Genomic DNA, 57,671 nt, shown 5'->3' with positions numbered 1-57,671 from the left:
TGTCGGGCAGGTCCGTCCTGCCATGGCGCCCCCGGCCCGGCGAAGCGGAGAGCGCTTGAGGTCTGTCCGAGTTGCGACAACCTGCGCTTTCTTGACTGCTGGACGGCCCGTAAGGCGCCATATAGAACGCGCCGCATTCGGCCTTCGGGACCTGTCCGGCGGCCATCGCCCCCTTGGCCCGATGGGCCCGCAGAAACGGAGATGTTTGACGTGTCGCACGCAGACGAACCCCAGGGCACCCGCCGTGACTTCATCTATTATGCCACGGCCGGCGCCGGTGCCGTGGTCACGGGTGCCGCGGTCTGGCCCCTCGTGAACCAGATGAACCCGTCGGCGGACGTGCTCGCGCTCGCCTCGATCCGGGTCGATATCAGCCAGCTGTCGGAGGGCGACCAGCTGACCGTCCTCTGGCAGGGCAAGCCCGTGTTCATCCGCTGGCGCACCGAAGCCGAGATCGCCGCGGCCCGGCAGACGGATGTCTCCTCCCTGCCCGATCCCGAGGCCTATAACGAGAACCTCGGCGACGACATTCCCGCCTCCGACGAGAACCGCGCGCTCGCCGCGCCCGAAGGTGCGGGCTATGCGGACGGCGCGATCCTCGTGCAGATGGGCGTGTGCACCCATCTGGGCTGCGTGCCGCTGGGCGAGGCGGGCGATTTCAACGGCTGGTTCTGCCCCTGCCACGGCTCCCATTACGATACGGCCGGCCGGATCCGGCGCGGTCCCGCCCCCCGCAACCTGCCCATTCCCGTGGCGTCCTTCGTGGACGACACGACCATTCAACTCGGTTAAGGAGATCCGCTGATGGCCGGTATTCCCCACGACCATTACGAGCCGAAGTCGGGCGGAGAGAAGTGGCTCCACCGCCGGCTGCCCATCGTCGGGCTGATGTACGACACGCTGATGATCCCCACCCCCCGCAACCTGAACTGGATGTGGATCTGGGGCATCGTTCTGACCTTCACGCTGGTGATGCAGATCGTCACCGGCGTCGTGCTGGTGATGCACTACGTCCCGCACGTCGACATGGCCTTCGCCTCGGTCGAGCACATCATGCGCGACGTGAACGGCGGGCACATGATCCGCTATTTCCACCAGAACGGCGCGTCGCTCTTCTTCGTGGCGGTCTATCTGCACATCTTCCGCAACCTCTACTACGGCTCCTACAAGAGCCCGCGCGAGGTGACGTGGATCATCGGCATCCTGATGTTCGTGCTGATGATGGGCACGGCCTTCATGGGGTACGTCCTGCCCTGGGGCCAGATGTCCTTCCACGGCACGGCGGTGATCACGGGCCTCTTCGGCGCCATCCCCTTCGTGGGCGAGGCGGTGCAGACCTGGCTCCTTGGCGCCAGCGCCGTGGGCCAGCCCGCGCTGAACCGGTTCTTCTCGCTGCACTATCTGCTGCCCTTCATCATCCTGGGCCTCACGATCGTGCACATCTGGGCCTTCCATACCACGGGCAACAACAACCCCACCGGGGTCGAGGTGCGCCGCGGTTCCAAGGAGGAGGCGGAGCGCGACACGCTGCCCTTCTGGCCCTACTTCGTGATCAAGGACCTCTTCGCGCTGGCGATCATCCTTGCCGTCTTCGTGGCCATCGTGGGCTTCATGCCGAACTATCTCGGCCACCCGGACAACTACATCGAGGCGAACCCGCTCGCGACGCCGTCGCACATCGTGCCCGAATGGTACTTCCTGCCGTTCTACGCGGTGCTGCGGGCCTTCACACCCGACGTGTGGCTGGTGATGTTCGTGAACTGGATCACCTTCGGGATCGTCGACGCCGCCTTCTTTGGCGTGGTCGCGATGTTCGGCGCGATCGTCGTCATGGCGCTGGCGCCCTGGCTCGACACCTCGTCGGTCCGGTCGGGCCGCTACCGGCCGATGTTCAAGTGGTGGTACTGGCTGTTCATCGTGAACTTCGTGATCCTCGGATGGACCGGGGCCATGCCGGCCGAGGGCATCTATCCGACGATCGCGCTGATCACGACCTGCTACTACTTCGGCTATTTCCTCGTGATCCTGCCGCTGCTCGGGGTGATCGAGAAACCGCTTCCGCAGCCCGCGACCATCGAGGACGACGTGCTCTCGAAGGCCGGGAAGGCCGGGACCGGCGGCGCCGCGACGCCGACGCCCGCCGAGTGAGAAAGGACAAGACCCAGATGTTCCGCAAACTCGCACTGACCACGGCCTGCGCCCTTTCCTTCGGGGCGGGGCCGGCCGTCGCCGCCGGCGGCGGCGGGGAGGTCACGAACTACGCCTTCCCCTTCGAGGGGCCCTTCGGCAGCTACGACACGCAGCAGCTCCAGCGGGGCCTGCAGGTCTACACCGAGATCTGCTCGGCCTGTCACGGGCTGCAGTACCTGTCGTTCCGCAACCTCTCGGACCAGGGCGGCCCGGAACTGCCCGAGGAGCAGATGCGCGCCTATGCCGAGACCTTCGAGGTCTGGGACCCGACGCTGTTCGACGGCGAGGGTGACTGGCGTCCCGCGGCGCCGCAGGACCGCTTCCCCATGAGCCAACTCGCGACCGCGCCCGACCTCAGCCTGATGGCCAAGTCCCGCGCCGGGTTCAGCGGGCCCTACGGCACCGGCCTCGCGCAGTTCTTCAACGGGATGGGCGGTCCGGAGTACATCGCCTCGCTGATGACGGGCTATGTCGAGGAGCCCGAGTGCGCCCTCGAGAGCGACCCGATGGACGGCTACTACAACATCGCCTTCGCCGCGGGCGGCCTGCCGGAGACCTGCTACTACCCGGACGGTACTCCGAGGGTCCCGGGCAGCTACATCTCGATGGCGCCGCCGCTCTATGGTGACGACGTGGAGTATGCCGACGGCGCGCCGGCCGACCTCGAGAGCGTGTCGAAGGACGTCGCCGCCTTCCTGATGTGGACGGCCGAGCCGAAGCTGAACGCGCGCAAGGAGGCGGGGCTCACGGGCGTGATCTTCCTCACCGTGCTGTCCGTGCTGCTCTACCTGACGAACAAGCGGCTCTGGGCGCCGCACAAGAAGGCCGCCAAGAAGCGTGCCGCCGAATAGGCGCGCCTCCCGACCGGATCGCAGCGGCCCGCCCTCCGGCGGGCCGTTCGCGTTACGGCCGGCCTACTCCACAGATCACTCCCAAGCCGGTGTCAGGTTCCGAGCCACGATCCGATCGGCGGGCCTTTGGGGAGCGCGCGTAGGCCGGGCATACGTCCGGCATGTCACGCTGGGTGATCCCCCAGCCCTTGTCGGTGGGGCTTCACCCCTGCACCCCGGCCGGCCGTCAGTCCCCCAGATAGGCCCTGAGCGCCGGCGGCGGGTCGGCGAAGAGGGCTCCGGTCTCGAAGGGACCGGTCGCGCGTCCGTCCGCCACCAGCACCACGCTGTCGGCCACGCTGCGCGCATCCTCCGGGTCGTGGGTGACCATGAGCATCAGTCGCCCCGGCGCGGCCAGCACCTCGGCCGCCAGGGCCAGCATCTCCTGTTTCAGGCCGGGACCGAGCGCCGAGAAGGGCTCGTCGAGCAACACCACGGGCCGGTCCTGCACCAGCGCGCGGGCCAGCGCGGCGCGGCTTTGCTGACCGCCCGACAGGCGCGCGGGCCTGCGGTCGCCGAGGCCCTCGAGGCCCACCCGCGCCAGCACCTGCGCCACACGCGGATCGCGCGCGGCGGCGCGCGACGCCGCGATGCCGAGGCCCACGTTCTCGGCCAGGGTCAGGTGCGGGAAGAGATTGCCGTCCTGGAAGAGCTGCGCGACCGGCCGCTCCGCGGGCGGCAGGGCGGTGATGTCGCGCCCGTCCACCTCCACCCGGCCCGAGACAGGCGCGAGAAACCCGCCCACGGCATCGAGCAGGGTGGACTTGCCGCCGCCCGAAGGTCCGATCACGGCGGTCACGCCGGGCGGCAGGGAGAGGTCGGCGGCGAGGGTGAACCCCTCGCGCGCCAGCCTGAGGTCAGTGAGCGTCAGCACGGCGGCCCCATCGGTCGAAGATCCAGAACAGCCCGAAGCTGAGCGTCACGAGGAGCAGCGCCGCCCCGGCGGCGGCCTCGGTGCGGTAGGAGCCCATCAGGCGGTACATCTCCAGCGGCAGGGTCGCCTCGCCGGTTCCGGCGAAGAGCGTGATCACCCCAAGGTCGCCCATCGACAGCGCCGCCGCCAGCCCGGCAGCGAAACCGAGCGGCGCGCGCAGGCGCGGGAGCAGCACCAGCCGCAGCCGCGCCACGCCGAAGAGCCCCAGCGCATCGGCCAGCCGCCCGTGCCGCGCTTCGATCTGGCGCAGGGCGGGGGAAAGGACGCGGACGGCGAAGGGCACGGTCAGCAGCGCGTTGACGAGCGCCGTGACCGGCAGGGCCACGGAGGCGGGCGCCATGACGGGCTGCACGAGGATGAAGAGTCCCGTTCCCACGACGAGGGGCGAGGCGGCGAGCGGCAGGACGCCCGCCAGGGCCGCCGCGCGGCCGTCGCGCAGCGCCAGAGCGAGGGACAGGACCATGGCGAGCGCGGTGGACACGAGCGCCACGGCCATCGACCGCGCGGCGGCGGCCCAGACCGACGCGGGCATCTCCAGAAGTCCGCCCAAGCCGCGCAGCGCGACGGCGGCGAGGGGCACCAGCAGGAACAGCGCGGCGGCGGCGATCCAGAGCGCGTCCACGATGCGCGAGCCGTCCCAGCGCCGCACCGTCCGGTCGAGCCCGCCGCCCATGGCATCGGGCAGGGCGATCCCGAACGCGAGCGCGGCAGCGGCGGCGCAGAGGCCGAACTGGATCAGCGCCAGAAGTGCCGCGCGCCCGAGGTCGAACTCGAACCGCAATGCCTGGTAGATGGCAAGCTCCACCGTCGTGGCGCGGGGGCCGCCGCCGAGGATCAGCGCGACGGCGAAGGACGTCAGGCAGATCAGGAAGATGGTCAGGAAGGCGCCGGGCAGCAGGGTGCGCAGCATCGGTCCTTCGAGCACCCGCCCCACCGGCGCGCCGAGGTGGGCGGCGAGGCGGAAGCGTTCGGCGGGGATGGCGAGCCAGCCCATCAGCAGGATCCGCGCCGCCAGCGGCAGGTTGAAGAAGACATGGGCGAGGACCACGCCCTCGAGCCCGTAGATGTCGGGGGGCGGCAGGCCCAGACCGGCGAAGACGGAGCCCAGCCAGCCGCGCCGGCCGTAGACCGTCAGGAGGCCCATCACCGCCACCACGACCGGCAGCAGGAACGGCGCGCCGAGGAGTGTCACCACTGCGCCGCGTCCCGGGAAGCTGCGCCGCGCCAGCGCGCGGGCCACGGGGATCGCGAGGAGGACGGAGAAGAGCGCCGACAGGAACGCCTGCAGGACCGTGAAGCGCACCGCCGCCCAGTCCGCCGGCGACAGCCCGCCCCCCGTCTCGGCCCGAAGGGCCACCGCGCCCAGCGTGCCGAGGGTCAGCAGGAAGATCAGCCCGGCCACGAAGAGGCCGGGCCGGGAGAGGCTCATCTCACTGCGCCAGCGCGTCGCGCCAGGTGGCGATGGCCCCCTCGCGCCGGTCGGCCGCCTCTTCGGGCGGGAAGAGCAGGCTGACGTCGGGCTGCACCAGCGTGTCGAACCCCTCGGGCAGGCCGCCTTCGGGGACGACGGCGGGATACATCCAGTTGGTCGTCGGGATCACCGACTGGAAGGCATCGGTGGCGATGAAGGCCATGAAGTCGCGCGCGAGGTCGGGCTGATCCGTGCCCGCGACGATCGCGGCCACCTCGATCTGCATGTAATGGCCCTCGTCGAAGGCCCAGGCGACCTTGCTGTCATCCTCTTCCGCGATCAGGTGATAGGCGGGCGAGGTGGTGTAGGACAGCACCGCGTCGGCCTCTCCCGAGAGGAACAGGTCATAGGCCTCTGACCAGCCGGGGGTAACCGTCAGAACGTTGTCCGCGAGCCCCTCCCAGATCGCGGCGGCGTCGTCGCCATGGGCCGCCTCGACCCAGAGCACCAGCCCGAGACCGGGGGTGGAGGAGCGCGGGTCCTGGATCGCGAGGCGCAGGTCGCTCTCGGCCAGATCCCGGAAGCTCGAGGGAGCGGGTGTGTCGGCGTCGGCGACAAAGGCGAAATGGCCCCAGTCATAGGGCAGGAAGGTGTCGTCCTCCCACGAGATGGGCAGGTCGAACTGGGCCTCGACGCCGTGGGGTGCGAGCAGCCCGGTGTCGCGGGCGGCGGCCATCAGGTTGGTGTCGAGGCCAAGGATGATATCGGCTTCGGTGCGCTCCCCCTCGAGCCGCAGGCGCGACAGCAGCGCCGCGCCGTCGCCCGCGGCGACGAACTCGAGGTCGCAGCCGCCGCATTGTGCCTCGAAGGCCTCCTCGATGGCCGGCCCCGGGCCCCAGTCGGGCACGAAGCTGTCGTAGGTGTAGACGGTCAGGGTCTGTGCCCCCGCGACGGCGGGAAGCATCAGGAGTCCTGCGATGGTGGCTGTGGTCTTCATGTCATCCTCCATGCGCCGGACGGAAAAAAGGCGCGGGGGATGCCGCTTCACCTTCCCTCCGCCGGTACGAGCCGGGTCAGGTTCAACGGGTTCGCGATGTCGCATCTCAGCCCGGTCGACCGGGCACCCCGAGGTGAGGCGCAAGCTATGCCGCCCCGGCGGTGGCTTCAAGCCCCGCTCGCCGCGCCCTTGCGAGCGCGTCTCGCCACCTTGAGCCGGGGGGACGCCGCCGCTAGGAGAGGGGGCGCATCGCCGGAGCCCGCCCCATGAGCCTCAACACCTATGGCCACGTCTTCCGCGTCACCACCTGGGGCGAGAGCCACGGGCCGGCGCTGGGCTGCACCGTGGACGGCTGCCCGCCGAATGTGCCGCTGACCGCCGAGGCGATCCAGGTCTGGCTCGACAGGCGCAGGCCCGGCCAGTCGAAGATGACCACCCAGCGCAACGAGCCCGACGCGGTCAGGATCCTGTCGGGCGTGTTCGAGGACCGCACCACGGGCACGCCGATCCAGCTGATGATCGAGAACCAGGACCAGCGGTCGAAGGATTACGGCGAGATCGCCGAGACCTTCCGCCCCGGCCACGCGGATATCACCTACTGGCAGAAATACGGCATCCGGGACTTCCGCGGCGGCGGCCGGTCCTCGGCGCGCGAGACAGCGGCCCGGGTCGCGGCGGGGGGCGTCGCACGGGCGGCGCTGGGCGAGCTGGTGCCGGGGCTGAGCGTCACGGGCTACATGGTGCAGATGGGCGAGAAGCGCATCGACCGTAAGCGGATGGACATTGCCGAGATCGACCGCAACCCGTTCTGGTGCCCCGACGCCGAGGCGGCGGAGGAGTGGGCGGCGTATCTCGACTGGCTCCGCAAGGACGACCACAACTCCGTCGGCGCGGTCATCGAGGTGGTGGCGACAGGCGTGCCCCCCGGCCTCGGCGCGCCGGTCTACGGCAAGCTCGACACCGATCTGGCGGCGGCCTGCATGTCGATCAACGCCGTCAAGGGCGTGGAGATCGGCGAGGGCATGGCGGCGGCCGCGCTGACGGGGCGCGACAACGCGGACGAGATCGTCATGGGGCCGGACGGGCCGGAATACACCTCCAATCACGCGGGCGGCATCCTTGGCGGCATCTCCACCGGGCAGGACATCGTGCTGCGCTTCGCGGTGAAGCCGACGTCGTCGATCCTGTCGCCGCGGCGGTCGATCCGCAAGGACGGCACGGCGACCGAGGTCGTGACGAAGGGCCGGCACGACCCCTGCGTGGGTATCCGCGCGGTGCCGGTGGGGGAGGCGATGGTCGCGGCGGTGATCCTCGATCACCTGCTGCTCGACCGGGCGCAGACGGGCGGACTGCGCGGCGCGATCGGCCCCGGCTGAGGGACGCTCACCTCTCCGGGCCGGCCCGTTCCTCCATGCCCGCGATATAGGCCCTGAGGAGGGGCACGCGGCGGGGGCGGAAGCTCTCGGCGGCGGGGGTCGCACCCGCGATGCGATCGAGGCGGAACTGTCGGTAATCCTCGCGCAGCCCGCACCAGGCCAGAAGGATCAGCACCCGGTCGAGATAGACGAGGCAGAGCGGCAGCACCCGCCGACGGGTCTCCTCGCCGTCGGCGTCGCGATAGACGAGATCCACGGCAATCTCGTCCCAGCACGCCTCGCGCAGCATGTCGATGGTCGCCTGCGGCGCCTCGCGGGCGGCGGCGCGGTGGAGATGGACCGCCGCGTGCAGCGCCTCGCGCTGGCGGCGCTCCGGAAGGGCCGCCGTGATCCGGGCCATCGCGGTCTCCGCGGCCGCGGCCAGCGTCGCGTCGCCGGACTGGCGTACTTCCATGAGACCCATCGCGACCGCCTCGACCTCGAGGCGGGTGAACTGCTGCGGCGGGAGGGCCGGGTCCTCTGTCAGGCCGTACCCCCAGCCCGCCGCGCCCTCGATCCGGGCGCCGGCCGCGCGGAGCGTCTCGATATCGCGGTAGATCGTCCGCACCGACACCTCCGCCTCTGTCGCCAGCCGCTCGGCCGTCACCGGCGGAGGCAGCCGGCGCAGCGCGTCGAGAAGTCGGAAGAGGCGGTCGCTGCGGGCCATGGCATCCTGCCGGTTTCTGTCAGGAGCATGGGACTAGAACCGGCCCATCGCAACATGGAGGTTCCGATGCTCACGCTCTACCATTCGCCTCACTCCCGCTCGACCACGATCACCGCCGCGCTTTGTGCGATGGGCGTCGCCGACCGCGTCGAGACCCGGCTGGTCACGATCCCCCGCGTCGATGGCAGCGGGGGGCGCGATCCGGCCAATCCGCATCCCGAGGGCAAGGTGCCGCTGCTCGTCCATGACAGTGTGGAGATCTGGGAGCGCGGCGCGATCCTCGCCTATCTCTCGGAACTGTTTCCCGACGCCGAGGCGATCTGCCCGCCGGGCCATCCCGAGCGCGGCACGTTCCTGTCGCTTCTTGCGTGGTACGGCGCCGTGATGGAGCCGGTCCTGATCTGCGAGGCCGCGGGGGTCCGGCACGAGTGGATCACCGCGGCGATCCGGGGGCCCGGCGAGGTCGCGGCCCGGCTGTCGCGGCAGTTGCGGGGACGGGACTGGTTGCTGGACTGCGGCTACACGGTTGCCGACACGCTGCTGCACGGACCCTTTGCCTACTTCCCCGAGGCTGTGCCGGACGATCCGGCGATCCGCGCCTGGGTCGCGCGGTGCGCCGGTCATCCGGCGTCCGTCGCCGCCCTCGAGCAGGATTCGCGCGCCCTGGCCTCTGCCTGACCGCGGGGCGCGGGGCCATCGGGCCGGGTCTCAGACGGCCGAGCGGCGGCGGACCATGGCGACGAAGGCGTCGCTGATCCTCTCGAGATACGGGCGGGTGTAGGGGAAGGCCCGCGCGTGGTCGAAATTGTGGCGCATGGCGGCATTGGCCTCGAAGACCACGACCCGGCCGTCCGGATCGAGGCAGAAGTCGATCCCGAAGAAATCGAGACCGATCTGGTCCGCCACCTCCTGCAGGGCCGCGACGGGGCGGGCGCCGAGATGGCCCTCCGGGTCCTCGAGCCAGGCCCTCTCGCGGGCCTGCGCTGCGGCGTGGCGGTCCATCACGCGGTAGCGGTCGCCGGAATGGATCTGCCATGTGTCGCTGACGAGGCTCGCCACCGGGTATAGCTGCCCGTCGATGAAGAAGCAGCGCATCTTGCGGTAGTGCCCCTCGGCATCGGGCAGATCGAGGTATTCGATGGCCAGCAGCGCCTGCCGTGGCGTGCGTGCGCGAAGCCAGGCCAGCGCGGCCTCGGGCGTGTCGGCCTTTTCCATCGTCAGGCCGGTCTGGGTCCCCGCCACGCGCAGGATCAGCGGATAGCCGAGGCCCTTGGCCTCGATCCGGCGCAGCGTGTCGGCGGGCTCCTCCATCTGCACCGCCTCGGTGCGGGGAAAGCGGATGCCGTCGATCAGCGGCAGGCGCAGGGCGTTGGTACGGCGGGCAGTGCCGAGGACAAGCTCCGGATGGTTGATGACGGGCAGGTACGGGAACCTGGCGAGGAACGACTCGGCATTGCGCAGCTGCGGCCCGTTGAGATCGGCGCAGGCGATGGTGTTGATCAGCACGCCGACGGCGGGCAGCTCCTCCACCAGCGCGAGGCTGTCGCCCCAGGCGCTGAGGACATGCAGGTCGGCAGTTCCGGGCGGCAGCAGGTCGGCGAGGGAGAAATGCCCGCTCTTGAGCGAGCGGGTCCAGAGACCGGAGCGGCGGCCGCGCTCGGTCTGGTAGCGGCTGTTGTCGAAGCACCGGAGTCGCAGCACCTGGAGGCGCCCGGCGTGATGCACGGGCGGCCGTCGCAGGGGCTCCATCAGGGCCGAGAGGGCGAGCATCCGGCGGGCGTCCCGGACCTTGCCCTCCTTGTGCAGGAGCGCGGCATAGGTGCGGTGCGCGCGCGGCGCCAGCACGCCGAGGCCCTGGGCGCGGGCGAAGACCTGGCCTGCGGCGACATGCTCGCCGATGCGGAAGAAGGCCTCTCCGACGCGCGACAGCCCGCCCCAGTCCGGCGGGGCGAGGGCCATGGCCCAGCGCAGGTGACGGTAGACGCGGCGCGGGTGACCCGCCTCGATCAGCGCCTCGGCCAGCGCCAGCCTGCGGTGCGGATCGCGGCGGCGCGCGCGCACCGCGGCATAGGCCGAGGCCAGCGCCGCGCGGCGGGCGGGATCGCGGACCGCCTCGGGCGCGCGGCGGCGCAGGGGGGTGAGGCGGACTTCAGCCAAGGCAGCCGGTGTGCATTCGGATGCGGTACATCAGCCGCGGGCTCGTCTCTGCGAAGCCGCGGCGCCCGTGCAGGACGCGGGTGTTGTGCATGAAGACGATCTCGCCCGAGGCCGCGTGGAACTCGTGGGTGCGCACCTGGCCGGCCAGCAGCGCGTCGAGCCGGTCGAGGGCCTCCCGCGCCGGATCGGAGAGCGCCGCGCCCTCGGCCACGGCGGTGTCGATCTGGCTGCGGTAGTAGCGGATGTGCGGATCGTCGGGCCGGCCGAAGAGGATCGGCATGTCGCCCTTGCCGAAGGGGAACTGCGGCTTGATCAGCTCCGCGATCAGCTCGGGGCCTGCGGACTGCATCACGTCATGGACCGAGGCCATCACCGAGGCCCCGCCTGCCTCGTCGGCGCGGACGAACTGGAACAGCACGAGGGGATGCGGCCGCGCGAGGTAGGAGCTGTCGGTGTGCAGCGCGAGGGGTTGCGCAGTGCGGCTGTAGGCGGTGACAGCACCCGAACCCGAGGCCTTCTCGGGGTCCACGCGCACCTGGGTGAAGGAGAGCTTCAGCAGGCGCTCGGGGTCCATGCCGGGGGGATGCGGCGGGGTGACCGCGATGAGCCGGGCGAGCGTCGCGGCGAGATCGCTGCGTTCGGTCGGCGCGAGGCCGGTCAGGCGCACGAAATGGGGCGGCTTGCGCAGCGCGGCGACGAGGGACGCCGCGAGGTTTCGCAGAGCGGCGCGGTGGTCGGGGGCGGCGCGCAGCCGGGCTTCGTCGATCCGCAGTTCGGGCCCGGACCGCTGATCGGCCGGGATCATGGGCAATCCCGGAAAAGGGGGCGCACCGTTTCCGAAAGCATTACCAGCACCTCCTTCACGGTAGTTATATTTCGTTTGCGCACATTGATCTTGCCTGAATCATTCAAACTTGCCTAACGTTCATTTGTACACGACCGGAGAGTCGCCCGGCACATTTCGTCGGGATCGAAGCGGCACGCGTGTCTGTGCCGCGCCGGACTTGGAGTTTCGACATCGGAATCGGCTTGACGGGGGAGGCCTCCCCCCGGGCTGACTGCGTTCGGCTGGAAGGTGGCACATCATGGCGGTTCCCTGCGATTTCGAAAGCGAAGATGCTGCACCCGGTCGCCGTCGGCGCAGACGTCGGGGCGTGAGCCCGGGCTTCGAGCCGGGCCTCTTCACCCGGCTGTGGCGCCGCAGGACCGATGCGGCAGGCGGAGCGGCGGGCACGGGCTTTCGGATGGAGGCGCTGGAACAGCGCTACCTGCTCTCCGCCGATCCCGCGCCATTCCTCGTCGACATGGCCGAGCACGGCAACAACCTGTCGCTGCGCTACGATCAGCTGACCCGCTCCCTCGACGTCTACGACCGCGCCTCGGGGGCCAGGCTGACATCGAAGCTGGTACAGGAGATCACCCTCGTCAGGGTCAGGGGCACCTCCGCCGACGATGTGCTGGAGCTGAATTTCGACGCGGGCACGGTTTTCCCGGTCCGCGTGGACATGGACGGGCGGGGCGGCGAGGACCTCGTGGAGATCAGCGGCGAGGCCGCGCGCGTCGAGGTCACCGCGACGGGGGCGGACCGGGCCACGATCCGCACCACCGGGGACGACGGCCTTCGGGGCGTCGTCATCCTGCGCGGCGTGGAGGAGGTCAGCGACCGGAGCGACGCCGACACCAGGGTCTTCCGGGACGGCACGAAGTTCGGCAACCGCCTGATCCTGTCGGACGCCGGTCCCGACGAGGACGGCGCCGGACGGATCACCTCGGCGGGCGCGCTGATCGACTACAGCTTCGACGCGCCCAATGTCCGGCTGCTGGTCGATGCCGGACGCGGCGACGACACGATCGAGATGACCGGGGTGGACCAGGTCCTGTCCTCGCGCGTCGTACTGCAGGGCGGCGGCGGCAGCGATACCCTGACCGGCCCGCCCACCGATGCGGTCTGGACGATCACGGGCAAGGACAGAGGCAACGTCGACGGCGTTGCCTTTGTGAGTTTCGAGACCCTTCAGGGCGCGGACGACAACGAGGACCTCTTCGTCATCGGCGCGAAGGGATCGCTGACCGGCGGGGTCGACGGCGGCGCGGGCGGGTTCGATTCGATGGAGTTCCGGGGCGGCCGGTTCGGCACGGTCGAATATGTCGCCACCGGGCCCCATTCCGGAACGGTCACCCGGGACGGCGTGACGCTGGCCTATGACGGGCTCGAGCCGATCGACGACCTGATGGTCGTGGATCACCGGATCATCACCCTGACGGGCGGGTCGGACGATGCCGTCCTGACGCAGAATTCCGATGGCCTGATGACCATTGCCCCGCAGGGCACCAGCACCTTCGAGGAGGTCAGATTCCTGCGCGGGACGCTGAGCACCACGATCGACCTCGGCGGCGACGACGGCACGCTGCTGACGGACGGCGACCGGCTGGTGATCCGGGGCACCGTCGATCTGGGCGGGAACGACCTGACCATCCTCGGCGGCGACGGGCTCGATTCGGTGGAGGTCGAGGCCGGCGCGGCGCTGCTGACCACCGGCAACGTGACGATCAACGCCGAGCGGATCGCGGTCGCGGGCAGCATCGGCAGCGACACCGCCGCCCCCGCCTCGATCACCCTCACGGCGGAAGCGACGGACGACGGCGACATCCTCGCCGATACGCCCCTGGGCGGCGTTCTGGACGAGGAACTGCGCGGGCTCTTCGTGGCCGTGCCGCGGGTCTCGGTGGACCTCACGGGCGGCTCCCTGCGCGCGGCGGGCGACATCACCGTCTCGGCGGTGGCAGGCATCTCGATTCCGGCCGCCACGCCGTCAAGCCTTGGCGGGGTGCTGGATGCGACCCTTCTGACGCTGCTGCCCGAGGCGACCGTGACGATCGACGGCGCGACGGTACGCACGGCGGGCGGGTTCTCGGCGCGGTCCGAGGTCACGGTGGACGCGGCTTTCGAGGACGAGGCCGACGCCAGCGACACCGACGCCGCGGCGGATGCGGCGGTGACGGTGGTCGTGGTGGTGGGCGAGTCCAGTGTCACGACCGCGGGCGCCACGGTGATCGAGGCGGGCGGCGCGGTGTCGCTGACGGCGGCGAGCGACATCGACATCACCTCCACCGCGGACGGCGGCAGCGACGCGTCGAGCGTGGGCGCGACTCTGGCGGTGACCACGGTGCAGATGGACACCCGCGTCGACGTGGGCGGCAGCACCTCCATCGGCGGATTCGGCGCGGACGGGGCGGATGCGATCACGCTGGGGGCGAGCCTGACCGGCTCCGTCGCCACCTCCGCCACGTCGACGGCGGGCGGCGCGCAGGACGGCAGCGGCAGCGGCAGCCAGTCCACCCAGCGGCTCGAAGACCCGAACCAGGACGGCGCGACCGGCGACCAGGCCGCCACCTCCGAGGGCGGCGTGGCCTTCGCGGGCGCGGTGGTCGTGTCGGATTACCGCCCGGAAACCGTGGCGCGGATCAGCTCCTCGGGCATGCTGACGACGGATGGCACGGTCTCGGTCAGCGCCGGATCGACCGACAGCGTGACCGCTCTCGCCGACGGATCGAACACCGGCGCGGGCGCCACGGGCGTGGGCGTCGCGGTGACGGTGGGGATCGTGGACACGGTCGTCGCGGCGGAGATCGGCGGCGGGGTCACGATCAATGCGGGCGGCGGTGTCTCCGTCGCCTCGGCCATGGCGGCGGGCGAGACCTTCGTCGTCGGCGCGGTCTCGGGCTCGGGCGACGCGTCGCAGACCGGCGTGGCGGGATCGCTGGCAATTCACACGGTGCTGACCGACGTGACCGCGACGGTAGGCGCGGCGGACCTGTCGGGCAGTGACCTTTCGGTCAGCGCGACCTCGACCAGCGTTGCCACGACCAGCGCCACCCCGGGTGAGGGGACGGGCGCTCAAGGCGGTACGCTGGGGATCGGTGCCTCCGTCGCGCTGGCGATCCTCGACCAGGACACCTTCGCGAGCTTCGCGGACGGCGCGCCGGTGACGAACGCGGGCGCGGTCACGCTGACCGCCGCGTCCGACCACCGAGCGACGACCACCGCCACGGGCGCCTCGGCCAGCGGCGGGACGGCGGTGACGCCGGTGGTGGCCATCTCCATCAACACCGGAGAGACCGGGACGAGCACCGGGACCGGCGCGGGGGTGACGCTGGGCAGCCTTGCCGGGACGGCGACGCACGGCGGCAGCACGGTGAGCGAGGCGTCGGGCTCCGCCGAGGGCGGCAGCACGGTGGTGGGCGCGGCGCTGGCGCTGACGATCTCCGACGAGACGGTGACGGCGAGCTTTGCGCGCGACATGACCGCGACGGGCGACCTGTCGATGAGCGCCTCCGGCGCCATGCTGACCCGGGCGGGAGCACAGGCGGGCGCCGCCGGCGCGGCCCAGGGCTCTGGCAGCGGCGGCGGTGTCGACGGGCAGACGGCGCAGCAGCAGGGATTCGCCAACGACCAGGCGGCGGCGCGGGGCGGGGAGCAGAGCACCCAGACGGACACGCCCTCCTCGGCGACGGGCGAGGGCGGCGGCGGCGGGCTGTCGGCGGCGGCGGCCATCGCGGTGAACCTGCAGGACAACGCGGTCTCGGCCGAGGCTCTGGGCGGCGTGACGCTGGTCGCGGGCGGGGCGGTCGCGCTGACGGCGCGGTCCAACGCGGACGGCTGGGCCGACGCGGACGGCAGCGCGACGGCGGGCGCGGGCACCACCATCGGCGCGGCGGTGGCGCTGAACGTCTCCAAGGTGGACGTCACGGCCGAGGTGGAGGGCACGGCGACGGTCACGGCGGCGAGCCTGACGCTCGAGACCGGGTCGCAGACGGTGACGAGAGCGCTCGAGGTCACGGCGAGCAAAGTTGTCGACGTGGACGGTGACAGCATCTTCCTCGGCAAGGACCACGGCCTCGCGGACGGCACGGTGGTCACCTACGCGGCGGGCAGCGGCAACGATCCGGTCGGCGGGCTGACGGACGGCGCCACTTACGTCGTGATCGAGCTGGGCGAGGGGCGCATCCAGCTTGCCGAAGAGGGCGGCGACGGGTCGGCCATAGACCTGACCGGCCCCGGCACGGGCACGGGGCACAGCCTGACATCGACCGAGCCGGACAGCGCGCCGGTCAGCTTCGATCCGGGGCGGGACCTCTTCGCCTTCTCCTCGGACAGGCCCCTGCGCACCGGGGACGAGGTGGTGCTGACCACGGATGACGGGCTCGCCTTCGGCGCGTTCGACAGCGGGACCACCTATTTCGTCGTCGAGGACGGGACTGGCTATCAGCTGGCGGAAAGCCGGGCCGCCGCCTTCGCGGGCGAGACCATCGCCATCGAGGCGACGACGACGCAGGTCCTGACGCTGTCCGAGACGGTGAACCGCACGGCGACCGACGCGGTGTCGGGCGCGTCGGGGGGCGATACCGGGATCGCGGGCGCCGTCTCCATCGACGTGGCCGAGGTGCGGGCGGTGGCGCTGCTGGCGGGGGATGCGACGCTGTCGGGCGGGGACCTGTCGGTCACCGCGGCGGCCAGCAATGCCTCGGACGCGCGGGCGACCGCGGCGCAGACGGACGGGCTTCCGGGATCGACCGGCGTGGGCGCGTCCTTCGCCCTGATCGTCACCGATCACCTGACGTGGGCGGCGGTGGCGGATGGCGCGGGCATCGCGGGCACGGCGGGGGCGGTCACGGTCTCGGCCACCGGGCGGTACGACAGCCGGGCCGAGGCGAAGGGCGGATCGGCGGGCGGCACGGCGGTCACGCCGGTCGCGGCCATCGTCGTGGCGGCCAACACCACGGAGGCCAGTCTCCGGACGGGCGATCTCCTGACGCTGACCAGCGATCTCGGCATTTCCGCCACCCATGACGCGGTGTCGGTGGCCATCGGCACCGGCGATGCGGAAGGCACCGATGCGGCCATCGGCCTGTCGCTCGCGCTGATGCTGGCGGACGACGCGGTGAGCGCCTCCCTGGCCCGGGACGTGGACGCGGGCGGCGCCGTCACGGTGCGCGCCGATGGCGCGGCCTCGACCGAGACCCTGGCTGCGGCCTCGTCCTCCGGACAGGCGCCGGCGCAGGAGGGCGGGCAGGACGTCAACCAGCAGAATCAGGCCCAGGTCACCAACGCCAACAGCCAGTCAGCGAGCCGGCGCACGGACGGCACCGGCGCGAACCAGACCACGACGCCCAGCGCGCAGACGGCGGACGGCGCGCTGACGGTGGCGGCGGCGGTGGCGCTCGACATCTCCACCTTCGCGGCGGTGGCGGAGACGCGGGGCGCGCTGGACATCGACGCAGGCGGCGCCCTGAGCGTCGAGGCCTACGGCAACATGGACGGCCGCGCGACCGCGACCGGCGAGGCGGTGGACGCGAGCGGCGCGCAGCAGGGCGGCGGCGCCGTGGGCGTGGGCGTCGCGGTGCTGGCCAGCACCGGCACGATCCGGGCGTCGGTCACGGACGCCTCGGTGATGGCGGCGGGCCTCGCGGTGAAGGCGGGCATCGCCACCCGGGGCGAGGACGACCGCCATGTCTTCTCCGCCGGGGCCACGTCGGGCGCCTCGAGCGCCCAGACCGGTGTCGCGGGCGCCTTCGCGCTGAACCTCTCGGGCGTGACGGTGGACGCGCTCCTCGGCGGCGGCTCGGATGTCACGATCCTCGGCGGTGCGGGGGTGGATATCCTCGCGGACGGCGCGATGGAGAGCGACGCGATCACCGCCTCGGCGCAGGAGCGGACGGCGGTCACGCAGCAGAGCGGGCAGCAGGGCCAAGGGCAGCCGCAGGGCGCGGGCAACAGCCGGACAAACACGAGCCAGTCGGGCACGACGCTGGGCATCGGCGCCTCGGTCTCGATCCTCGCCACCGATCTCGACGTGACGGCCTCCGTCGCGGGCACCGCCACGATCACGGAGGCGGGCGACGTGACGGTGGCCGCCGAGGCCAGCCATGCGGGCCTGTCGAAGGCCGTGGGCGGCGCCTCCGGCGGCGAACAGCCGAACAGCGGGACCTCTGGGCCGCAGAACGCCCGGTCCACCTCGATCACGCCGGTCGTTGCCATTTCGGCGGTGCAGAACAGCGCCACCGCGCTGATCGGGCCCGGGGCGGCGCTCCTCGACGGGACCGGCGACGTGCGCGTGTCGGCGACGCTAGAGACCGAGACGACCGCCGACGCCGAAGGCAGCGTCGACGGAACGAATGCCGCCGTCGGCGCCTCGCTGGGCCTCGCCATCGCCGAGGATGTCGCGCTCGCCAGCGTTGCGGGCACCATCGTGACCACCGGCGCCGTCGCGGTTCTGAGCCAGGCCCTCACCGCCGCGCGGGGCGTCGCCGAGGCGGCGGCGAAGGGCAACAAGCAGCAGACGGGCAGCACCCGCAACCAGACCCAGACCCAGACCGCGAACAACGTGGGCGTCGCGAACAGCACCGGCGGCACGAACGGGTCGGCCACGCGCAACGGGCAGGGCGTCACCCAGACCTCGCAGGACGCGCCCACCGTGGCGGCGGCCATCGGGATCAACATCTCCACCTCCTCCTCCATCGCCCGGATCGCGGGCGAGGGGGACGCGGCGGTGATCGAGGCGGGCGGGCCGGTCACGGTGGGCAGTCTCTCGAATGCCGACGGCTCTGCCGATGCGAGCGGCGTCGCCGTCAACGCCACGACGGGCGTCACCGTGGGCGCGGGCGTCGCGGTCAACGTGACGGACACCGGGAACATCGGCCTCATAGAGAACGCCAGCGTCACCGGGAACGGCGTGAGCGCCACCGCGCTGATGGCCGAGCGGACGCTGGACGTCGAGGCGGCGGACACCTCCGCCGTGGACGTGGATACGGACACCATCACCATCGAGGGGGCGACGTTCACCGCCGGCGAGGAGGTCGTCTATCGCGCGGGCGACGGCGGCACCGCCATCGGCGGGCTGATGGACGGCGCCACCTACGTGGTGATCCTGGGCGAGAACGGCGCGATCCAGCTCGCCGAGCAGGGCACGCCCGAGACCGCCATCGACCTGACGGACCGGGGCGCGGGCGACGCGCATGTGCTCGAGCGCGGCGTCGTGGACAGCGACAGCAACCGCCCGGCCGACGATCCGGCCGATGCGACCTTCGATCCCGAGAGCTTTGCCCTGACGCTGAACAGCCGGCAGGGCCTCGTGACCGGCGACGCTGTGGTCTACACCGCCACGGGTCCGGCGATCGAGGGGCTGACGAGCGGGACGACCTACTACGCCAATGTGGGTACGGGCGGGGAGCTGAAGCTGGCGGCGAGCTTCGAGCAGGCTCTGGCGGGCGAGACCATCGCCCTCGGCGGGGAGGGCGCCGGCGGGACCCATGTGTTCACGCAAGCGACCCACAGCCAGGCCGCGCAGGCGATTTCCGGCGCGTCGGGCGGCGATACGGCGGTGTCGGGCTCCATCGCCATCTCCATCACCGGCGGCACGACGCGCGGCGCCTTCGGGCCGGGCGCGGCCATCAGCGTGACGGGCACGGGCGCAAGCGAGGTCCGCGCCGAGGCCGACACCTATCACCTGACAACCGCCATCCCGCAAAGGGCGGCCTCGGGCGCCTCCACCGGGATCGGGCTGTCCTTTGCCCTGACCGTAGCGGGGCACGATGCCACGGCGGAGATCGCGGGCGACGCGAGCGTCACGGGCGCCGCCGACCTGTCCGTCGCGGCGCGCGGCGGGCATACCGTCATCACGCTGGCGCAGGCGGGCGCGGTGGGCAATGCGAGCGCGACCAACGTGGGCGGCGCCGTCGCCCTCGCCGTGTCGGAAAACACGGTGACCGCGCAGGTCGCGGGCGGCGACGTGGCGCTCGACGTGGCGGGGGATCTCGCGGTGACCGCGGACACCGCGCTGCGGATGCAGACCGAGGCGGATGCCGACACCAAGGGCGGCCGGGCCGGCGTCGGCGCGGCGGTGGCCCTCGGCTGGGCCGAGGACGATGCGCTGGCGCTTCTCGACCGGGACGTGTCCACCGGCGCCGTCATGGCGGGCGACGTGACGGTCCGGGCCACGGGCGCGACGCAGGCGGTGACGCTGGTGTCCGGCAGCGCCGAGGGCGAGAAGTCCCGCTCGAACGGCGGGCGCAGCGCGGACCAGCGCTCGCAGCAGGAAAAGGAGTTCGTCAACGACCGCTCGGACTCGAGCCTGCTGACGCCCAACCCGGGCGGCACGGCCACGCGGGCGAACACTCAATCCTCGAACCAGACCGGCAATCCCGGCGGGGCGGGCGGCTCTGCCGGCACCGCGACCAGCCAGCAGCAGGGCGCGCAGATCCAGGTGGCGGCGGCCCTCGGCGCGGTGGTGATCAACACCGCCGCGACGGCGACCATCGCGTCCGGCCGGACGATCCGCGCAGACGGCGCGATCTCGGTCGTGGCGCTGAACGATGCGGACGGCCGGACCGAGGCCTCGGGCCTCGCGCTGGTCCGTCCGGGCAGCAACACTGGCTCGAACGGCGGCAGCGGCGGATCGAACAGCACCGCGGCGGTGGGCGCGGCGGTGTCGGTGGTCGTGGGCCTCACGCGGGCCGAGGCGACGCTGGGCGGCGACGTCACCGGCGGATCGGTGCGGGTGGAGGCCGGCACCACCGAAGGCGAGACGAACGAGTTCCGCGCCCTCGCCCTGGCGGGCAGCGGGGCGAAGCAGTCGGGCTCCGGATCGCAGGGATCGACCACGGCGGTGGCCGGGGCGGCGGGCGTCATCGTCGGCCAGAGCGTGGTGGCGGCGCGGATCACCGATGGCGCCACGGTCGAGGCGACGACGGGCGGCGTGGAGGTTCTGGGCCGGTCGGACGTCGGCATCTCCAACGTCGCCGCGGGCGGCGCGGCGGTCCAGGCCTCGGGCGGTGGCAGCGGCGGGTCCTTGGCCACCTCGGTGGGGGCGGCGCTGACGGTGACCGTGCTCGACGCGGGCGCGGCCGAGGTGGAGGAGGCCGATCCGGCCGATCCGACCGGCATCGACAACAGCGGGCTCTACCTCGTGCAGCCCGGCGTGCTGGCCAGCATCGGCGCGGGCGCCAGCGTGACGGCGGCAGGCGACGTGACGGTGGATGCCGCCTACGGCATCTCGGCGCTGCATCTCGACGTGCCGCTTCTGGGCAATATCGACTACGTGGGCGACGTGCTGCGCGACGCGGCGAGCCGGATTTCCCTGACGGCCCTCGCGCTCGGCGCGTCGGTCGCCTCGGGCGGCGATACGGGCGCGGGGTCGGGCATCATCACCGTGATCCTGCCCGAGGTGCGCGCGGTCATCGGCGGCGGCTCTGTCGTGAATGCGGGCGGGGATGTCTCCGTCACCGCGCGGGACGAGATCGGGATCGTGAATTTCGCGGGCAGCGTCGCGGGGACGGCTGGATCGCAGGGCAAGGGCATCGGCGTCGGGCTCGACGTGCTGGTGATCGAGAAGACGACCGAGGCGCTGATCGGCGGGTCGGGCGACGCGGCGGTCCCGACCGAGGTCATGGCGGGCGGCGACATCACCGTCGATGCGGCCTCGCTCGAGGACATCTTCCAGTTCTCGGCCAATATCGGCGTGGGGTCGAGCACCTCCGGCGCGGGCTCCCTCGTGGTCACGGTGCTGCTGACCGATACCCGCGCCATCGCGGGATCGGACGAGGACGCGCCCACGGCGGGCGGTGCGAGCCTGACCGCCGGCGGAAGCGTGGCGGTGGCCGCGGACAGCGTGACCCGGTCGAGCATGGGCGCGGGATCGCTGGGCGTGTCCTTCGATGCGGGGACCTTCGGCGCCTCGGTCGTGGTGCTGGTGGATCTCGACCGGACCAACGCCCAGATCGGCGCGGGGTCGGCGATCCTCGCCCGAGGGCAGGGCGCGGGCCTTGCCGTGCGCGACGGGATGCACGGCGCGGACGGAACGCAGGGGACCGAGACCGTCACCGGCTTTGCCCTGACCGCGACCAGCTTCGAGGACCACGACATCCTCGCCATCGGGGCGAGCGGGTCCTTCGCCGACAGCGCGGTGGGCCTGTCGGTCGGCGTGGCGGTGGTGCAGGGACAGACCCTCGCCACCGTGGCGCAGGGCGTCGATATCGACACCATCGGCGACGCGGCGCAGGGCGTGCTCCTGCGGTCGGTGGACCGGACGAATGTGGATGCCGAGACCGGCGGCGGGTCCTTCACCATCGGCGGCGATACCGCCGTGGGCGGCGCGGTGGCGGTGGCCATCGTCTCGAACCAGGTCCATGCGGAGCTTCTGGGCGACAACGGGGTGACCGCGGGCACCGGGGGCGTGCGGCTCGACGCCGATTCCGCCTCTGCCGTGCGCGGGCTGGCCATCGGGGTGGCGGGCACGCTCTCCACCCAGTCGGGGGCGAGCGGCAACTCCACGGGCGCGGGCGGCTCCGGCGCGGGGACGGGCGGTTCGGGCCCCGGAGGCCTTGGCGGGCAGTCGAACCAGAACAGCCTGTCCTTCGCCGGGGCGGGATCGGGCACCGGCAACACCATCGACAACTCGGTGCGCGCCACCATCGGCGCGGGCGCGGAGGTGAGCACCTCCGGCGCGGTGACGCTGGACGCCTCGGACGCCAGCACGATCACCGCCGACGCAGGCGGGCTGGCGCTCGCCATCAACACCTCCGGAAACCGGACGGGCGCCATCGGCGCGGCCGTCGCCATCAACTTCGTCACGCTCGACATCGTGGCCGAGGCGGGCGGCGGCAGCATCGCGGCGGGCGGTGACGTCTCGGCGACGGCGACGAACGCGGCGGTCATCGACGCGCTTTCGGTCGCGGGGACGGCGGGCATCACGACCGGCGGCGGCTCGGGCGGCGGCGGCGGGGGCAGCAGCGGCGGGCCGGTCGCCTTCGGCGGCGCGGGCTCCGGATCGGGCAACAAGATCACCCATGGCGTGACCGCCCGCTTCGCCGAGACGGCCATCACCTCCGGCGGCAGCGTCGCGGCGCGGGCCACCGACAGCTCCGACATCACCTCCGACGCGGGCAGTGGCAACCTCGCGTTCACCTCGGGCTCCGGCAACGGGACCTCCGCGGACGTGACCGCCGGTGCGGCGGCGGCGACGAACGACGTTCTGGGGACCATCACCGCCGAGATCGCCGGCGGATCGGTGGACGCCACGGGCGCCATCGACATCGCCGCAAGCTCCACGGCCACCATCGACACCTTCGCGCTGTCGGTGGCGGGCTCGCTCGACACGGGGTCGAACCAGGGCACATCGGTCGACATCTCCCTGGCCGGGGCGGGCAACGGCAACCTCGTCGAGAACGCGATCCTCGCGCGCGGCCTCGATACGGACCTCGCGGCGGGCGGCGACATCACCGTGACGGCGACGGATGCGGCGGTCATCACCGCGCTCGCCGGGGAGGCCGGGCTCCAGATCTCCACCGGGTCGAGCAGCGGTACCGGCGTGGGCGTCGATCTGGGCGCGGCGGTCTCGGTCAACGAGATCGCCAATTCCGCCGAGGCGCTGCTGATCGACAGCGTGGTGGACAGCGGCGGCGCGCTGGCGCTGCGCGCGTCGGCCGACGCGGCGATCTCCGCCACGGCCTTTGCGGTCGATCTGACCGTGGAGACCGGCTCCGACACCGGCACGAACATCAACCTCAACGGCGTGGTCGCGGTCGCGGTGAACGAGATCGGCAACAGCGCCATCGCGGAAATCCGCGACACCGGCGGGCCGGCGGAGACGACCGTCGCGGCGGACGGCGTGACCCTGACCGCCCGGGAGACTGGCAGCATCCGCGCCAACGCGGTCTCCGCGGCGGCGACGGTCGACGTGGGCTCGGGCAGCGGCACCAGCATCGACGCCAATGTGCAGGCCTCGGTGGCCCAGAATACCATCCGCAACACAACCTCCGCCGCCATCCTCGGCGCGGATGTGTCCACGGGCGGCGCCGTCGCGCTGACCGCCAGTTCCTCCAAGAGCATCGACGCCAACGTGGTCGCGGCGGGCGTGGGCGTCTCCGGCGGGTCGGGCGGGGGGACCTCGGTCGGGGTCAACATCGCGGCGTCGGTGGGCCTGAACGAGATCGGGAACACCACGTCCGCGCGTCTCTCGGGCGCCAAGGTCGCGGCAAACGGCGGCGCCGTGTCTCTCGACGCGCGGGAGACGGGCGCGATCACCACCACGCTCGTGGCGGCGAAGGTCGGCATCGACGCGACCTCCGGCGGCACCAAGGCGAATTTCGACCTGACCGCGGCGGTGGCCGAGAACAGGATCACCAACAGGACCGAGGCGGTCGTGGAGAGCGGCTCGACCGTGACCGCGGCGGGCGATTTCCGCGCCATCGCGCAGGCGACGGGGGGCATCTCGGTCAATGCCATCGCGGCCTCGGTGTCGGTCGGCGTGGGCTCGGGAGAGATTTCCGTCGGCGGCGCGGGCGCGGGCGCGGTTGCGCTGAACACCGTGTCCCGGGATGTGCGCAGCGGGATCTACGGCGCCTCCTCGGTGACCGGCGGGGGTGCGGGCGAGATCCGCGCCACGGACAGCGGCTCCATCACCGCCAATGTCGTGGCGGCGGCCGTCTCGGTGACGGCGGGCTCGTCGCAGGTGGCGGTCTCCGTCGCGCTGGCGGTGTCCTTTGCCGAGAACATGGTCACCAGCAGCGCGCAGGCCCTGATCGACGGGGCCAGCAGCGGGATATTCACCGGCGGCGGTCTGACCATGACCGCGGGGGCGACGGGCGATATCGCGGTCGTGTCGGTCGCGGCCTCCGTCTCCGTCACCGCGGGCAGCGGCAACGTGGGCTTCACCGGCGCGGGCGCGGGGGCGGATGCGTCGAACCGCATCGCGAACACGGTCGCGGCGGGGGTTCTGGACGGCAGCACCGCCGACGCGGCCGGCGCCGTGCGCATCACCGCGGGGGACAGTGCCGAGACCACCTCCACTGTCGTCTCCGCTGCCGTCGCGGTGACGGCGGGCTCGCAGAACGTGGCGGTCTCGCTCGCGGTCGGCGTCGCGCTGGCCGAGAACGTCATCGACAACGCGGTGAGCGCGCTGGTCTCGGATTCGCGGCTCGAGGCGGACGGCGCCGTCACCCTCGAGGCGCTGTCGAACAAGACCATCAGGGCGGTGAACGTCGCGGCGGCGATCTCCGTGGCGGCGACCTCGGGCTCCCTGGCCCTGTCGGGCGCGGTGGGGGTCGTGCGGCTTCAGAACGAGATCGGCGGGTCGGTCGCGGCGCGGATCGTGGATGCCGACGCGGCGGAGGGGCAGGGCGTCTTCTCCGGCGGGGCGCTGCGGATACTCGCGGACAACAGCAGCCTGATCTCGGCGGTGGGTGTCGCGGTCGCGGTCAGCGTGGCGGCGGGCGCCGGCGCGGGCCTGTCGCTCTCCCTCTCGGGCGCGGCGACCTTTGCCAGGAACACGATCAGCCAGGCCACGCGGTCGGGCATCGCGGGAAGCGTCGCCACGGCGCAGAGCGCGGTGGACATCGACACGGTCACGGACAGCCGGATCGAGGCGACCACGGTCGCCGTCTCGGTCAGCGTCGCCGCCTCCTCGAGCGGCCTCGCGCTGTCGGGCGCCTTCGGCCTTGCCAGCGCCGAGAACGTGCTGAGCGGGCTGTCCGAGGCGGCGATCACGGGCAGCACGGTGACGGCGACCGGCGGGTCGGTCACGGTCGATACGCTCGACACCTCGGAGATCCTGTCGGACGTGATCGCGGCGGCGGTCTCCGTCGCGGCCTCGGCGAGCACGGCCGCGGGCTCCGTCGCCGTGGCAGTCACCCTGGCGCGGAACACCCTCAGCGGACAGAGCCTTGCCCGGATCACCGATTCGACGGTCACGGCCACCGGCGCGGGATCGGACGTGCGGCTCTCGGCGGACAGCGCCAACGCCATCGACGCCGTCGCGGTCGCGGCCTCCTTCTCTCTTTCGGGGTCGGGCACGGTGGCCCTTTCCGGCGCCGGGTCGGGGGCGGATGCGAAGAACGTGATGACCAACACCGTGGCGGCGGATGTCGCGGGCTCCACCGTGACGGCGGCGGACAGGGTCTCGGTCACCTCCGACGACACCTCCTCGATCACCGCGAGCATCGTCTCGGCGGCGGTCGGCGTGTCGGTCTCGGGCACGGCGGCGCTGAGCGGCGTGGTGGCGGTGACGCTGGCGGAGAACAGCCTGTCGGGTACGCACCGGGCGAGCATCGACAGTTCGGTCGTCACCGCGTCGGCGGGCGCGGCAGAGGTCCTGGCGACGGCGGACAACACGATCCTCGCGACCTCGGTGGCGGTGGCGATCACGGTGGCCGCCTCGGGTGGCCTCGGCGTGGGCGGCGCAGGCACGGGCATCAACGCGCGCAACACGATGGCGAACACGGTGGAGGCCAGCGTCACCGGCGGCAGCCTGACCGCCGGGCAGGGCGTCACCGTGGCGGCGCAGGACGACTCCGGGATCACCGCGACCATGGTCGCCGTGTCGGCCGCCATCAGCGTGTCGTCGAGCGCGGCGGTCTCGATCTCCATCGCCGTCAACCTGTCGGAGAACATCATCGGCACCAGGGTCGATGCCCTGATCGACGGCGCCTCCGTCAGCGGGGCCTTCGTGACCGTAGCCGCGCTCAACGACACGACGATCACCGCCACCGGCGTGACCGTGGGCGTCAGCTTCGCGGGGTCGGGCGGGCTCTCCATCGGCGGAACCGGGGCGGGCACCTTCTCGTCGAACACCATCGCGGGCGGCGGGACGCGGGCGCTGATCCTGAACGGCGCCACGGTCACGACGCCGGGCGCGGTGACGATCGTCGCGCGCGACACCTCCTCGATCACGGCGGATCTCGTCTCCGTCTCCGTCTCCATCGCCGTGGGCTCCACCGGGGCGTTCACCTTCGCCGTGGCGGGGACCGAGGCCAGAAACACCATCGGCGGCGGCACCGTCGCGGGCATCGGCGGGGACAGCGGCCCGGACGGCACGCGCGTCACCGCCGCGTCCCTCGACATCGACGCCCTGAACGACGCGACGATCAACGCGCTGGGCCTCGCGGTCGCCGTGTCGGGCGGCGGCGACGGGGCAATCACCGTCAGCGGCGCGGGGGCGGGCGTTCTCGTGAACAACACCCTGACCGGGGTGACCGAGGCGCGCATCCGCGGCGCCGAGCTGGTGGACGTCGCGGGCGCTGTGACGGTCAACGCGCTCGACAGCTCCGAGGTCGTGGCCGATATCGACGCCTTCGCCGTGGCGCTGTCCATCTCCGGCGGGGCGGCGGTGTCGGTCACCATCGCAGCGACCATCGCGTCGAACACGCTGCAGGGCGGCGCGCGGGCGATCATCGACGGGTCCACCGTCGAGGCGGGGAGCGTCCTCGTCGATGCCGAGAGCACGGCGTCGATCACCTCGAATTCCATCTCGGCCGCGATCTCCATCGCCGCGGGCGGCGCGGCCTCGCTGTCGGGCGCGGGCGCGGGCGCGGATTCGACGAACCTTCTCAATAACTTCATCGAGGCGTCGATCACCGGCGGGTCGGTCGTGACCTCCGCCGGCGCGGTGTCGCTGCGCGCCGAGGACGATTCCTCGGTCATCGCCGGGGTCGACGCGGTTTCCGCCGCGATCAGCGCGGGCACCGGATTCAGCGTGGCGCTGGCGGTGTCGGTGTCGCTGACCGAGGTCGACCACCGGACGCGCACCATCGCCGAGGTGGACGGCTCGACGGTCACGGCCGGGGCGGGGAACGTCCGCCTGACCGCTCTCTCCAGCGGGCTGATCGACATCGACGCGAATGCCGCCGCCGTTGCCGTGACCGCCGGCGCGGGCCTCGCGCTGTCGGGCTCCGGCGCGGGCGCGGTGGCGAATGTCGTCTCCACGGGGGAGACGGCGGCGCGGATCGTCGCGGGTTCAGAGGTGACGGCCAGCCAGGGCAGCGTGATCCTCGACGCGGACGACGAGACCACGCTCGACGTCGACGCCTTCGGAATCTCCGTCTCGGTCGCCATCGACGGCACTCTTTCGGGCGTGGCGGGCGCGGCGGCGGTGGTCGTCACCACGGTCACCATCGACTTCGCCACCGCCGTCACGGCGCTGATCGCGGACAGCAAGGTCACCGCCTCGGGCGACGTGACCCTGACGGCGGACTCGCGCACCCGGTCCTTCGCCAACGCGGCCTCGGTCTCCGTCTCGCTGTCGGTGGGCGGCATCGGCGTGGCGCTGTCGGTCGGCGCGGGCATCGCGAGCAATACCGTGGGCGTCGTGACCACGGCGCGAATCGCGGACAGCAAGGTCGCGGACGGGCAGGGCATCCGCGCGGGCGGGGCGGTCACCGTCTCCGCCGAAGACAGCGTGACCATGACCGCCGAGGCGCTGGCCGCCTCGATCTCCGTGGCGGTCGGCGCGGGGGGCGGCACCGTCGCCATTGCCGCCGCCGTCTCCAGCCTGACGCTCGACGGCGCGACCCTTGCCGCCATCGACGCGAGCGACGTGACCGCCACCTCGGGCGGCGTGACGGTGGACGCCACCACCTCGAGCGATCTCGACAACATCAGCACGGCCGCGTCCCTTGCCATTTCCGGCAGCATCGTCGGCATCGCGCTGTCGGGCGCGGGGGCGAGCGGCACCACCACGGTCACCCAGGACGTGCGGGCGCGCATCGCGGACGGCTCGGACGTGGTCGCGGGCGGCGCGGTGGATGTGCTGGCCGAGGACCAGCTGACCTCCAAGGTGGAGCTTCTGGCGCTGGCGCTGAGCGTCGGGTCCGCGGTGGCAGGCGCGGTGGGCATCGCCACGGCCACGAACACCGTCACCACCGGCGTGCGCGCCTCAGTCGAGGACAGCGAGGTCGAGGCCAGGGGCGGCGCGATCCGGATCAAGGCGCTGTCCGATCACGGCGACGCCGGGGTCGACGGCGACGGCAAGGAGATCCTCGAGGACGATATCCAGACAACCGTCAGCACGGTGGCCGTGGCGGCGGCGCTGGTGGGCGTCGCAGTGGCGGGCGCCAAGGCCACGACGGTCATCGACGCCGAGGTCGAGGCCTATGCCAGCGATGCGGAGCTGATCGCCACGGGCACCGTGACCGTGGATGCCGACAGCATCCACGTGGCGGAGCCGCGGCTCTTCGGTCTTGGCGTCTCCACCGGCGTGGCGGTGGCGGAGCTTGTCGCGCGGGGCGAGATCGGCGGTCACACGCGCGCCTATATCGACGGCGAGAGCCGGGTGCGCTCGGCCGGCGCCCTGAACGTGACCGCCGACAGCGATGCGCTTGCGGCGCCGGACGGGACGGCCGTGGCGGCGGGGCTCGGCATCGGGGCGGCGCTGACCGCCTTCGACGCGGTCGTGACGCGCGAGACGGCGGCCTATGTGGGCACCCGCGACGGGGCGCCGGTGACGGCGCTGGGAACGGTCGACCTTCTCGGAAAGCAGCTGAACCTCGCCGCGACCTCGACCCTGCGGGCGGTGGCGGACAACTTCGCCGGGGGCTTCGGCCTCCTGGCGGGGGCCGCCTCTTCGCGGATCGACGCGCTGGTGGACGGCAGGACGTTCGCCTATGTCGGTCAGGGCCAGCAGGTGAACGCGGCGGGCGTCGCGATCAGCGCCAGCTCGACCGAGGAGGCCACCGCCAGGAGCGACGTGGTCGCGGCCTCGCTGGGCATCACCGCGGCAATCTCCAACACCACCGCGCGGATCACCAGCCGGACGGAGGCCTTCGCCGGTGCAGGTGCCGACGACGGCGATGGCGACGCCACGCCGGACGGCTTCATCGCCTCGGGTATCCCCATGGGCATCGACGTGGGCACTGGCGCCGTGACGATCATCGCGGACAGCACCATGACCGCGCTGGCGCAGGCCAAGGGCGGCGGTTTCGGCTCTGTCACCGTGTCGGTGTTCAAGCCGGTCGCCGAGGTGACGGGCGCCGTGCGCGCCTATGTGCGCGAGGGCGTGGACATCGACGCGGGCAGCCTCTCGGTCAGCGCGGGCACCGAGGCGGACCGCGTGATCCAGAAGGCGGAGGCAAAGGCCTTTGCCGTGGGCATCTCCTTCCTCGCCACGGTGACCGATCTGGAACCCGAGGCGACGACGAACGGCGTGGTGGAGGCCTTCCTCGGCGCACCCACCAACACGGCGGGCGCCGGCAATCCCGATGCCGATATCGACATCACCGGCACGCAGGTGCCTCTCACGGTAGAGGCCTGGTCCGACATCGACGCCATCGCGGATATCGACGGCGGCGGCGGCTCTCTCGGGGTCACCGTCAACGCGTTCCGGCCCACGGCCAATGCCGGCGGGGCGACGCGGGCCTTCGCAGGCGACGGGCTCGACCTGAAGGGGCCGGACCTGCGGCTCTACGCCGACGGCGACGCGGTCGCCGACAGCGATCTCTTCGCTCTGAGCCTGTCCGGCGTCGCCGATGTCAACGTCCTCAAGCCCGTGGCCAATGTCACGAACACGGTCGAGGCCTATCTCGGCCACCAGGTCGATTCGACGATCAACGACGTGGCGGTGATCTCCATTGCCGGATCTGTGGATGTCGATGCGGTGGGCCGCAGCCTGGCGCGGGCGGAATCGGAGAATGTCTCCATCGCCCTGGGCCTGTCGGTGTCCGAGGTCACGGCGCTGGCGACGATGGCCGGTACGACCCGGGCGGCGGTGGGCCGCATGGCCGACCTGACCGCCGACAGCATCACCCTCGACGCGAGCGAGGCGCGCGCGCAGGCGCGGGCCTTCATCACCGGCGGCAGCGGCGCGCTGCTCGGGACGGTGTCGGTGCTGACGCCGGTGGCGCTGGGCAGCCGCGAGACCGAGGCCATCGTCGGCGACGGCAGCAAGGTCACGCTCTCGGGCGGGCTGGTCGCCACGGCGCGCACGACCCCCGACAACACCGATCCGGCCGACAGCAGCGTCGACGCCGAGGCGCTTGCCGATGCCTCCATGTCCGGCGGGACGGGCGCGGGCGGGATCACCGCGCAGGACCTGAAGACCGAGGCCATCGTCGGCAGCGTCGCCGGACGGCCCGAGACCTCGGTCTCGGCGACCCGCGCCGCGGTCGGCGACGATACCGAGATCCGCGCCGCCTTCGTGACACTCGATGCGGAATCGAGGACCAAGGCGAAATCCGACATCCGGAACGGGTCGGGCGCGCTTCTGGCGGCGGTCACCACCACCACCATCCTCGCCCGCGACGGGCATGACACCGTGGCCGAGGTGGGCGACCGGGCGACGCTCGTCCTGAGCGGCGATCTGACGCTGCGCGCCGTGGCGGCGCCCAAGGCCGCGCCGACCTCCTTCATCGGATCGGGCGCCGGCGTCGTGAACTTCGCCGAGGCGACGGTCGCCACGGTGATCGCCGCGGACACCACCGCGGCCATCGGCGACGGCGGCGAGATCGCGGCGGCGAACGTCCTGATGCGGGCCCAGGGCACCCACAGCGCGACCGGCGCCACCGCCAGCGGCGGCGGATCGGTGGTCTTCTCGCTGCAGAGCATGGACAGCCGCGCCGAGGACCGGGGCAGCGCCAACGTGCGCATCGGCGCCGTGTCGGGCGGCACCGGCGCCAAGGTCACCACCACCGGCGCGACGGGGATCGAGGCGGTCTCCACCCTGTCGAGCACCGTCACCTCCACCGCCACGGCCACCGGGTTCAGCCTCCTCGGCAACGTCACCACGACGAAGACGACCGCGCTGAACGAGGCCAAGGCAACGGGCCGGATCGGCAACAACGTCGATATCGAGGCGCGGAACGGCGGCGATGTCGACATGCTCGTCAATCTCGACGGCAAGTCCATCGCCTCGGCCGACGCGGCGGGCGGCGGATTCGTCAACGTGGGCACCGCCCGGGCGGATTCCGATTTCCTTGCCCAGAGCACCCTGACGACCGGTACGAACGGCAGCATCTTCGCCGATGGCGACGTCAATCTGACGGCGGAGCTGAACTACGGCACCACCTTCCGGACCACGCAGGGCGGCAGCTTCGACGGCTTCGGCGCCATCGGCAACGCCAACAACGCGGGCGGCGGCGGCGTGACGGTCTCGACGGCGGATATCGACGTCAACGCCGCCTCGGTGCTGCGTCTCGAGGTCGGCTCGGGCATGTCGCTGACCTCGGACGGCGGCAACATCAACATCGCCGGCCGCCATTCCAATGACTCCTTCGGATCGGTGCGCAGCGCGGGCGGCGGTCTCGTCCGGGTCTCGACGGCCACCGTCGATGTCACGACCGGCGGGTCGACCACGGTGAAGTTCGAAGGCGACGTGGACCGCGGGGTCGCGGACAGTGCGAACAATCTCAATGTGCTGGCTGAAACGCAGGCGAGCGCCCTGACCACCGTGAAGGGTGCGGGCGGCGGGCTCGTGAACGTCGAGGTCACGGGCTCCGGCAACAGGATCGCCGCCACCACCACCACCACGCAGACCGTCCGTTTCGGCGGCGAGAGCAGCGTCATGCGGCTCGGCGGCAACATCAACGTCTCAGCGAACCTGACGAGCGATGCGGATTCCGTGACGAATTCTGCCGGTGGCGGCTTTGTGAACGTGAGTTCCCTCAATCCGACGGCGCAGGCGACGGCGACGCTCGATTTCGCGGTGGGCGGGGCCGACGACATCACGGCCGGCGGGACCCTGACGCTCTCGGCGAACCACAACGCGGGCGGATCGCAGGTCTCCGACGGCACGATCCAGAGCGTGACCGGCGACACCATCAACTTCGCGCTGCCGCACCTGCTGCAATCGGGATCGCAGGTCACCTATACCGGCCCGACGGCGGGCGGGCTCCAGCAGGGCCGCGAATACAGCGTGATCCGGCGCACCGACACCGCGATCTCGCTGGGCGAGACCTTCACCGCGGGCAACGTGAACACGGTGAACGACACGATCAGCATCGTGGATCACAATTTCGCCTTCGACGATCCCGACACGCCCGCGATCGAGCTCAACGACCGGGTGATCTACACGGGCAGCGGGATCACCGGGCTTGTGAGCGGACAGACCTACGAGGTCATCGTCCTCGACGAGAACACGATCAAGCTACGGGCCATCGGCGCGCCGACCACCGGGCTGACGGTGCCGCGCGGGACGACGATCAACGGCAACACGATCGAGACGAACCCGGGTTTCAGCAACGGGCAGGCGGTCACCTACCGCGTGCCGCCGGCGCAGGAATTCGCGGGGAACTTCATCGACACCACCGTGACGATCGGGGCCACCGGCGTGGTGGCGACGACCGATTTCCAGAACCGCATCTACATCGAGAACCACGGCTTCGCCGCGGGACAGGAGCTGGTCTACCGCGGGCCGGGCATCGCCTATGCGGGCGGCACGATCACCAACGGCACGCGGGTCTTCGTCGTCGATGACGGCGGCCTGAGCGCGAACTACTTCCGCATCGCGCTGTCGCTGAACGCGGCTCTCGGCTTCATCGACACCGCGCCCGATCCCGATGTCTTCGTGCCGCCCGCGCCGCTCAACCTCTTCCGGGGGGCCGACGGCGACGAGCATTCGCTCCGCCGCGTCGTGGACGAGCCGCTGACGGGGCTCGTGGACGGGCGGACCTACTACATCTTCAACGCGCAGCCCGGGTCGTTCCAGCTCTCGAACTCGCCCACCGGCGGTTCCGCCCTCGCCTTCTCGGACGAGGGCCTCACAGGCGGCAGCCACAGCTTCCGTCTCGAGGGCGTGGATTTCCAGTCCACCGGCACGGGCACGCAGGAGCTGCGCTTCGACCTCGGCTCCGGCATCAGCGGCGGCTTCGACGGCATCGGCGGCGCGGTCGGATTCTCCGCGCCCTCGGGCGTCGACGGCACGGTGGCGGCCTCCTCCACCGGCGCGGGCGGCGGCGCGGTCAACATCGGCACGACCAAGGCGATTTCCAGCCACAGGGTGACGACCAACCTGACGGTCAACGACAACGCCAACCTGACCGCAGGCAACGTCACCATCGGCACCTTCAGCCGGATGGGATCGGGCGCGGTCGCGGGCGGCGCGGGCGGCGGGGCGTTCCAGCTCGGGCGGGCCGAGTCCGACGCATTCGGACGGAACACCAGCACGATTTCCATCGGAACCGCCAACATCACCTCGCTCGGCGATCTGTCGGTGCGCACGAACCTCGACAGCGACGTGCTCAGCCGGTCGGATTCCGACGGGGGCGGCGCGATTGCCGTGCTGCTGGCGGATTCGACCTCGGACCTCGACTTCGGCACGAAGATCGAGATCAACGGCACGCTCAGCGCCGGCGGCAACATCGACATCCGCACCGGCGTGGACAACAAGGGCGACAGCGATTCCAGCGCCTATGGCGGCGGTTTCGGGGCCGGAACCGACGTCAACGCTACCTCGACGGTGAACAACGCCAGCGGGTTCGTCGGCAGCGAGGTGCGGCTGAAGGGCCAGGCCGACCTCACGGCCGAGCGGGTCACCCTGTCCTCGAACATCGGCGCCCAGAAGAACCGCGCCTATACCGACACGGTCGGCGGTGGCGTCGGCGGCGCGGCGCTGGCGCGGTCCATCGCCACGATGCAGAGCGACAACGAGGTCATCCTCGAGAACGGCGCGTTCATCACCGGCAACCAGAACGTCCTGCTCGAGACGCGCTATTCGGGCACCGACAACAACGCCCGGTCCAAGGCGCGATTCTACGCGCTCGGCGGCTATTCCCGCGCCAACGGCACGGCGACGCTGAACAACGACGGCAAGATCGAGGCCTTCTGGGAATCGACGATCAAGACGCGGCGGCTGGATGTCGACGTGCGCGACAGCTTCAGCGCCGGAAACCACCGGGCGACCGGCGATGCGGGCGGCGTCTACATCGGCCCGGCGGACGACGAGCCGGTGCGCAACAATCCCGGCCTCGCGCGCGACATCTTCTGGGAGGCCCGGGTCATCCTGCTCGGCGAGCCCAATCCCGAGCTGGTGGTGAACGCCGACGGGGTGATCGAGAAGATCGTGAACGTCGAGATCGTGGGCGTGGCGGCCGCCGACCTCAAGGCGGGCACCGACCTGTCCGGTCTTCCCGAGATCAACATCCGCGATCTCGTCTTCGACGACATCGGGTCGGCGGAGTTCTTCGCCACGCCGATCGCCGATGAGGAGGACGCCCGCATCTGGGGCAACCGCGGCCTCTTCGAGATGCAGCGCAACTGGGATTACGTCCGGCTGATCAACAACAGCAGCCTCGACCTGCGCACGAACCTGATCGACCCGACCGCGCCCTTCGGCACGGGCACGCAGGGCGACATCGAGATCCGTGTGGACCGTATCTATGACGCCAGCCCCGAGACGCCGAACAACGTGTCGCTGAACCCCGACAACCCGTTCCGCAACTTCAACAACACCGCGAACGCCACTCCGACCTTCGAGTTCGACATCTTCAACCGTTTCGCGCGGACGGTGGTCGAGATCCGCAACCTCCAGCCCGGCGGGATCGCGGACAGCAACGTGATCGTGGACGGCCTGATCGACAACCCCATGGGGATAACCCTGCTCGAGAACGAGCGCGGCGACATCCTCGCGGGGGCGGATGCCGCCTTCGAGCTGATCCGTACCAACGAGTTCTACGTCAATGCCGACACCGGCAACGTCGGCCTGACCGGCCTCACCGGCAGCACCGACAACGACGTCGCGCGGCGTCCGCTCGCGGTGGAGCTGGTGCGGTACCGCGGGATCGGCGGCCCGCCGACGACCATTGCCGTCAACGCGATCTATCCGCTGGTGATCCGCGACGAGAGCGGCAACGACGTGATCTACAACGCCCCCGTGGCGCTGCAGAACCGGCTCTACGAGGAGATCGTGCAGGTCGATGCGCGGAAGGACGTGGCGCTCGACCTCTATGTCTTCGACCGCACCGGCGACTCCATCGCGGAGCCGCTCGCCATCGACATCGCGCGGCTGAGCGCGGGCGACGACGTGGACGTGGTGGTCAACGACACCCGGGTCGGCACCGACGAGGCCCAGGTCGGCGCGATCCAGGTCAACCTCTTCAACCCCTCCCCGTCGAACCCGCTCGGCGGCGGGCCGATCGCGAGCACGCCCGGCAATCCCCAGAGCGGCCCCTACGCGGTGCATTTCCGCCCCGACGAGGCGCCGACCGCCTATGCCAACATCGCGCGCGCCTTCGGGACCACGGTCACGGGCACGGTGGATGCCACCTGGCGCTTCGGCCTCGTGCGGGCGGGCGACGACATCGACATCGGCCATCTGTCCTCGCCGCCCGCGCGCGGCGAGCCGCGCAGCTATGCCACCTCCGTGATCGGCGGCACGCCCTACGGCACGGCCCGCACGCTCGCGGCGCCCACGACGACGGTCAACCTGGAGGTCAACACAGATGTGGCCTGGACCGGCGGCGCACCGCAGTCCGAGGGGGCATCCTCGAACGTCGGCCAGATCTTCCTGACCACCGCCGGCTACATCACGGCGACCGAGATCCTGGGCGACATGCAGGTGGGCCATATCCATTCGATCGACAGCGACGTCACGCTCTACAGCGGGCGGCGGATCGTGGATGCCGACGGCGCCGTCTCCATCGACGTCACCGCCGGGCGCGACATCACCATGTGGTCGGGCGTCACCTTCGGCGCGACGAGCTCGCAGGGGCTGGGCGGCATCGGCACGCGGGACAACTTCCTCGAGATCAACACCGCCGCGCGCGGCGAGGGCGTGCTGCGCGCCTATGACGAGGCCGCGCCGGTCAACGGGGGAATTTGGCTCGACGAGCTCACCGGCGACATGCCGGTGGCCGAGGTCTTCACCTGGGGCAACGTGGCGCTGCGCACCGTGGCGGGCTCGATCCTCGACGCGCTGGACAGCGAGGCGGACAACGTCCGCGGCCGGAGCATCGACATCGACGCCAACGGCCAGGGCGCGACCGTCGGCAGGGAGAACAACTCCCTCGACATCGACAGCCGCCGCGCGCCGGCAGGCCCCGCCGACGCGGGCCGGAGCGGTCCTGCAGGCGCAGGCATCGAGGCCGGCGGCGACGACGTGGGCGTCGAGGCTACCGGCGACATCTGGCTAGAGGAAACCACCGGCGATCTGCGGGTGGTGCTCGCGCACAGCTTCGAGGGCGACATCACGCTGAAGGTCCGCGAGAGCGCCGCCCAGGGCGAGGATTTCTACCTCGTCGCCAGCGGCAGCGCGCGCTTCGCGGAATCGAATGCGCGGGGGCCGGGCGGACAGCCCGATGCGGACCGGGTGCTGGAGAACGGCACGATCCTCGCGGAACAGGGCAAGGTGACGCTGCTGGTCGGGGACGATGTCGAGACGAGCGCGAACAGCCTCCTCCACGCGGCGCGGGACATCCTCATCAAGGGCGACTCGAACGACGCGGACCCGGGCTTCGGCACCAACATGATCCTGCGCGGCAGCCTGATCGCGGGCGCCGTGGTGACCCTCGGCAGCCAGACCGGCGGCGCGCCCATCGGCACGGCCCGCCCGAGCTACGCCAGCCCGGTCCACCGGTTGCGCGTGATCGGCGGCGACGATGCGGACAGCATCCAGTTCGGGGACAGCACCGGTATCGCGGGCGGCACGTCGCTGGGCGACGCGGGCTATGTCTTCATCGGCTCGCTCACGCAGGTCCAGGCCGGCGCGGGCGAGGACCGGCTGGCGGTCTACTACCTGCAGGACACCGCGACCCAGACCTCTCCCTCGCAGCTTGCCGCGCTGACGGCGCTGGGCCGGGCGGATGCGCTCCACACGCTCAATCTCGACGGCCAGGGCGGCAGCGACTCCTATGTGGTCTACACCATGGGCTCCAACGGGGCCGACGCGCGGAACTACATCGTCAACGCGCTGGACAGCGGCGCGCCGGACGACGGCGCGGACACGCTCGACATCTTCGGCAACGACAGCGCCCTGAACGGCATCGACCCGGAGACGGGCGAGGCCTACGCCACCGACGACATCGTGCTCCTGCGCCGGGCGGCCTTCCTGCCCAGCGACCGGGCCCTGGACCGTGTCTCGGACAAGCCGGGCTACGTCGCCTTCGTCCATGGCGACGAGGCGCGGTATCGCGATGTCATCACCGCCAACGAGGCCTCGGCCAAGGTGCAGCGCATCGGCTACGACAGCGCGCTGAACGGGCGGGTGACGGTGCAGACGCTGGGCGGCAATGACGCGGTCTTCTCCGACGACGTGACCGTGGCGATGACGGTGGACACGGGCGCGGGCGACGACCGCATCCAGATCGGCCAGATCTTCGGCCTGAAGCGGAACCAGGCAGAGGGCCTCTTGCTGCCCCAGGACGTGTTCGGCGACGAGAGCCTCGTCGCCACCACGCGCGGCTACCTGTCGGCGGGCACCTCGGCGCCGCTGGTGGTCGAGGGCGGCACCGGCAACGACCAGTTCACGGTCTATTCGAACCAGGCCGAACTGCGGCTGGAGGGCGGCGACGACAACGATATCTTCACCATCCGCGCCTTCGCCCTGGCGCAGACCGACGAGAACGGCGACATCCTGACCGACGCGAACGGCGTTGCCCTGCCGATCATCGGCGCGGCGGGATTCTCGACCGACCGACCCATCGACGTGCGCGCCGGGGGCGGTGCGGACGAGGTGCAGTACAACATCAACGCACCCGTCGCGATCGAGGGCGGGACCGGTTTCGACAAGGTCGTCGTTCTCGGCACGGAATTCGCCGACGATTTCGTCATCACCGACGAGGCCATCTTCGGCGCCGGGGTCAACGTGCGCTACGCGGGCGTCGAGGTGATCGAGATCGACGGTCTCGAGGGCGACGACGAGTTCTTCGTGCAGTCCACCGCCTTCGGCGTGCTCTACCGGGTGATCGGCGGGCTCGGGTCCGACACGATCAATGTCACCGGCGACGTGGTCGAGGACATCGTGACCCGCGAGCTCGAGGGCGAGGCCGGCGCGGTCAACCACATCGTGCGCTCCGACGATCCCTTCTATGACGGGCTGCTCATCGACGGCTTCGACTACACTGTCGCCGACGCCACGCAGGGCATCGTCGTGATCGAGGAGTCGGACGGGTTCACCGCCGTCCGCGAGGGCGGCGGCGCCACCGCCGTCGACAGCTACACCGTCTCCCTCACCCAGGCGCTGACCGGCAACGAGGTGGTCTATGTCACCGTCTCCGCCGCGCGCACCTCGCAGGAGGAAGAGGACGACACGCTGCTGAACCCGGAAGGGCTGCAGAACGGACCCGGCGACAGCGTCTGGCTTTCCGCCGCCGCGCCGGTGTCCCTCACGGCCCCGACCGACGCCGACTTCTCGCGCCTGGTGACTGTCAACGGCGTGCCGACCCGCTTCGCCGACCGGAACATCGTGCTCAGGTTCGACGCGACCAACTGGAACACGGCGCAGACGGTCTTCGTCTACGCCCCCGACGATCCGCGGTCCGAGGGCGACCGGGTCACGGTGACCCAGCACACGGTGATCTCGAACGTCGCCGCCTATGACGGCGCGGCGGTGCGCAACGTCGAGGTGACGGTCCGCGACAACGACACGCCCGGCGTGCAGGTCGTGCAGATCGAGCCGGGCAGCTACGACGCCGCGACCGGCGCCTTTGTCGAGGACGGTCGCGCTACGGTGATCGAGGGCGATGCGACGACGCAGCTGACCGACCAGATGCTGGTGCAACTTGCCTCGCGGCCCGCACCGGGAACGCAGGTCGTGGTCCATGTCGCGCTCGATCCCGAGGCGGATGCGCAGGTGCGCGTCTCCACGGCCGACAGCCGGGCCACCATCGGGACGGACGGACAGCTCCGCCTGACCTTCACCAGCGCGAACTGGGATACCCCGTTCCTGCTCGATGTGGCCGCCCGCGACGATGCGCGGGTGGAGGATGTGCGGGGCGCGGTGATCCGCTTTCTCAACGACCCCGCCACCACGGACGAGGCCTTCACGTTCCCGAACCTGCTTTCGGAACAGGGTGTGGTCGAGGTGCGCGTCCACGACAACGACTCCCCCGGCGCGCTTGTGCAGCAATCGGGCGGCAGCACTCTGATCGTCCGCGACGATCCGGCGACGGCGGCGGACGAAACCACCTCCGACGACTACACGATCCGCCTGACGGGCGCGCCGGAGGGCGGCGCCAGTGTCGATGTGGCGATCCTGACCGATGGCCTGGCCGACGTGGTGGCCATAGACGGCGTGGCGATCACCAGCGCCGACTATGCCGAGATCGGCGGCCTCAGGCCCACGCAGCAGTACCTGGGCGCCGCCAGCCTCGCCAATGCGGGCGGCGTCGGCGTCGTCACCCGTGCGGGCGTGGCCGATCTCTATGGCTCCTTCATCGAGGAAGGCTTCGCCGCGGGCGACCTGATCCGGGTGGGCAATGTCGGCGCGGGCTTCGACGGGGATTACCTCATCGCCTCGGTGACACAGACCACGATCACCCTGGCCGGGACCTTCGCCGCCCCGGGCACCGCGCAGAGCGACACGGCCGTCCTCTCCGACCTCGCGCGCATCGGCCTCTACGAGGGCACGGTGACCCATGCCTTCGAGCCCGGCGCCCTCGGCGGGCCGCAGATCACCCGCGCCGACGGCTCGGGCTGGCTCGCGGACGGGTTCCTCGAGGGCCAGTGGGTGCGGATCTCCGACCTCGCCAACCCCGCGAACAGCTTCGACGCGAAGATCGAGCTGATCCGCGGCCTCAACGGCACCTTCGACGAGACGCTGCAGATCACCGGCGACACCTTGCCCGACTGGCTGACCGACGCCGCGCCGGACCAGATCCGCGTGGTGCGCATCGCGGCTCAGGTGACCTTCACCGGAGCCGACTACTTCGTCGCCCGGAGCATCACCCTGCGTGCCGATGCGGAGTTCACGACGCCCATCACCCGCGAGGGCGCCAGGGTCTTCCCCGCCTCCACCCATGTGCTCTCGAAACTGCGCGGCCCGCTCCAGGTCGAGGGCGGCGTGACCGGCGCCGACCGCAGCCTTCAGAACGGGCTGAAGCTGCCCGGCGAGGCCGACGGCTTCCTTCTGGCCATCGGCCAGCAGCCGCCCGAAAGCCAGCAGATCGACGTGCTGAACATCTTCAACGACGGCAGCGTCGAGAACGGCGTCGGCACGATGACCGAGACGACGCTGACCGGCTACGGGATGGCGAACGCGCTCGACTTCGGCCCGGCGGCGGGCGGTTTCTTCGGCGAGAGCGCGCAGGTTCCCGGCGGCATCAGCTGGGGCCGGATCACCTTCGGGCCGGACGGCTTCGACACCAGCGCGGGCGAGAGCACCATCGAGGTGGTCAACGTCATGCTGGGCCGCGGCAACGACCGCATGGACATCGAGGGCACGCTGAACAACGTGGCGGGCATCGACACGCGCGGCACCTTCGAGATCACCGCCACCGCCACCGGCGGCACGATCAGCCGCGACGGGATCGACTGGCTGGCCCTGGGCTTCCTGCCCGGCCAGGCGGTGACCATCGACGGCGCCGAGGGCAGCTGGACCGTGGTCGCGGTGGAGGACCGCGTGACCCCCGAGGGGCAGGACCCGAACGACAATTCCATCCTCGTGCTCGAGGGCGCGCCGCTGCCCGCCCTGACCGGGGACATCCGTCTCGAGGCGGTCGATCCGCTGGTGGAGTCGTCGGGCACCTTCGCCGTCTCCTCGGAGGTGACGACCGACCTCGACGGCACGCCCCTGACGCTGACCACCATCACCCGCAGCGACGGGGGCACCTGGGGCGGCGACCATTTCCTCGCCGGGCACCTCGTGCAGATGGTGGGCGACGGAAAGACCCAGAACGTCCGCCTGCGCGAGATCACCGACGACGGGCGGACCATGATCGTGGACGGCGCCGACCTGTCCGACAGCGCGGCGCTTGCGCTGACCCTCTCGGTCCAGGGTCCCCATGGCGGGCTGACCGTGGTCCACGGCGGCGGCAACACGCCGCTCGCCCTCTGCGCCAAGCTCTTTGCCCAGAACGACACGGGCATCGACGGCGTCAGCAAGCTGACCCGGATCGACGGGCTCGACTGGGCCTCGGACGGATTCAAGGTCGGCCAGTTCGTGCAGATCGGCGAGGAGGTCTTCACCCGCCAGATCATCGCCATGGTTGACGCGGACGGCGTGCCGATCCCCGAAGGCGCCTTCGCCGGCTGGGGCACCGGCGCGACGCTGGTCCTTGCCGGGCCGCCTCTGTCGCAGGAGGGGCATCTCGAGAATTGCGAGATCCACGTCTCCACGCCCCGGATCGTGACCGTCGAGATCGAGGTGGATTTCGACTGCGACTGCAAGAAGGACAGCGACACCGCCACCTTCACCATCGACGGCGACTGGACCGAGCTTGGCTTCTTCGTGGGCCAGGAGGTCACGATGGAGGGCCTGCCGGGCAAGATCCTGGTGACCGCGATCGACGGCAACACGATCACCCTGCAAAGCGAGGTCTTCGGCCTGCCGCTCGAAGGCGTGGTGACCCTGTCCGGGTTCAACCCTCTCTTCGACGGGGGCATCCTGATCGGCGGCGATACCTTCATCATCACCGGCGGCGCCGGCTCCGACAGCCCGCTCGTGGTGCTGGGCGACACGACACAGGACGGCAACTGGTACGCCGGCCAGCCCGGGTCCGTGCTGGGCTACGATTTCGGCATGAAGCCCTTCGACCCGTTCCCGCTGCTCCCCGAGGGGCAGAACGAGGACAACCGGTGGATCTTCCCGCTTGCCAATCCCTACGACTTCGACGGCAACGACGTGATCGACGCCTCGGCCCTGTTCGCGGGCCTGTCGGACGACGAGCTGCCGACCGTGGGCTTCGTGGCCTATGGCGGCGGCGGCAACGACCTGATCATCGGCAGCCAGGCGGGCGACCATCTCGCGGGCGGCTCGGGGGACGACACGATCTACGGCCAGCGCGGCGTCGATCATATCTACGGCGACAACGGCATCAACATAGACATCCTGACCCGCGCGCTGACGATCCCGTCGACCGACGCGAGCCCCGCGCCCACGGTACGCAACGTCGCCTCGGACGGCACGACGCTCCAGCCCGAACCCTCGCCCGTGCGCGACACGCTGGTGGCGGGCAACGACACGCTCTACGGCGACGGCCCGGGAACCGTGGGCGGCGGTCCGCTCGGCGGCGAGGCGCAGCGCGACATCATCTTCGGCGACAAGGGCCGGGTCGACATGCTGGTCGAGGACCCGAACCTGCCGCCCGACGCGCTCCAGCGCATCCAGACCACCGAGCTGCGCCTCGTCACCACCGTGATCGCCACCGACCCGGCGAGCGGCGGCAACGACATGATCTTCGGCGGGTCCGGGCGCGACATCGTCATGGGCGGCGGCGGCGACGACTGGATCGACACCGACGGCGGCGATCATGTGCGCGACATCGTCTTCGGGGATTTCGGGCGCGTCACCCTGAACGGCACCGCCGCGTTCCGCCCGCCGTCGCAGGACGACCTCACCGGCGAGGAATTCGCCATCCTCAGCTTCAACTTCGGGGCAAAGGACCATGCGCGGACCGTCTCGGGCACGGCCGGCACGGGCACGTCGGCCTCCGACGCCCCCGCGCCGCGCGCCCCGGGCTGGATCAATCTCGACGGAGGCAGCGGGCTCTTCGGCGACAGCGGGCACGAGCTGGTGACCGACGAGAACGGCACCATCGTTCCGGGCATCACCCTGGGCTGGCGCGTCGTGGAGGAGGAGCACGGGCATCCGCATCACGACCACGGGCACGGCTACGGCGATGACGACGACCACGGCCGCGGCGATGACGACGATCATGGCCATGGCCACCCGCATGGCTACGGGCCGCCGCATGGCCACCCGCATGGTTACGGGCCTCCGCACGGCCAGACGACCAACGCCCATGTCGAAAGCCACAGCCAGCTCCATCCGGTGACGCAGGACGACCGGCTGTTCGAGGGCTATCTTTCGACCCGCAAGGACAAGCAGGTCATCGAGGTCACGCTGACCGGCCTGCGCGACCACTACCAGAGCTACGACGTCTATCTCTATCTCGACGCCGACAACCACGACACGGCGAAGTCCGGGGACAGCGTCCGGCTCATCCGCATCGGCCAGGACGGCAAGGTCTGGCTTAACGATCCCAAGGGCAACACCTTCAACGGCGCCTATGTCCGCGTCGAGGGCGACGATCCGCGCATCGCGCAGACCGGCAACACCGTCGCGGCGACCGGGCTCACCGACACGACGCTGGTCCTGCGCATCGAGGTGCCGCAGCACTGGGACGACGATCAGAACCGCGCGGTGCTGTCGGGGCTGCAGATCGTCGGGCGGTCCTATCCCATCGACCGGGCCGAGAGCATCTTCCTCGACGTGGGCGGCAACGACGGCATCAGGACCGGCGGCGGCGACGACGTGGTCTTCGGCGGGCACGGCAACGACTACATCGACGCGGGCGGCGACCCGGATGTCGGACATCTCGATTACGACGCGGTGTTCGGCGACAACGGCCGGGCGACCTTCCTGCTGACGCCGGAGCGGATCAGGACCGAGAAGGTGCCCTTCGCCCCCGCCTCGGAGGCCGATCCGAGCGGCGGCGAATATGCCGTGCTGTCGTTCAACTTCAACGGCGCCACCGGAACGACGAAGGTCCTCGGCGAGGCCGGCACGGCGCAGAGCGTCTCCGACGCGCCGGCGCCGCGCGCGGCGGGCTGGATCAACCTCGAGGGCGGCAAGGACACCTATGGAGACCAGCGCGGCGAATGGGTGACGGACGAGACCGACACCGTGTTCGAGAACATCCGCGTCTCCTGGGAGGCCACGGGCCACGGCCATGACGACGGTCACGGGGACGACGACGATCACGGCAAGGGCGACGACGACGACCATGGAAAGGGCGACGACGACGACCACGGCAAGGGAAAGGGGAAGGGGAAGGACGACAAGGGCAAGGGCGACGACGACGACCACGGAAAGGGCGACGATGACGACGATCACGGCCATCACCATGCCGGCGGCGTGGACACCCATGACCAGATCGACCCGCTGACCGACGACGACCGGCTGTTCGAGGGCTATCTCGTCGGCAAGGCCCAGAAGGGCATCACCGTCACCGTGGAGGGCCTGCGCACCCACTTCCGCAGCTACGACGTCTACGTCTATCTCGACGCGGACAACGGCAAGACCGACCCGACGGGCGACAGCGTCCGGATCGTCCGCATCGGCCATGACGGCAAGGTCTATCTCGCCGACCCGAAAGGCGCGACCTTCGACGGCAGCTATGTCTTCGCCTCCAGCACCGATCCCCATGCGCCCGATCCGGGCAACGTGGTGGGCGCGGCGACGATGAAGGACGGAAAGCTCGTCATCACCATCGACGTGCCCTGGTCGAAGTGGCCCACCAAGAGTGCGCCCGTGGTCTCGGGCGTGCAGATCGTCGGCCGCGCCTATCCGGTGTTCCGCAATGTCGATGTCCCCCGCACCCCGGGCACCCTGGGCGAGCTGCGCGAGCTCGAGACGCTGACCGGACCCGAGGGCGAGGGCTTCACCTGGGACGACCTGATCCTGACCGGCAACGGTAACGACGCCGTGCTGGGCGGGCAGGGGGCCGACTGCATCGACACCGGGGACAACGGCCCGCGCAACGGTGTTGACGACGCGCTTTCGGGCGACGACCTGCGCACCGTCAGCATCAACTTAGCCAGCGGGGTGAAGGAAGGCTTCGTCGAGGGCACCCTCGGCTATGTCGCGGCGGACGGCTGGTACAATTTCGACAACGACGGCAAGGCCGACCCCCACGGCGACGACGACGACCACGGCAAGGGCGACGACGACGACCACGGAAAAGGCAAGGGGAAGGGCAAGGGCGACCACGGCAAGGGCGACGACGATGACCACGGCAAGGGTCACGGGCATCATCATCCCCACACTCCCCGCGCCGAGACGCTGGTGACGAAGGACGGGGTGAAGATCACCGTGGGCCAGGACCTCGACGACCCGCACAAGGCGCGGCCCGCCAAGGTCGACGACCACGCCCAGATCGACCCCGACACCCAGAACGGCCGGATGATGAACGGCTATGTCACCGCCACCGGCAAGTCGGTTCTCGGCATCGACGTGTCCCGCGTGTCCCACGCGGTCGGAGACGGCCCCTACGACGTCTATCTCTACATCGACGGCGAGGATCAGGACGCCGCCCGCGGCGCCTCGTTCCGGCTCGTGACGCTGAACGGCGACGGGGGCAACGTGGGCGATCCGAAGGGCTTCACCTTCGACGGCCAGTTCGTGGCCTACGATCCGGCGAACCCGGACCGGCCCGCAAACGTGATCGTCTTCAAGGACGTGACCGGCGACAGCTTCTCGATCCGCATCGACGAGCCCGACCCGCATCTCGAGCCGCTGAAGTGGGGCCACTGGTCGACGTACAAGGGCAAGAAACCGGACGGCGGCGTGCCCGCCGTGTCGGGACTGCAGATCGTCGGCGGCGCCAACAAGGACGACATCGTCCCGCAAGGCGACCATGACAGCGACCGCGTGCTGGGCGACCAGGGTCAGATCCGCGTCTTCAAGCGCGAGGTCTTCGAGATCGTTGCCGAACCGCGCGGCGCGCTCGATGCGAACGACACGATCCACACCGGCGTGGACGGCGATGTCGTCGTCGGCGGCGACGGCGCCGACAGGATCAACGGCGGCGACGGCGACGACGTGCTCCTCGGCGACAACGCCCGGATCATCCTGTTCGAGGGCCAGGTGATCGGCCTCGAGAAGACGGTGCGCGGCAGCGAGGGACAGGGCAACCATGCCGGCCATTCGAACGGCAAGGGCAATCCCTATGCCGGCGTGAACGGCGCCTGGCACAACGACTTCGGCAACAGCTTCCATTTCGATCCCTTCGCGGTGAAGGGCGTGATCCTGCTGGCGCCGGAGATCGGCGGCGACGACGTGATCGAGGGCGGACGCGGCAGCGACTTCATGTGGGGCCAGAAAGGCGACGACACCTATGTCTTCGCGGGCGACCGGCTGGGCATCGACTATGTAGTGGAGGCGGGCGACAAGCCGGGCCACGGCCACCACGGCGATGACGACGACCACGGCAAGGGCGACGACGACGACCACGGCAAGGGCGACGACGACGACCACGGCAAGGGCGCAGACTGGCGCTCCGCGCCCGCGGAATTCCACCGCGACACCGGGGACAAGCTCGACTACAGCCGCTACACCGGCGGCGGCATTGACCTCGACATCTCGAAGTCGGGCACCCAGACGGTCGACGGGCATGTGGTCAAGGGCGACATCGGCTCGGTCCTGACGCTGTTCTATGGCAATGCCATCGAGGACGTGGTCGGCACCCAGAAGGCCGACCGGATCACCGGGAACGACCGCAACAACGTCCTTCTGGGCCTCGCCGGCGACGACCGGATCGACGGCCGCGGCGGCAACGACTTCATCGACGGCGGCGCGGGCGACGACTGGCTCAAGGCCGGGAGCGGCCACGGCGACTATGGAGACGACGATGACCACGGCAAGGGTGACGACGACGACCACGGCAAGGGCAAGGGCGACGACGACGATCACGGCAAGGGCGACGACGACGACCACGGCCATCCCCACAAGCCGGTCTACAATGTCATCCTCGGCGGCGACGGAAACGACGTGATCCACGGCAGCCACGGGATCGACCTGATCGACGGCGAGGCCGGGAACGACGTGATCCACGGCGGTGGCAACGGTCTCTCGGGCGGGTACTGGAAGGAAGAGAAGGTCTGGGTCCAGCAGAACAAGAAGAAGGGCTACTGGAAGACAGAGAAGATCTGGGTCCCCGACTCCCGCACCGGCGACGTGCTCTTCGGCGGCGCGGGCAACGACCGGATCACCGCGGGCGGCGTGAACAACGTGCTGGTCGGCGGGCCGGGCCACGACCACCTGTCCGGCAGCCACAAGGACAAGGTGCGGGAACAGAACGACCTGCACCCGGACGACCGCGACGCCTATATCACCGAGGTTCTGACGGCCTTCGCCGCCGCTTTCGACCGGCTCGATTTCGTCCGGGACGATGCGCCGGGCGAGCCGCTCCGGGCCAAGGTGGCAGGCTTCATCGACAGCGTTCCCGCGCCCCATTGCGACGACCTGCCGCCGGTCCATGACCCGGACGACGGCAAGGGCGACGACGACGATCACGGAAAGGGCGACGACGACGATCACGGAAAGGGCGACGACGACGATCACGGCAAGGGCGACGACGACGACCACGGCAAGGGCGACGACGACGACCATGGCAAGGGCGGCTACTTCGAGACCTGGAAACAGGACATCTCGAACGTGGTGATCTACTTCGACCGCGATGGCGACGGACATGTCGACTACGCGGTGAAGGTCGACGGCTTCACCTCGAAGGCGAGCCAGGATCTCGACGACGAGTTCGACGACCTGCTGCACGGCATCCTCGAGGAGGTGCATGTGCTCGACGCGGGCGACACCGTGCTCGGCGTGTCGATCAAGGGTGGCACGCAGCCGACCCGGTTCTACGCGGTCGACGGCAACGCCAACGGCGAGGCGCCGGACCACGGCCCGACCTGGAACACCGGGCCCGGCCCCGACGTGACGCTGAACTACGGAACGCTGGTGACCGCGACCCATCACCACGCCCACCTGACCGCCGCCACTCCGGCCAGCGGCGAGGGCGCGCAGACCGCTCTCCGCCCGGCCGAGGCGAGCTTCATGCTCGACGCGGCGCGCGAGGCCTGGCGCGCGACGGGGGCCTTGAACGCGACGCAGCTTGCGATCCTGGAGGCGGCGCGGGTCACGGTGGAGGATCTCTCCGGCGACAGCCTCGGGACCGCGGCGGGCACGCTGATCACGGTGGACGTGGACGCCGCCGGACACGGCTGGTTCGTCGACGTCCAGCCTGCCGCCAGCACCGCCTTCGCGCCCGATGCGGACGGAGTCCTCCGCGCGACGCCGGGCAGCGGCGCCGAGGGGGCGATGGACCTCTACACGGTGCTGCTGCACGAGCTCGGGCACACGCTCGGCTTCACCCATCTGCCCGCCCCCGAGCCTGGCCACGTCATGTCGGATGTGCTGGAACCCGGCACCCGCGCGTCGATGCCGGCCTCCCTCGTCTGGGACGAGGCGACGGGCAGCTTCGTCGATCCCGACACGGCGCTGACGCTGAAGGCCCATGGCGCCCCGGTGCCGCCGCCCGAGACCGGACCAACGCACGAGGCCGGGGAAACGGACACCGCGGACCGGATCGCCTGGGGCGGCGCCGCCAGGTCCTTCCTCGACCGCTTCGCGGCGTTCTTCGGCTAGTGGAGGCAGATTGAGCGGCTCCGAGGAGGTTATCGAGGGCACCGCCGCCGCCGCGGTCGCCCGACAGGACGGACAGACCGAGAGGGTGGATTACGCCCTGCTCGACCAGTCGCTCTGGACCGCCTTCCGCAATGCGGGCGATGCGCTGGGCTACCTCCGGGCCTGGCTTGCCCTGCAATGCCGGCAGGTGCCGGGTGTGCGTGCCGCCACCGTGGTCCTGGGCGCGCCCGGCACCGGCCCCTATGAGCCCGCCGCCTCCTGGCCCACCGAGGACCGCCCCTCGCCCGCGCTGATGCGCGCTGCCGAGGAGGCGCTGGCGCGGCAGGAGACCGTCCTGCAATCGGCCGGACCGGCGAACAGCGTTCTCGCCATGCCGGTCACGGTCGACGCGGCCCTTTACGGCTGCGTCGCGCTTCAGATCGAGGGAACCGGGGCGGCCGAGGCGACCCGCCGCCTGCGCTGGGGCATGGGCTGGCTCGAGAGCCTGCTGCGCCGGGAACAGGGCGCGCGGGACGCCGCCCTGCGCGACCGGACCATGCGGGCGCTCGATTTCGTCGCCATCGTTCTGGGCGCCCGCCGCTTCGACCAGGCCTGCACCCGGCTCGCGACGGAACTGGCCCGCGCGCTCGACTGCGATCCGGTGGGCATCGGCTTTGTCCGCCGCCGCCGCGTGAAGGTGCGCGCGGTCAGCCATTCCGCCGATTTCGGGCGCCGGATGAACGTGATCCGCGACATCGGCCTCGCCATGGAGGAAGCCGTCGACCAGGGCGACCTCGTCCACTATCCCCTGCCCGAAACCTGGGAATACCGCGTCACCCGGATGCACGAGGACCTTGCCGCCGCGCACCGCACCGGCAGCATCCTGACCGTGCCCATGCCCGCGGGAGACAGGCTGATCGGCGCGATCACGCTGGAACGCCGGGACCGCACGCCCTTTCCCGACGAGACCGTGGAACTGGTCGATGTCATCGCCTCCATGGTCGGGCCGATCCTCGAGGAAAAGCGCCGCAACGACCGGTCCATCGTCACCAAGCTCTTCGCGGCCACCGGCGATGGCATCATGCGCCTCTTCGGCCCCCGCCATGCGGGGCTGAAGCTTGCCACCGTCGTCATGGCCGTCCTCGTCTGGCTGGGGGCAACCGTCACCATCCCCTTCGACATCGGCGCCCCCGCCCGGATCGAGGGCGAGGTGCAGAGGTCCGTCGTGGCGCCCTTCAGCGGCTATCTCGCCACCGAGAGCGTCCGCGCGGGCGAGACGGTGGAAGAGGGAGAAATCCTCGCCGCGCTCAACGACCAGGATCTGCAGCTCGAAAAGCTGCGGCTGGAGACCGCGCGCCGCCAGCGCGAGGCGGAATTCGACCAGGCGCTGGCCAATCGCGAGTTGTCCACCACCACCATCCTGCGCAGCCAGATCGAGCAGGTGGACGCCCAGCTCGCCCTCGTCAACGAGCAGATCGCCCGCACCACGATCCGCGCGCCCTTCGACGGCGTCGTGGTCGACGGCGACCTGTCGCAGCAGGTGGGCGCTTCGCTCGACCGTGGGCAGGAGCTGTTCAAGATCGCCCCGCTCGACAGCTTCCGCGTGGTGCTGGAGGTGGACGAGCGCGACATCGCCCTGATCGAACCCGGCCAGCCGGGTGCCCTGCGCCTGTCCTCGCGCCCGACCGAGACGCTGACCTACGAGATCACCCGCCTGACACCCATCGCCGAACAGCGCGACGGGCGGAACTTCTTCCGGGTGGAGGCCGCGCTCGAAAGCGTGCCGGACTGGGTCTCGCCCAGCATGGAGGGCGCCGCGCGCACCGCCATCGACGAGCGTCTGGCGGTAGAGGTCTGGACCCGCCGCTTCGTCGCCTGGGCGCGGCTGCTGTTCTGGCGCATGGCGCCCTGAGGCGATGGCGGGCGGCAGCTTCCTCTCCGACCAGTGGCACCGGGTGGCGCATCTGCGCCCCCGGATCCGCCGCCATGCCCGCATCTTCCGCAGCCACTACCGGGGCCAGCTCTGGTACGTCATGCAGGACCGGACCTCGGGCCGGTTCCACCGCTTCTCGCCCGAAAGCTATTTCGTGCTGTCGATGCTCGACGGCACCCGGACGGTGCAGGAGGTCTGGGACCTCGCCTGCAGGCACCTCACCTCCGACGCGCTGTGCCAGGACGAGGTGATCGCCCTTATGGGCCAGCTTCACGGCGCCGACGTGCTGATGGGCGACCTGCCCCCCGACATCGACGAGATGACCGACCGCGGTCGCAAGACCCGGCGCAAGAAGACCGCGATGAGCCTGATGAACCCGCTCGCGGTTCGGGTGCCGGTCTTCGATCCGGAGGGGTTCCTGACCCTGACCATGCCGTTGGTAAGGCCGTTCCTGTCGGTCTTCGGGCTTCTTCTGTGGTTCGGTATCGTGGGCTACGGCATCGCGCTCGCGGCGGTGAACTGGGAGGCGCTCACCGAGGGCGTGGTGGACAGGATGCTCACCGCCGAGAGCATCGCGCTCCTGCTGCTGTCCTATCCGCTGGTGAAGGCGCTGCACGAGATGGGCCACGCCTATGCGATCAAGCGCTGGGGCGGAGAGGTGCACGAGATCGGGCTGATGTTCCTCGTGTTCCTGCCGGTGCCCTATGTGGACGCCTCCGACAGCCTGTCCTTCCAGTCCAAATGGCAGCGCGCCTTCGTCGCGGCGGCGGGCATCCTGGTGGAGCTGCTGCTGGCCGCGATCGCGATGATCGTCTGGGACAATGCCGAGACCAGCCTCGTCAGCGCCTTCGCCTTCAACGTCATGCTGATCGGCGGGGTATCGACGATCTTCTTCAACGGCAATCCACTGCTGCGCTTCGACGGCTACTACGTCCTGTCGGACCTGATCGAGATCCCCAATCTGGGCCGCCGGTCGAACCAGTATCTCGGCTATCTCGTGCAGAAGCGCCTTCTGGGCGTCGAGGACCCGAAGAACCCCGCCACGGCCCCCGGAGAGCCCGCCTGGTTCACCTTCTACGCCATCGCGGCCTTCTGCTATCGCCTGTTCATCTTCACGGCGATCGTGCTGCTGGTGGCGTCGCAATTCTTCTTCATCGGCGTGATTCTCGCGATCTGGACCGTGTTCCTGATGTTCGGCCTGCCGCTCCTGAAACACGCGTGGTTCCTGATGACCTCGCCTGCCCTGCGCCGGAACCGGGGCACTGCGCTCCTGCGCGTCGGGGCGGTGCTGGGGGGGCTGGCGGGGTTGCTGGTGTTCTGGCCCTTGCCCTATTCGACCCTCGCGCAGGGCGTCGTCGCGGTGCCCGGCGAGGGCACGATCACGGCGGAGACGGACGGCACCGTCTCCGCTCTTGCCGTCGCGCCCGGTCAGACCGTGGCCGCGGGCGAGCCGGTGCTCTTCATCGAGGACCCCCTCCTCGATGCGCGGGTGGCGGTGCTGCGCTCGACGGTGGCGGAACTGACGCGCCGGGTGGACGCGGCGCTCGCCACCGACCAGAGCGCCGCCCGCATCGCGCGGGAGGAACTGGCGGCGGCCGAGGCGGACCTCGCGCTGGCGCTCGAACGCCGGGACGCGCTGACCGTGCGCGCCAGGATCGCCGGAACCGTGGTGCTCACCACGCCTTCTGACCTCGTGGGGCGCTTCGTCCGGCAGGGGGAGCCTCTTGGCTATGTCACGGCCTTCCGCGATCCGCTGATCCGCGCGGTGGTGACGGAACGCGACGCCGATCTCGTGCTGGGCGAGACCCGCGCGCTCGAGGCCCGCTTCGCCTCCGACCTGCCCAAGGTGCATCCCGCCCGCGTGGTCCGCGAGGTGCCCGCGCTGTCGGGCAGCCTGCCCTCCATGGCGCTCGCCACCGAGGGCGGCGGCCGGATCGTCATGGACCCCGGATCGCCGGCGGGGCGGCGGGCGCTCGACAACCTGCTGCATCTGGAGGTGGCGCTGCCTGCGGGCACGTCCTTCGGCACCATCGGAGAGCGGGTCCACCTGCGGTTCGCCCACGAACCGCGGTCCCTCGCGGGCCGTGTCTGGAGACGCGGGCGCCAGGTCTTCCTCGATCAGTTCGGTCTGTAGGAAACCACTGTTTCCCATGCGATGGTTTTACCTTCGATCCCCTTGCGGCAATTGCAAAGATACCGGCCGGGGGGCAGACTGAGCCCAGCCGTCACGAGGAGGACATCATGGCGACCCAGCTTCTGTTCTACGACGATCCCCGCCCCGTCAGTTCCGACCGGCACAAGGACACCTGCGTCAAGACGGGGTCCGATTTCAGCTTTGCCCGCCGGGTGAATTCCGTGCCCCTCGTGGCCGCCGAATTCGCAGAGGCCGGCGCCGAATTCCCCATCGTCTTCGCCGGGGAGGGCGACGCCATCGTCCCCACCGTGATCCTGGGCGCCAGCGGGGCGGAGAACGCCTATGTGGACGAGAAGGGCGCCTGGACCGGGCGCTACATGCCGCTGTTCATCCGGCGTTATCCCTTCGTGTTCAGCCACCAGACCGAACAGGGCCAGATGATCCTGCATGTGGACGAGAGCTATTCGGGCGTGAACAAGCAGGGCCGGGGCGAACGGCTCTTCGACAGCGACGGCGGGCAGACCCAGTATCTGAAAACCGTGCTGAAGTTCCTCGAGGACTACCAGCTGAAGTTCAACCGCTCGCAACAGTACACGAAGCGGCTGGTGGAGCACGATCTCCTCCGCCCGATGGAGGCGCAGTTCACGCTCCCCAGCGGCGAGAAGCGCCGCCTCACCGGGTTTCTGACCGTGGACCGGGACAGGTTGAAGGCGCTGGGCCCCGAGACGCTGCAGACCATGCTGAAGACCGACGAGCTCGAATGCACCTTCCTGCATCTCGCCTCGCTGCGCCATTTCGCCTCCGTTGCCGAGCGCTCGGGCAAGCCCGCCGCCGATGCGGCGCCCGTGGCCCCCGCCGAACCCGCGATGACCGAGGATGCAGGCGGCTGATCCCGCGATGACATGGGCCGCGGCCCCCGTGGCCGCGCGCCCGCCTCCGCGCCTCGATCCCTATGCCGAGAAGCGGACGGAGCCCCTCACCGGCCTCGACGAGATCGCGGCGGACTGGCTCCTGCCGCTCTGGCGCCGCGCCGCGCGGCCCCGCCGCGCGCGCTACTGGCGCCTGACCCGCCTCTGCGGGCAGCTCGGCCCGGCCATGGCACAGGCCGACGACGAGCGGCTGGCCGCCATCGCGGCCCGCCTGCGCGGCACCCTGAGGCAACAGGACCGCCGGGGCACAATCGAGGCGCTGGCGCTGGTGCGCGAGCTCAGCCGTCGCGCGCTGGGCATGAACCCCTATGACGTGCAGATCCTCGCCGCCTTCGCCCTGCTCGACGGCAGGCTGGCGGAGATGGAGACGGGCGAGGGCAAGAGCCTCGTCGCCGCCCTCGCCGCCGCCACCGCGGCCCTCGGCGGCACGCCGACCCATGTGGTCACCGTCAACGACTATCTCGCCGCCCGGGACGCAGAGACCTTCGCGCCGCTTTTCTACGCGCTGGGCCTGTCCCATGGCGCCATCGTGCACGAGACCCCGCCCGAGGTCCGGCGCGGGCTCTACCGGTCGGACATCGTCTACGTGTCGAACAAGGAGCTTGCCTTCGACCACCTGCGCGACCGCGTCCGCATGGGCGGCGCGCCCGACCCGGTGCGGCTGAAACTCGACCGTCTCGCCCTGGCGCAAACGGAGGGGCCGACCATGGCGGGCCTCGCCTTCGCCATCGTGGACGAGGCCGATTCCGTGCTGATCGACGAGGCCCGGACGCCGCTGATCCTGAGCCAGGAAACCGACGCCGCCGCCGAGGAGGCCACCGCCCGGCAAAGCTACGCGCTCCTCGACGCGCTGGAGGAGGGGCGGGATTATGTCGTCGACATCCGCGACCGCCGCACCCGCATCCTCGATCCGGGGCGGGAGCGGCTGGAGGGGCTGGCAAAGGGCCTCGGCCCCGACTGGCAGAACCGCATCCGCCGGGAGGAGGCCGTGCGGCAGGCCGTCCACGCCCGCCGTTTTCTCGTGAAGGGCGACCATTACGTGATCCGCGAGGGCGCGATCGTGATCGTGGATGAATACACCGGGCGGCTGATGCCGGAACGGTCCTGGTCCGGGGGGCTGCACCAGCTGGTGGAGGTCAAGGAGGGCGTGACCGTCACCAGCCGCAAGCTGACCATCGCCCGGCTGACCTACCAGCGCTTCTTCGCCCGCTACCTCCGTCTGGCTGGCATGACCGGAACCGCGCGCGAGGTCTCGGGCGAGCTGGGCGCGACCTACGGCCTCGGCACGCTGTCCGTCCCGCCGCGCCTGCCCTCGCGCCTTAGCCGCGGCCGCACCCGCATCCTGCCCGACGGCGCCGCCAAGGCCGACCTCATCGCCCGCCGCTGCGCCGAACTTTCGTCGCAGGGCCGGGCCGTGCTCGTGGGCACCCGCACCGTCGCCGCATCGCAGGCCATCAGCGCCGCGCTCGAGGCCGCGAGCGTGCCCCATGCCGTGCTCAACGCCCTTCAGGACGAGGGCGAGGCGGCCATCGTCGCCGCCGCAGGCCAGCCCGGCCGGGTCACGGTGGCCACGAACATGGCGGGTCGCGGGACCCATATCACCGTCGCGCCCGAGGTGCTGGCGGCGGGGGGGCTCCATGTGATCCTGACCGAACGGCATGATTCCACCCGCATCGACCGGCAGCTGATGGGCCGCACCGCGCGGCAGGGCCAGCCCGGCTCGGTCGAGCAGATCCTCGCCGCCGACGACACGCTGCTGGCGCCCGTCCGCCGGACCCTGCCGGGCCGCCTGATGGCGCTGCCCGGTGCCGCGGGTCGCTGGGCCACCGCCCGCGCCTTCGTCCGGGCGCAACGCCTCGCCACCCGCCTCAACGCCGAGGCCCGGCGCGCGCTCAAACGCCACGACAAGGCGCTCGACACGATGCTGGCCTTCTCCGGGAGACCCGAATGACCGCCCGCCCGATCCGCTCCGGCCTCGCAGCCGCGCTTCTGCTCCTGCCTGTCTCCGGCACGGCAGAGACCGCCTACGACTGCCTGATCGAGCCTGCGCGCACCGTCACCGTGACCACGCCCGAGGGCGGGCTTCTGGCCGAGGTGCCCGTCTCCCGCGGCAGTCCCGTCAGCGCGGGCGACGTGGTCGCGCGGCTCGACAACAGCGTCGAGGAAACCACTGTCGCCGTGCTGGCCGAACGCGCCGGAAGCGACGCCGAGGTCGAGGCGCAGCTCGCCCGTCTCGCCCTCAGCCGCAGTCAGCGCGATCGGCTGCAGACGCTGGTGGACCGCCAGATCGGCGCGGCGGGAGAGCTGGAAGAGGCCGAGGCGACGGTGGAGGTGTCGGAAAGCGAGGTGGCGCTGGCCGAGTTGCGACAGCGGATCGCCGTGCTCGAACACCAGCGGGCGCTCGACTCTCTGGAACGGCGCACGATCCGCAGCCCGATCGACGGCATCGTGACCCGCACGCTGCTGTCGCCGGGCGAATTCGCCGATCAGAGCAGGCCGGTGGTGGAGATCGCCCAGCTCGACCCGCTCCACGTCGAGGCGTTCCTGCCGATCTCGGCCTATGGCTCGGTCGCGGTGGGGGATCGCGCCATCGTCCGCCCGGCGCCGCCCCTCGAGGGCGCCCACGAGGGCGAGATCACCGTGATCGACCGGGTGCTCGACGCCGCCTCCGGCACCTTCGGCTTGCGCGTCACCCTGGCCAATCCCGACATGGCGATCCCCGCCGGCCTGCGCTGCATGGTAGAGTTCCGCTAGCCCTCGGCGCGCTTCTGCTTCGCCAGCTGCACGGCAAGGATGCCGCCCGCGACCACGCCGACGCCCAGCGCGTCCCAGGTCCCGATCGCCTCGCCCAGCAGCAGCGCCGCCGTGGCCACGCCGAAGAAGGGCGTCAGGAAATGGAACACCGCCGCGCGGGTGGCGCCGATCCGGTTCACCAGCCAGACCCAGGTGACTGTCGCCAGCAGCCCCGGAACCAGCAGCGTGTAGACGAAGGCGGCGATCAGCGGCCAGGACCAGTCCACCTCCCAGCGTTCGAGCGTGACCGCAGGCACAGCCAGCACCGCCGCGCCGACCATCATCTGAAGGCCGACAACCATCAGGTAGTCGCCTCCCGACGATGCCCCTCGCACCGCGAGGGTGGAGACGGTCAGCGACACCACCGCCAGAAGGCACAGCATGACGCCGAAGACATCCGCCCCGCCGCTCACCCGCGTCCCCATGATCAGCGCCACCCCCGTCATCCCGGCGACGAGCCCCGCGACGCCGAGGAGCGGCAGGCGTTCCCGGAACAGCAGCCACCCCGCCAGCGCGACCAGCAGGGGCATCGACGAGGCGATGATCGCCGCCAGCGAGGCCTCCACAGTCTGCATCGCGTAGAAGTTGAGGCCGAGATACCCGCCGAACTGGAACACCGCGAAGATGACCACGCCGCGCCACTGGCCGCGGTTCAGGTGCCAGGACTGGCCCAGGGCCTTCGCCAGAGCGATGCCGATGAGGCCCCCGGCGAGGAACCGCAGCGACAGCGCCGTGAACGGCGGCGCATAGGTGACGATCACCCGCGCCGAGGTAAAGGCCGTGGCCCACATGATGCCGAAGCCGATCCCCGCCGCCAGCGCCGGCCAGTCGACCAGCCGGACGCCGTCCGTCGTCGTGTTTTCCGCCATGCCGGGCCTTTCCGCAGGTTCTGTCCGGGGCGCCCCGCGGGACCGGCCCGGGCGCGCCGGCGGACCCTAGTGCGGCGCCGCGTCGGGCGCCACGGCCTTTGCGCCGAACTTGGCGGCTTGCCTCGCGCGGGGGTTTCGGTTTCCTCTGCCCCATGACCACAGCACTCCTGACCCATCCCGATTGCGCAGGCCACCACACGCCGCCGGGCCATCCCGAACAGGTGGCCCGGCTCGACGCCGTGCTCTCCGCCCTCGAGGGCGCGGACCTCCTGCGGGTGACCGCGCCTCTCGCCGCCGAGGACGACCTGCTGCGGGT

General features: G+C 71.0%; 19 protein-coding genes and 1 riboswitch (1 of these 20 running past the window's edge). Of the genes, 12 read left to right on the top strand and 7 right to left on the bottom strand.

What is annotated here, in order from left to right; all coding sequences use genetic code 11:
* Positions 1–210 precede the first annotated feature (210 nt).
* From petA to EAT49_RS12180, 3 genes are read left to right on the top strand one after another with little or no spacing between them, the layout of a single operon-like run.
* Positions 211–792 carry a ubiquinol-cytochrome c reductase iron-sulfur subunit gene (gene petA / locus EAT49_RS12190; protein ID WP_123642600.1) on the top strand — a complete coding sequence of 194 codons (582 nt, stop codon included), beginning with the start codon at positions 211–213 and terminating at the stop codon, positions 790–792.
* Between the two features lie 12 nt (positions 793–804).
* Positions 805–2,148: a cytochrome b gene (locus tag EAT49_RS12185; RefSeq protein ID WP_123642599.1), complete on the top strand. Its 1,344-nt coding sequence runs from the start codon at positions 805–807 to the stop codon at positions 2,146–2,148.
* Positions 2,149–2,165: 17 nt separating this feature from the next.
* Positions 2,166–3,041 (top strand): cytochrome c1, encoded by an 876-nt coding sequence (locus EAT49_RS12180; RefSeq protein WP_123642598.1) that lies wholly within the window; start codon positions 2,166–2,168, stop codon positions 3,039–3,041.
* Positions 3,042–3,267: 226 nt separating this feature from the next.
* Here EAT49_RS12180 and EAT49_RS12175 read toward each other — a convergent pair whose 3' ends face one another.
* The 3 genes from EAT49_RS12175 to thiB are packed head-to-tail and all read right to left on the bottom strand — an operon-like array spanning position 3,268 to position 6,422.
* The gene (locus tag EAT49_RS12175) at positions 3,268–3,954 is read right to left on the bottom strand and encodes a thiamine ABC transporter ATP-binding protein (RefSeq protein ID WP_185020738.1); all 687 of its coding nucleotides are present in this window, start codon (positions 3,952–3,954) and stop codon (positions 3,268–3,270) included.
* On the bottom strand, positions 3,938–5,443 hold the full coding sequence (locus tag EAT49_RS12170) for an ABC transporter permease family protein (protein WP_123642597.1): 1,506 nt from the start codon (positions 5,441–5,443) through the stop codon (positions 3,938–3,940). Before EAT49_RS12170 ends, EAT49_RS12175 begins: the two co-directional genes overlap by 17 nt.
* 1 nt (position 5,444) lies before the next feature.
* Positions 5,445–6,422 carry a thiamine ABC transporter substrate binding subunit gene (gene thiB, locus EAT49_RS12165; protein ID WP_123642596.1) on the bottom strand — a complete coding sequence of 326 codons (978 nt, stop codon included), beginning with the start codon at positions 6,420–6,422 and terminating at the stop codon, positions 5,445–5,447.
* Positions 6,423–6,458: 36 nt separating this feature from the next.
* A riboswitch (TPP riboswitch) is annotated at positions 6,459–6,563 on the bottom strand.
* Between the two features lie 125 nt (positions 6,564–6,688).
* Between thiB and aroC the strand changes: the two genes are divergently transcribed.
* The gene (aroC, locus tag EAT49_RS12160) at positions 6,689–7,798 is read left to right on the top strand and encodes a chorismate synthase (RefSeq protein WP_123642595.1); all 1,110 of its coding nucleotides are present in this window, start codon (positions 6,689–6,691) and stop codon (positions 7,796–7,798) included.
* 7 nt (positions 7,799–7,805) lie between these two features.
* On the opposite strand, the gene EAT49_RS12155 is transcribed toward aroC, so the two are convergent.
* Positions 7,806–8,504 (bottom strand): helix-turn-helix transcriptional regulator, encoded by a 699-nt coding sequence (locus tag EAT49_RS12155; protein WP_123642594.1) that lies wholly within the window; start codon positions 8,502–8,504, stop codon positions 7,806–7,808.
* A gap of 66 nt (positions 8,505–8,570) precedes the next feature.
* Here EAT49_RS12155 and EAT49_RS12150 point away from each other — a divergent pair, with 66 nt between their 5' ends.
* Positions 8,571–9,182, top strand: a complete 612-nt coding sequence (locus tag EAT49_RS12150; protein WP_123642637.1) for a glutathione S-transferase family protein — start codon at positions 8,571–8,573, stop codon at positions 9,180–9,182.
* 30 nt (positions 9,183–9,212) lie between these two features.
* On the opposite strand, the gene EAT49_RS12145 is transcribed toward EAT49_RS12150, so the two are convergent.
* Positions 9,213–10,661 carry an ATP-grasp domain-containing protein gene (locus tag EAT49_RS12145; protein WP_123642593.1) on the bottom strand — a complete coding sequence of 483 codons (1,449 nt, stop codon included), beginning with the start codon at positions 10,659–10,661 and terminating at the stop codon, positions 9,213–9,215.
* Positions 10,654–11,466, bottom strand: coding sequence for a TauD/TfdA family dioxygenase (locus EAT49_RS12140; RefSeq protein ID WP_123642592.1), 813 nt, complete (start codon positions 11,464–11,466; stop codon positions 10,654–10,656). Before EAT49_RS12140 ends, EAT49_RS12145 begins: the two co-directional genes overlap by 8 nt.
* A gap of 349 nt (positions 11,467–11,815) precedes the next feature.
* Between EAT49_RS12140 and EAT49_RS12135 the strand changes: the two genes are divergently transcribed.
* From EAT49_RS12135 to EAT49_RS12110, 6 genes are all read left to right on the top strand, one after another.
* Complete coding sequence (locus tag EAT49_RS12135; RefSeq protein ID WP_185020737.1) at positions 11,816–48,718, top strand: LEPR-XLL domain-containing protein; 36,903 nt, start codon at positions 11,816–11,818, stop codon at positions 48,716–48,718.
* A 10-nt stretch (positions 48,719–48,728) separates the two neighbouring features.
* Positions 48,729–50,609, top strand: a complete 1,881-nt coding sequence (locus EAT49_RS12130) for a GAF domain-containing protein (protein ID WP_123642590.1) — start codon at positions 48,729–48,731, stop codon at positions 50,607–50,609.
* A 4-nt stretch (positions 50,610–50,613) separates the two neighbouring features.
* Positions 50,614–52,764: a PqqD family peptide modification chaperone gene (locus tag EAT49_RS12125; protein ID WP_123642589.1), complete on the top strand. Its 2,151-nt coding sequence runs from the start codon at positions 50,614–50,616 to the stop codon at positions 52,762–52,764.
* A gap of 107 nt (positions 52,765–52,871) precedes the next feature.
* Positions 52,872–53,654: a SapC family protein gene (locus EAT49_RS12120; RefSeq protein ID WP_123642588.1), complete on the top strand. Its 783-nt coding sequence runs from the start codon at positions 52,872–52,874 to the stop codon at positions 53,652–53,654.
* A gap of 7 nt (positions 53,655–53,661) precedes the next feature.
* Entirely contained in the window at positions 53,662–55,644 is a 1,983-nt protein-coding gene (locus EAT49_RS12115; RefSeq protein WP_185020736.1) for a preprotein translocase subunit SecA, read from the top strand.
* Entirely contained in the window at positions 55,641–56,447 is an 807-nt protein-coding gene (locus EAT49_RS12110) for an efflux RND transporter periplasmic adaptor subunit (protein ID WP_123642586.1), read from the top strand. Before EAT49_RS12115 ends, EAT49_RS12110 begins: the two co-directional genes overlap by 4 nt.
* Here EAT49_RS12110 and EAT49_RS12105 read toward each other — a convergent pair.
* Positions 56,444–57,355 (bottom strand): DMT family transporter, encoded by a 912-nt coding sequence (locus EAT49_RS12105; protein WP_123642585.1) that lies wholly within the window; start codon positions 57,353–57,355, stop codon positions 56,444–56,446. The genes EAT49_RS12110 and EAT49_RS12105 overlap by 4 nt on opposite strands.
* A 152-nt stretch (positions 57,356–57,507) precedes the next feature.
* Between EAT49_RS12105 and EAT49_RS12100 the strand changes: the two genes are divergently transcribed.
* A protein-coding gene (locus tag EAT49_RS12100) for a histone deacetylase family protein (RefSeq protein WP_123642584.1) crosses the window boundary here: on the top strand, positions 57,508–57,671 show its 5' end (the start). The gene runs 769 nt beyond the window's last position; only the first 164 of its 933 coding nucleotides appear in the window; the start codon lies at positions 57,508–57,510; its stop codon lies off the right edge, out of view.

The sequence above is a fragment of the Histidinibacterium lentulum genome, assembly GCF_003789055.1.
GTDB classification, from domain to species: Bacteria; Pseudomonadota; Alphaproteobacteria; order Rhodobacterales; family Rhodobacteraceae; genus Oceanicola; species Oceanicola lentulus.
The sequence above is the reverse complement of the archived record's forward strand: the minus strand, read 5'-3'. Positions and strand labels throughout refer to the sequence as shown.

Coding starts and splice junctions, on each gene's coding strand:
- EAT49_RS12185 (WP_123642599.1), top strand. CDS start 805: ATGGCCGGTATTCCCCACGACCATTACGAGCCGAAGTCGGGCGGAGAG.
- EAT49_RS12180 (WP_123642598.1), top strand. CDS start 2,166: ATGTTCCGCAAACTCGCACTGACCACGGCCTGCGCCCTTTCCTTCGGG.
- EAT49_RS12170 (WP_123642597.1), bottom strand. CDS start 5,443: ATGAGCCTCTCCCGGCCCGGCCTCTTCGTGGCCGGGCTGATCTTCCTG.
- thiB (WP_123642596.1), bottom strand. CDS start 6,422: ATGAAGACCACAGCCACCATCGCAGGACTCCTGATGCTTCCCGCCGTC.
- aroC (WP_123642595.1), top strand. CDS start 6,689: ATGAGCCTCAACACCTATGGCCACGTCTTCCGCGTCACCACCTGGGGC.
- EAT49_RS12155 (WP_123642594.1), bottom strand. CDS start 8,504: ATGGCCCGCAGCGACCGCCTCTTCCGACTTCTCGACGCGCTGCGCCGG.
- EAT49_RS12150 (WP_123642637.1), top strand. CDS start 8,571: ATGCTCACGCTCTACCATTCGCCTCACTCCCGCTCGACCACGATCACC.
- EAT49_RS12140 (WP_123642592.1), bottom strand. CDS start 11,466: ATGATCCCGGCCGATCAGCGGTCCGGGCCCGAACTGCGGATCGACGAA.
- EAT49_RS12125 (WP_123642589.1), top strand. CDS start 50,614: ATGGCGGGCGGCAGCTTCCTCTCCGACCAGTGGCACCGGGTGGCGCAT.
- EAT49_RS12120 (WP_123642588.1), top strand. CDS start 52,872: ATGGCGACCCAGCTTCTGTTCTACGACGATCCCCGCCCCGTCAGTTCC.
- EAT49_RS12115 (WP_185020736.1), top strand. CDS start 53,662: ATGACATGGGCCGCGGCCCCCGTGGCCGCGCGCCCGCCTCCGCGCCTC.
- EAT49_RS12110 (WP_123642586.1), top strand. CDS start 55,641: ATGACCGCCCGCCCGATCCGCTCCGGCCTCGCAGCCGCGCTTCTGCTC.
- EAT49_RS12105 (WP_123642585.1), bottom strand. CDS start 57,355: ATGGCGGAAAACACGACGACGGACGGCGTCCGGCTGGTCGACTGGCCG.